Here is a 57,671-nt window from a genome sequence, read left to right on the forward strand (position 1 = left end):
CAAGAACAGGTGAAATTAGTCCTTGTAGATATTGGAGCTATGGAAAATACAACTACAGAAAGTATTGCATCATAGGAAAATAGGAAGTAGTAAATAAAAGAATATAAGCAATAGATCAGCACCAATAAGGTGTTTTTGGTACGTTATAAGTGTAGCAAATAATCTTATAAAAGATTAAAGCTAGCACTTATTTTTTTTATTGCATATTTAAAAGTATTGCCTTTAGAAAGATTATATTTATATTTGTAAAAAATTACTTGATTTTGAATATATAAAAGAATTTGTATTACGATTTTACTTGGATTAAATTGGTATAGAAGTTACTATAAATATAAGGAAAAGAACGCGCGTTCATTTATTATTCAAATTATTTAATAAGGGAGAAATGATAAATGAAAAATTATTTTAAGAATTTTTGTGTAATGTTTATTATGTTATTAGCTGTTTTAGGTGTTGGAGTAATTCAACAAGGAAATATTGCCAATGCTGCTACTATTGGACAACAATTATTACAACCTGAATATGGATGGAAAAGATATGATGATTCAGATGCAAAAATAAAGCATGGTTCGGGGGTTGATCTAAACTTAAATGATTCTAGATATTATAATAGAACATATACTCAAATTAACACTAACCCAAGTACTAATTGGATGAGTTTTAATTTTACTGGTACAAAACTAAGAATCATTGGCCGACCTACAAATATATGTGATACTAAGGCTAATGTAATAATTGATGGAAAAACATATAATTACAATGCAGCAGCAGGGCCTGAAGCATCAATATTAGCTTTTGAAAAGCTAGGCTTAGAAAATAAAGAGCATTTTGTAACAATAAATACCCATATAGGTACCTATGCTATAATTGATGCAATTGACATAGATTCAGTAGGAGAGTTGAAATCTTATAATGAGAATACCTCTTCAAGCATATCACTAGATAAATCAGTAGATAACTTGCAAGTAGGAGAAACAGATAACTTAGTTGCAACAACTACGCCAGCTGGAGCAACAGTAAGTTGGGCATCAAGTGATTCTTCAATAGCAACAGTTGATTCAATTGGTAAAGTTACAGCTCTAAAAGAAGGGCAAGCGGTAATAACAGCTACAACTGCTGATGGTTTAACTGCAACATGTGCTGTAACTGTAACCACAAAAACTGCTGAGCCGACAAATCCGGATCCAGATCCAACAGATTCAGATAAGATAGTTAATATTGCTCATGCAAAAGGTGATAACACTAATAATGCTGGTGGAGATGTTACAATTATATTTCATGGAGCAGCTGATACTACATTGAGTGTGATAAAAACAGCAGATGTAAAGGACGTATGGGTAGGAGATAATTTTACATATACTATAGTAGTAACTAATACTGGTACAAAGACAGCTAAAGCAGTAGTAGTAAATGATCCTGCTCCTAATCATATTGATTTTGTAGTGAATGGAATAACAACAACTCAAGGTACAGTTGATCCAAGCTCAACATCTAAAAATATCATAGTTAATGTTGGGGATATTGCTCCAGGTGCAACAGTTACAATAAAAATACCTGCAACTGTCGTTCTATAAGCAAATGATTGATTGGAAGTAAGATAAAATTAATATTAGAATCGTTTATAATATAATAAATGAACTAAAAGGCACTTACAGAGATGTAGGTGCTTTTATTATATAAAATTTGAAACAAGGTAGGTGTAACATGAATGAAGAACTAATTAGACATGAACTAGAAACGCATGATAAAAGGCTTAATAACCATGGAGATAGACTAGATAAACTTGAACAGGATGGAAGAGAACTAAAGACAGAACTTAAGAATCTATGTGAAAATCTTAAAAACTTAACAAGTATGATGAAGTGGTTTATAACTGCAATTGGAGGAGCTTTAATAAGCTTCTTTTTTTATGCAGTTCAAACAGGAATATTTAATAAATAATTGGAGGTATGTAAAATGATAAGAACAGCATTAAAGTTAATAATTAAGGTATTAGAGAGCAAATTAATTAAAAGTGGAGTTGAAGAGCAGATCCTAAAGAATAAAAATTATATAACTGTGGGAAAGGCTGTCTGGAATATAGTAGATGAACATTTCAGAATTTCAAAGACTGTAGAAGAAAAACTTGCAAGTAAAGCAGAGCTGTTCGATAAACTGTTATTAACTAAGTTTCCAGAGCTAAGCCAAGGTGATATAGCAGAAATCAGGCAAAGCATTGCAGGGGAGATAAATCAAGGAAAAACTGCTGTTGTAGATAATTCTACCTTAATTAAGCAGTTGCAGGATGATAATACTAATCTAAAAGCAGAATTAGCAGCATTAACAGAACAATTTGATAAAGTACAAGCGTTATTAGTAAAACCTGCTGATGTAAGCACACAACAAGTAACAGCTTAATTCTAGAGTAGCCTTTATGGGTTACTCTTATTTTTATATTTAAAATAAGAAAGGAAGATATAAATGAAAGGTATAGATGTAAGTAATCATAACGGAAATATAAATTTTAACCAAGTAAAAACAGAAGGAGTAGAAGCTGTTTATATTAAAGCTACAGAAGGAACAACATATAAAGATAGTTATTTAGATACTAATTATTCAAATGCACATTACGCAGGTTTAAGAACAGGATTCTATCATTTCTTAGTTGGAACCAGTGCTCCAGAAACTCAAGCAAATAGTTTTTATAATGCTATTAAGGATAAAGCTAATGATCTAATTCCTATGCTAGATGTAGAAACTAATTTTGATGGTCTAATGGACTATATATTAAGATTCATTGCTAAATTCAAAGAGTTGTCTAATATGCAAATAGGTATTTATACTTACACTAGTTTTATGGATAATTTAGATAATAGAATTGCAGATTATCCATTATGGGAAGCAAATTATAACAATACTCCATGGAAATTAAATTCTAATTTCTTTACTAATAGGGTAGGTCACCAATATAGTGAAACAGGATCAGTAAGTGGAATAAATACTGATTGTGACATGAATGAATTTAATGAAGGAATATTAAATAAAACTACTGGATATGTTGTTACAAATTATTTACCTAATGGTTATCAAGGAAATAATGAATTTGAAGGTGTTGATTCTGACTATGTACTCCAATATTTTACAGGAGTTAGGTGTTATTTTAGAGGGAATGAGAAGGGGATGTGGATTGAAACTCAGAATATATCCATGAGCAAATGCCTAGAGCTAAAAGAAACTTTGGGAAGCTGGTTTTATGATATAAAGTAATATGGTATAATGATTATTACTAAATTGCATATACTCTGTTTAGTAAAGGTAGACTAGGTAGAAATACTTAGTCTATCTTTTTGTTTTAGTATAATAATTCTTATAAATCAGATAAAAATAGTCTTGTATAATCTGTGGAACTATGATAGTATAATATTACACACAAAGCTAACAGCGATAGTAGATAGCGTTAGACTCCCAATATAATTATAGATTATTTTTAAGCATTAAGTCTTGTAGGGTAGTAAAGAGAAATCTTTATTACCCTTATTTTTTTGCGTAAAAATAGAGATAGCGAAAGAATCAGGTGTATGACAGTAAAGCTATCTCTTTTTATGTTTAAATCCATAGATTGGAGCAGTTATATTATTAGCATAACATTAGGATTATATACATTGATTATAAGAAAACAAAAAAAGCAGTGGTATTATTAATGAGGATAAATTAAAAAACTGATTATACTGGAAAAGTTGAATGGTAACATTAAATAGAGCAATAGTTAATATCCAGCCATTAATCAGACTATATATTGTTGCTATTTACTTGGATGTAATATAATGGTAGTATATAAATGTAAGCATTCAATATAATATATATAGATAGCAGCAGGCAAGATTTTTTTGTTTGTTGCTATTTGATTTTGAAGAACTGTTCAGTTAAAAGATATTTAATTCAGAAGAAAAAATATAAAAATAGATAGCAGAGGAAACGGAGAACTGCTATCTATTTTTATATATTTAAATTTGGACATTTATATTATTTCTAAATAACTAAAAAATATCCACTAAAATTAATACATACTAACACTAAAATTACTACCAAATTTATTCTAATATGACTTTCTTTTATAATACAGCTAATAATTTAAATCTTATTATATTTGACAAAGTTACCAAATAATATACAATTATATTTAGAAGAACATTTAGGGGGAATAATAATGAAAAAAATACTTAGTATTTTATTATGCAGCTTATTACTATTTACTATAGTAGGTTGTGGGAGTTCAGCAAAGAAATATACAGCTGAAGAATATGGAAATAAGCTAAAAGATGCTGGAGTTACTATTGAGAATATGGAAGTCACAACTACCGAAAATGATAAAAATCAGTTGTTGGGTAGACCAAATCAATATACATCTAAAGTAACTTTTACCAATGGTAGTATAGAGGTATTTGCTAATAAGGAAGACGCAACTAATAGAAAAGAATACATTGATAATATTGGTAAGAAAATGCCTTTAGTAGCTGAATATAACTACGTAAATGATACAGGAGCATTATTAAGACTTGATAAAAAATTAAATCCAGATGAGGCTAAAAAATATGAAGATGCATTTATGAAAATTAAATAATATTCTATATGCTAGGATTAATTTCCTAGCTTTATTTTTATGTATAAAAATATTTTAAAATAATTAAAAAAGCGGCAGCTGTAGCTGCCACCAGTCCATTTTGCATAATTAGTATAACTCAAATTTATTAATAAGGTCAAGAAGAGAGACATGTAGTTGTTTTATTAATATTACTTGTATTAAAGGGGTGAAATGTTTATGTCTAATTTTAGTATTAATGATAATCCATTTGGGATGATATTAATTATCTTTCCACTACTTACATTTATTATATCTCTAATTTTACAACTTTTAATTAAGAAAAAAGTAATTGTTTTAAGCATTATTTTTATATGGTATTTAATTGCTACATTTGCTTTATTTAATACAACTTTTCTAATATGGTGTTTTGTTTATACAGGCATATCATTAATTGGAACATTTAGTGCAGATTTAATTCTTAAACATAAGAGATAACTTACTTTATAATTTTTTTATAAACAGTATATATATTACAATCAGTAATACTTATATTAATTAATTTTCACAAAACACCATAATTTACTTGATATTATCAATATGTATATTAAAGGAATTTTGGAGAAAATGTAGAAATAAGGTTATGAAAAGATAAAATTTAAGGGGGATGTTTTAATGAAAAACTTTAAGAGATTGATAGCTAGTTTTGTTACATTAATAACAATATTAGCAGCAACGCCATTAGCAGCACATGCAGAATGGAAAAATAATTCTACAGGATGGTGGTATACTGAAGGAAACTCATGGGCTACTGGATGGAGATACATAGATGGAAATTGGTATTATTTCTATTCTAATGGTTACATGGCTAAAAATTGTTATATTGGAGATTATTATTTACGTGGAGATGGAGCGTGGACAACTCCTCCTTCGGATAGCAGCAGTAGTAGTGGAAGTACAGCAAGCAATACTAATACTAGTAACGACCAAAGTCAAACAGTATATGTATCAAAGAATGGTATATATCATTCAAGTCCAAATGCACATGGTATGAAATATTATACTACTATGTCTTTAGCTGATGCTCAAAAGGCAGGATATAGAGCTTGTGAAAAATGTTATTAATATAATAAAGGGTAATATATATAAAAATAGAGGTAGTACTAAATGTTTTTTAGTACTATCCTCTATTTTTATTAGATGGAATAATTATGATTTCTTCAATAAATAATTATTGACACAATATAGAAAGAATATACAATAATAGTAAGCAAAGGGGGATTAAAATGACAAAAACTAAAAAAGTCATAAGCTTATTACTAGCAGTATTATTTTCATTGTTTCTAATATCGTGTGGTAAGAGCTCACAAGTCAATAATACCAATAGTACAACAGCAGCTACTGCAGAAACAAAAACAGAAACTCAAAAAACTTTAGGAGATTTAAAGATACATTATATAGATGTTGGTCAGGGAGATTCAGAATTAATTCAAGTTGATGGAAAGAACATTCTAATTGACGCAGGAACCAGTGATAAAAAGGCTTTAGATTATCTTAAATCAATTGGAATCACTACAATAGATTATGCAATTGCAACTCATCCACATGAGGATCATATAGGCAGCATGGATGATGTTATCAATAATTTAAAAGTTGGAACTTTTTATGCACCTAAAGCAACAACAACAACTAAGAGCTTTGAGAATATGGTAGATGCTTTAAAAAACAAAAACTTGAAAATGAATGTGCCAAAAGTAGGAGATCAAATTACGCTAGGAGATGCAACACTAACATTTTTAGCTCCTAATAGTGCTAAGTATGAAGATTTAAATAATTATTCTATAGTCTGCAAATTGAAATATGGAAATAATTCATTCATATTTATGGGAGATGCTGAAGATGTAAGTGAGGGCGAGATACTGCAAAAACAACTAGATATACAGGCTGATGTTTTAAAAGTTGGGCATCACGGAAGTCATTCGTCTACAACTCAAGCATTTTTAGATAAAGTAAACCCTAAATACGCAGTTATAAGTTGTGAAAAAGGTAATGATTATGGACACCCACACGAAGAAACTTTAGATAAACTAAATGCTAAAAATGTTAATGTATTTAGAACAGATTTAGAAGGAACAGTAATAGCAACAAGTGATGGAACAAATATAACATTCAATGTTAAGCCAGTTGATAAGGCTAATGACATAGCTCCTAAAAAAACTAATAAAAAAGATAATTAAATTTATAAATCAGTAGTTATTATGGCTGCTGATTTTTTATATTAATCTAGTAATATTCTATAAAATAAATACAAATATAATTATAGGAAAATCATTAAGTTTCTATCATTTCATTTCGATAATTTGCATTATGTAATAATATATTTTCTGGATAAAGACATATGAATTTAAAGAAAATAAATTATTATATGGGAAAGATAAGAGGAAAATTTTCTTTACAAGATAACGTAGGTTCAATATAATATATTTATGAGAACGTATGTTTGCATGAGGCGTGGATTTAATTAAAGGAATCGAGAAAATATTGAACTTAAGTATGGTAGAAGGATGTAAGTGGATACTATTTAAAATATGGTGAAGTTTATTTTTCTAATAATGTTGTGATAAAAGGAATGATAGCTATGGTAATAAAAGATAAAGAATTAGATATAAATTTAGTAAGTGCAGTGGAGAAATATTTAAAACTAAATTACAGTGATTTATATAATAAGAATAATTTAGGAATAGTATTTGAAGAAGCTAAGGAAGATAATGAACTTAAGTTAAAAATATTTAATTCAATAAGAAGATTTATAATGAATTAACGTAAAAAGATATTTAATAACAAATTATCATTAGAAATTATATATTATGTTAAAATCAAATTGAAAATTTAGAGTTTTCTTAGAAATAACCCAATAACGTAATTTGATATTTTATATCAGTATTCGTTATTGGGATAAGTATATAGAAGTTTTTATAATAAATAAATTTATAATTCCTGGTATAGGAGATGACACATATGATAAGAATTTGTTTATCTAGAGTATTAGGGGAAAAAAGATGGACTCAAGCTTATTTGGCTAAAAAAACTGAAATAAGGCCTAATACTATTTCTGAACTTTATCATGAATTAAATAATAGGGTGAATTTAGATCATATTGATAAAATATGTGAAGTGGTAGGGTGTGATCTTACAGATATATTAAAATATGAACCTAATAAAAAGAGTACTGATTAATTTGCTATTAGGGAAGTATTTGCTAACTAATAAATCTTTTTTATTTTGAATTTATAATAGTGTATTTATATCTTAAAAATCAATAAAATTTGTTTAAACTAACGTTAGTAGATGCTGATAGAATCAGATTAAAATTGGATAATACTATATTTACAATTTATGCTATAATTGATTCGTAATAGTAAGTTATTCTGAAATAAAGATCATTTATATAATAGAAATATTGGGAGAATGAAATTATGGATCAAAAGGATAAGGAAAATAAAAATACAGAGATTGATGATGAAAACAATGAAAGTTCTGAAGGAAAAGAAGAAGATAATTATCTGGCAATAGGAATGTGCATGGGGATTTGTTTTGGGATTATCGTAGGACAGTTGATTTTTAAAAATATTAGTACAGGTATGTGTATTGGTATGTGCTTGGGATTAGCAATTGGTTCAAGCGTAAAAAAGAAAAAATAATTGTATTTGTTGATGAGATTATGAACATGATGTGTAGTTGAAGTAATGAACAATTTTCTTATATCATGAATCAATAAAATTAAATATCAAATTGTAAAATCGTATTATTCAAAAGAAATTGAATTTGCGATTTTTTTTATACAATACTAAGAAATCACACATTATCCCAAGGAGTCCTCAAAGTATAATAAGGAGTAGCACATCAAAAGAGGAGATAAGTGTTACTTAGTTTGATATTTGTAAGTATATTTTTTACATGACAATAAATAACGATTTAAGGATTTCTAAGATGATATATTTAGAAAAAGTTTATACTTTTATATGCTTAAAATTAATAATAGTACGTTATTATATTTCTTAAATAGCAAATATGTTTTTATTGCTGATTATAAAAAAATAGACTTATAAAAGAAATGAGGAAAAATATTAATATGGATAAGGCTTATCTTACTGTAAAAAGAATAGATTCCAATCATTTAAAGATTATCGCAATTGTTGCCATGGTTATAGATCATATTGCTTATGCTTTTGTTTCTGATGGTACTATTTTGGGTCAGGTAATGCATACAATAGGGAGAATTACAATGCCTATTATGTGCTTTACACTTTCAGAAGGATATCATAAAACAAAAAGCATAAAAAAATATATTATTAGATTATTCATTTTTGCGATAATATCTCATATTCCTTATCAATTTTTTAGTACTGGAAAACTACCAATAGCATTTGATAGCTTGAATGATGTATATATTAAATTTCCAACTAGTGTTATTTATACTCTTTTTATAGGAGTTATATCGCTCATAGTATGGAATTCAAAGAAATTGAACAAATTTTTAAAAACTATAATATTACTAATTCTTTTAGGGGCATCAACTCTTGGAGACTGGGGAATAACTTGTGTTTTATGGGTTTTAGTATTTGGTATTTTTTATGGTGATTTTAAGAAACAAGTGATAGGATATCTGATTGTAGCGCTTCCTTTGCTTTTAATGCCAGGATTAATGATATTAAATATTGTAGATGGAGCATGGTGGGAAGAGATATGTATCTTTGGACTATTAATTCCAATTCCATTGTTATCACATTATAATAAAAAATTAGGAGGATATAACCTTAAGTGGCTGTTTTATATATTTTATCCGCTACATCTACTTGTTATCGGATATATTAAGTATTATGTTCTTTAAACATATATGACTTTGTGTTATCTTCATAAGAATGTGATCATTAATATTAATTGGAAATTTAAGGGGAGATATTCAGCATGATTCTAATATAATATATTTATAAATTAATTTATGAACGGAGGAATATTAATGGCAAATCAGACTACTAATGAATTACAGGAACGAGTTAATTCATATAAAGAAAAAGTAGAGTTATTAACCAAAGATAATGCTAGGCTTTATAAAGAAATAAAAGATATAAAAGCTGATACAAATGCTATTAGCTCCAAGGAATATGATATTCTATTAGATAATATGGAATTATTAAAATCCGAACTTGAAAAGTATAAGAATTTATATTTTCGCGAAAAACAGAAAAGTAAAGTTCATATAGTAAAGAAGTCAAAAATTGTTGGAAGAAAACCTGTATCGGATGAATTAAGAAATAAAGTATTGGATTTAAAAAAGCAAGGATCAAATATAAGGAGCATTGCTAAGGAATTGAATATTGCGCTTGGTATTGTTCACAAAATAATTAATGAACAAAAATAATAAGTGAAATATCTATACAATACTAAAATAGAATTTATGAAAAGGAGTATATCAGGATAATTAAAAATTATCTTAATATACTCCTTTTTGTTTTATTTTTCTAAATTAAATTACCATAAAAGTTTAAATATAAATTTTCCTACATTATAATATAAGAAATTTAATCAAGATAATTTTTAGGAAGATTGAATGCTTTAATTATTTTCTTCTTTGATGGCAAACTTGGATTAAAAATTCCTCTTTCCCATTGACCAACGGTGACTACTTTTCTATTGACCTTTTTACCGAATTCAATCTGGGAAAGTCCGCTAAGATATCTAAGTTTACGGATTCTGTTTGTGATAGTATCTTCAAGGTCATTAAAAATAGCATTAGCTAAAAATTCCCTATAATTAACAATAAATAGCTCGAATACACTTTTAAATGTTGCACTTTTATACAGGTTGCAACTGGTTCTGGGAAAACTACTACAATCTACACAATATTGAAAGAAATAGATTCCAAGGCTTTAAATATAACGACGTTGGAAGATCCGGTTGAAATAGTTATGCCTAATATTAACCAAATGAGTCTAAATAAAAAATTGGACATAGATTTTTCGAATGGCCTTAGAAGTATATTAAGACAGGACCCAGATGTGATTATGATTGGAGAGATAAGAGATGAAGAGACTGCAAGCATGGCGGTAAGAGCATCGATTACTGGGCATAAAGTATATGTGGATTATATTATAGAATTTATATATTTAATCGAAAAAACAAGTAAAATCAACAGTTGTCAAATTCTATAGTATATGATAGTGTATAGAAAATAGTTGAGTACTTTAGGAGAAATATATTATGATTGTTTATAAAGCTAAGGAAATACCAATAATGAACTTAGATGAAAGAATTCCGGTACGTAAGAATGAAATAATAATAATAAAACAACTAGATATCAATAGTAACGTGTGGATTCCTAGTGCATTAACAGATTTTATTAAATGTTATTATTTAAATGCTTCAAATAATACGAAAATAAAAAATGCAGGCATACTTTGCGGATTTATTAATTATATTAATTTGCAAATAGAGCTTGGAGAGGATAAAGTTTTTGAGGAACTAAAATCAAAAGGGCTTTTTGCTATTAAACACATTCATTTAGCAAAGTATATTAATTATTTATCAAATAAATCAGAAATAAGAAATTCATATAATACAATAAAAATTAAAGAGAGTATATTATTAAAATTTTATGATTTTATTTATTTAAAAGGTATATCTTCTAAGGAAGCTAAGATATCAAAAAAGGTTGTATCGGGATTAAGGAAAAATTCGACAAATGCATTTAACACTAAGAGAGGACAGATAGTAATTATTTCTCCATTTATTGATAAAGCAAAATATCATATAAGATATCCTGATAAAACTCGGAAAAGATGCGAGCAATTAAAAGATATGAACGATGATGTTTGGAAGTTGTTTCTGGAATATGCAGAAGAAAACTATATTAATATTGCATTGGGGATATATTTTCAAATAATGGGGGGGCTTAGAATGGGGGAAGTTGTAAATTTAGTAATGGATTCTGTTAAAGTGGACAAACATAATGATTTAATTTTGTTGGATATCGAAGATAGGCAAAATGAATTGTTTTACTCAAGGGGAATTAACACATTAAAATCCCAAGTTAAAAAGAATAGGATTAATCAGCCTGTCTTTAACTTTAATTCTCGATTATTTGAAGTTTGGGAAGTACATAAAAGAATTTTAAATGGGAACAAAAAATATCATAATCATCGAGCTCTATTTATTGATAGTAAAGGGGAACCTATGAGCGGGGAAGTCTATATTAAAGAATTTTATAAGTTAAAGAAAGAATTTATTGGCTTTATTGAAACTAAAAAACCAATAATTGCTAACGAGTTGCGGGTTTATAGTTGGGGAACACATATTGGTAGGCATATTTATACTAATTACCTTATAAAAAAGGGACTGATAAATGATTCTACTGGCCAATCTAGTTCTAAGATGTTAATGATACTTAGAGGAGATTCATCAGAACTATCTTCAAGCCAATACCTAGATTCCAAAGCTGTTTCAGAAGTTGTGCGGAATAATTTAGAATTGATTAGTAATATTTCTGTAAAATACAACAAAGGAGAATGACAATGGAATACATAATAAGGAAACAACACTTAGATCTTGATGATAAAAAGAAGTATATATCAAAACAAGAATTTTGTGAAACTCTCGAAATTAAAAATGATAGCAAGATATGTTGTGATGTTAGTTTTATGTGGAAAATTAGACGTATTTTGATACGAAATAGTCAGTTATATTATAATATTCAAGATGTAAATAGAGCAATAGAAGAAACAACATTATTTTATAATGAACATTATACTAGAGAAGATACATTAAATAGAGTCTCTAAACATGTAATGAAAAAATTAACACCAGTTAGAGTTCCAAGTAAATATTCTAAAATATTTAAGAAATCAATGAATTTCTCAAGATTTGTATACAAAAAGAAGGAAGTAAATGCGATTATTCCTACAGAGCATAATTTTAAACATAAAAAAATTATTTTTGATAATTTAGAGTATATAGATGCAGTTACTTTTCGTAATAAATTAGAGATAGGTAGTAAGCCCATTGATACACTAAACATAATAAATGAATGGGGAGTAAGAACAGTAACAAAGGAAGATGATGAAGTATATTATTGTTTAGTGGACGTAATGTGTGCAATTAGAGAAACTAAAGAATTTTTTAGTAAACACTATACAAAAAAGCAGTTAAATAAATATTTGAAATTTTATGAGTATCAGGATATAAAAAATATAAAAATACCTTACAAATATAAAATATTACTTAAAAATACTATTAATAAAAGTGAAAATGTATCAGTAATCAAAAAAGAAGATATTAAAGAAAGATATGAACAAAAAAAATATTTGCAGGAAGGCTTAAACAAAGGTACAGTAATCAATATGAAAAAAGCAATGGATATATTGAATGTAGGGGTAGATACTTTTCATAAAATTGTAGAAAATGGTTTTCTTAGTAATATTAAATATGATGAACAATTGAGAATGAATTTGAATTGGAATTTATATAAAGTAGAAGATGTTAATAAGATACTCAAATTACAAAAAGAGTTTTATAAAATATATATTGATTTAAAGCATGTATCTATTAAATATAATCATAACTTGAAAATTAAAAATGCTAAATTAACTATTTTCAATGCACCTATATATACGTTGACTAAAGATAGAGTTGCATCAATTTCAGCAATAAAAGGGGTATTAAGTATAGAGGAAGTTGAAAAATTTATACATAGAATGGAATTTGACAAGTTAGATGGAGATTTTGTTGGAATAACTAATTTTGAAACTTTTGAGTATAGACTATATAGCTCGTTAAAATGGAATGGGTTTGATAGAGAATCAGTATATACTGAAAAGAATTGGATGGAATATATTAAAAACTTATTAAATAATACTGTTTCTGGAGGTTCAGTATTATCATCAAGAATTAATTTATTTATAAGAACAACATTTGATTTGATAAATCTATTAGAGAAAAATATGAAAAAGGAGATATATTCTCTTACATCAAGTGAAATCAATTTGGCATTCAGATATATTGGTAAGTCAAGGAAGTTGGTTCTTTATGATTTTTTAAAGTTAATAAATACGGATATAATATCATGTAAGCGAGAAAATAATAGGTGTTTTAAAATAGCAGAGGTAACCCATCCAAAGTCCAAAGATAATAATGAAAATAGCATCAAAAAAGATGTACCTGAAACTTATGATTTTGATGAATATGCACAGGTTTATAATTACTGTATTGATGTTAATTTACATGTAAAGAATGCTATAAAAGAGATACAAAAAGACAGTACAGCAAAATATCTGTCGACTTGGTTATACGTTATGCTACATTTAAATAATGCTTGGAGAAGTGGAGATGTGAATAACTTCCCTAAGATAGATATTTATGATATTTTGAATGAAAACAATATTAATGATGTAGAATGGTTTATAGGAAATACTATTAACTTACCAATTGCAAGAAAAATTATATCGAGAATTTTACAGTGGGAATTTATTATTTCGAAAACACAAATAAAAGGAGCCTTTTTTTGTAGTGATATTTTAGCGCCGGCATTAGCAACGGCCATATCGTTATTAAGTTTAGTACATAAAAAAATAGTTTTTTCAGAACAAATTAATTTAATGATCTTTGGAACTAAGCATAATGGTATAAATACTCAACATATAAATAAATTTTTTAGCCAACTAAGAATAAATAATTTTAAATTTGGGTCTAGAAAATTTAATAAAAGTGTTATGACATATATATATTATATTGCAAACTTATCAGGTGGTGAAAAAGGACTTATTTATGCACAAAAATTAAGAGCACATATAAGCGAAAGTAGTACGTTACATTATATAAATGTAAATCTGGAAGAATTGGACAATATTAGCGAACAGTTATTTGCACGAGGAGAATTTGGATTTATACCTAGCTTATTAATACAAAAAATAAATGGTAAAAATTTATCATTTGATGATATAACACGTGAAGTTTCTAGGTTAAATAGTACTTTCGGCAGCTTAGTAAAAATTAATTCTACTTTAGGTTTCTTGAATAAGATACGTAAGGAAAGAGAGAAAGTTATAAATCTTATATCACAAAGTAGCTTAAACGAATGCCAAAGCTATCTAATTAACATATTTACAAATAATATGCCTTCAAAATGTGGATCAGAAATTCAGTGTTTATCTAGTTTAGAAGGGTGCTTAAGAAATGATTTAATAAGTTGTTTTGAATGTCCCTACCATATACCAACAATATATGCTATATCATTACTATATGATAACATTATAGCTGATATAGAAAACTATCACTCAAGCAATAATATACCGTTTAAAATTAAATTGGCGTTAGGTATTGAAAAAAAGAAGTTAGTACTACTTGAAGCAATAAAAAAATTTGGTAAGGAATATGTTTACTCTTGTTTAGATATTGAAAGAGAAGAGTTTATTATGACAATGGCTTCAATTTCAAATTGGAAAAATCTAAGAAGAATTACTTAGTTTAAATATAATTAGTGTGAGGTTAATATGGAGGTAAAAGGATTAATAGATGTTAATTTAATTGACGAGGAAATAATACCAATTGATGAGTACAAAAAAAAATATAGTGACTGGTTATTAAATAGTAATTTGTTAAGAGAAAAAAGTATGTCATATAATTCAGAAGCTACTTTTGAATCAAATGTATGGATTTTTTTTTCTGATATACAGAGGCAGCATTTGAATTTTAATTTTAAATTATTAGATGATCTTATAAAGTTTAAATTAATGGAAAATGATGATGTGATTTTATTTAAGTGTTTTCTGACTAAATGTTTAATGTCTGATGATGCACTATACACGGTAAAAGCAAAGTTTAAAACCATTATTTCATTTATTTTGTTAAGCAATAATTTTAATAAAGATATGATAAATAATAAAAAAGGTAATATATTTTATACATTTTTTAAAAATAAAGAAAATATTCAAGGATATTTATTTCAATACTTAGATTTTCTGGATGTTATTAGGGCCGCTAGGGACGAACATTATATAGTCTTAGGGTTAACGAATGGCACACGTTCTAATAGAGATAATAATCGTAGGGTATTACCCTGCAACAAAGATATTATTGCTTTTGATTATTATTTGAAGAAATTCTTTTCAGAAGAAGACAATAAAAATCTCAAAAACTATTTTATGCCAATTTTATTATGGTGGAAAATAACAAATGTTTTACCATTAAGGAGTAGTGAATTTGCAAATCAGTTAAAAAGGGATTGTTTAGTAGAAGAAGACGGTAAATATTATTTAAGAATAAATAGGATTAAAGTTGCTAGAACGAAAAGACTAGACAGGAATGATGCTAAAATTCCATTATTAAAAAAGATTAGGGTTAGTAAGCAAATAAACGATTTAATCTTGGAGTACTTACAGATTATAGATTTTGATAATGATTCAGATACGCTATTATCATATAAGGCGTGTGTATATTTTAGAAATGAGTATTATAAATCATTGCGTGGTAATAAGAACTTAGCAATTACTCGAAATTCAAATTTGTTAAAAGATTCATTTAGTTCAAATTTGCTAGAAGGCATTTTAAATAATTTCTATCAAATGATAATAAGAGATAAGTATTTTGACACTAGTATTAAAGATAAAATATCATTAGGCGATACAAGGCATCTTGCTTTTTGCTCACTTCTTTTACAAGGAATTTCCCCAATCGAGATAGCAATGTTAGGGGGACATACAACACTACTATCCCAAAATCATTATATTGGACATACATCATATTATATCGACAATGAGATTGTTAATTATTTTAGCAACAATATGTTAAATAATAGTAAGTCAGATAAAGAGCTGAAATATATTATTTTCAATAAAACTATTTTACCGCAAGGGGAGATTAAAGACGATAGACTTACGGAGGACAAAGTTGGATATTGTATGATGGATTTTAACAATGATGATATATGTGATGATGTATTATCATGTATATATTGTTCAAAATGGTGGTGTGAACCAACAAATGAGAGCTACATAAAAATAAAAAAATATATTGAAAATAGTTGCATTTCACCGCTAGAAAAATCAATAAAGGAAGAGGAAAAATTTCTGGAAAGGTTATTAAGACAAGCTAAAGTGATTAATGTTAATGGTATATTAGAAATTGAACAGAATGGTAATAAAAAAATAAAACAAAGTATTTTAAACATTAGAAATGATGCAGATAAAGTTATACTTTTTAAGAAATCGTTATTTGAAAGATATGGTGAATTTGAAGACGTATCTAAGGAGGGATATATATGGCAAGAAGAAAAAGAAAAATAGATAATCAAGAGGTAAAAGAAATAATAAATCTTAAATTGCAAGAATTAAATGGCGATAAAAGTAAGCTTACTTATAATTCAGTTTATAAATTTAATCAGAATATCAGCAATAATGAACAATATAAACGTAATAATGGAGAGGCATTTAACAGCTATGGTTACGATTTTTGGGCTGGATCATATAAAGGCCAAGATTATTACGGAAAAGAGCAAATAGATAAATTAAAGAGTGAGATAAATCCTATTATTGCTGGAGAAAGTTTTGAATTAGAAATACAAGATATTATAGTCTTAGTGGATAAATATAGAAATAATTCAGGTTTATTAACAAAAAAATTAATACATTGTTTTGAATCAGATAGAAAAAAAATTTCAATATTAAAAAATGAAAATACAAAATTAAAAAATAAATTAAAAAAAGCACAACTGGATTTAAAGCTATTTGAACAAGGGTTTGCTTCAATGTTCTATAATAGTTCATTAGTTGATAATTCATTGATAGATGTGATTAGTTTGACCAAATCATCAGATAGATATGTTTATGATGAATTGAAAAATATGTTTAATAATGAAGAAGATAGATTACAAAAAATTTTTGATAATGAAAGTAATGACAAAATCATTAACCGTAGTGTAATTAATATTGATGATAAGAAAAAGGAACTTATTGATAACGAAATAAAAAAAATAGAGGATATGGGATTTTAAAATAGAAAAGCATAATTTTTTGTTTAACCTTTTATAAAGAATGCTAAATAAGAGTATAAGAGAATAGTTTGATCTAAGCAATGGAAGTTTTGAAATATTTACAGAAAGATGCATACAAAGATTTATGAAACCAAAATCTCTGTATGCAAATAAAACAACTTACATATAACTAACTATTTCATAGATTTAGACTTATATTATAGTTTGTATTGTTCAGGATTCAAGATATTAATTTGTTGCAAAAATTTTCTGTTTCTTTTTTCGAGAACTTTTACAAGTTTACCTTCATCTGGCGCAACATCCATTTGATATACTGTATTAAATTTACTAGTTATATGAATATTTGTAATAGGAGGTGCAACGACTAACCATTGGATTTTTAAAAGCTCTAAAAGGCTGAAAACTGCTTCGACTAACTCTGGAGCTGACATAGTTCCGAAAGGATTATCAGAAACTAGAAATAACCAACTGTGATCATCTGCTCGTTGTCTCATAAGCATAGATAGTATAATGAGCTGTGCCATCAGAGTTTGCCCGCCGCTCTTAGTTGATGAAGTAGAACTACCATTATTAATAACTTCCCACTCTTTGTAGTAGCTGTCATCTGGAATTCCTCTAAGAAGAGGGCCTTCAATGGTTGGAATATGAATTTTGAGTTTTGGATATTCCCCAAGAATGTGAAGAACTATGACTGACATATTTATGCTTTTTGACAGTTGCTTAGCGGTTAAGTTATCTACATCAGGGTTCTTTTTTATAATCTTTTCAATCATATCAAGACAAAACTGTTTTACCTGGAAGCGAAAATCATCAATTTTCTGAGGGAAAGAATGATATTTTTCTATCTTTATCAAAGGAAATATTATACCGCTCCAGTTACGTATTTTCATTTTATTCTCTAGATCATCAATACAATTACATATTTCCAAGACTCTTCTTGCGACACGTTCCACCCAGAAGTTCACTGCCTCATCAGCCTTCTTTTTTTGTTCGTTTTCCTGTTCCAGATTATACTTAGCCCAATTATTATAATTTTGTATACTCTTAATGGCCTGCTCATAATCCCAATCCTTTAACCTAATCAAGAAATTTATTATAGCATCTTTAAAATTTAACGGTAGACTATTATTTGAATTAATATAATTTTCAATACGATTTATTTGAACTACTAATTCGTATTTCTTAGCATCATGTTTTTTCATTGCATTATCATAATGCATAACCCAGTCTTCATAGTATTTGGAAGGGTCCTGCAGTAAGGTGTTTCTTTCTTCATTAGTTAATAGGGTATCTTTAGAGGAGCTAGTGATGTGTAATGCACTGAAATTTACCAAAAGTCCATAAATTTTCTTTATTTCTATATCTAAATAATCAATATTCTTCCTTAATGTCTTTTGATCATTAATCGTATCTTTCTTAAGTATCCTAATTTTCTCTCTTTCACCATCAATATCAGCTATTTCAAATTTAACCGCGCCATATTCAGGATAATCTTCTGTTAATTCATCTTTAATCTTTATAACATTTAATCCAACGTCAGAACGCTGTTTGTTATTATTAGAAATATTTGTATTCAGGATAAAAATATTATTTTCAAGATTTCTAACTTTAATATCGAGGTCGTTTGAAATTTTATCTAATACCTGTAAGTCATCTATAGGTTCTGCTGAATCATGCCAATTTAGGCAATTTAGAGTTTCTAGCTTTTCCTGATATTTTGCTAGTTCATTATTTAAAGATTTTAAACTAGATATATAGTTGCCAATTATTGAGTTTCTGTTACTTTTTTCAATTAATAAATTCTTATATATTGTTAACTTTTCATAGTGAACCTTATCAATGGAATTTCCAAAGGATATCAATTTTAAATAATTATCCTCAGAAAAGTCATTTACAATAATGGGAGTAGGAAAACTTATATCACCTAATAAGCTCAATAAATCATTAAAATCTTGTTTTGCAAATCTTAACCATTTAGAGAAAGCATTCTTATTACTTTGATACTGTTCATTAAGTATTTTTGATTCATTTTGTAATTTAGCTAACCTATTCGTACTTTTTTCTAATCTTGTATTAAAATCAGCTAGTTCTTGATTATATTTTAGATAGGTTTCACATTCTTCTTTCCATTGATGTAGATATGTTACTTGCTCATGTTTTATATTTAATTCAGTACTTAATTTTATGATAGCATTTCCAAAAGAAGTGATATTGAGTCTAGCTTCTTTTAGATTGCAGTTCAATGTTTGCCTTTTGATTATTAGGTCTTGAATAAGCTGATTTAGATCCGCAATTTCTTTTTCTAATTCTCTGGATAATTTATTAGCGAAAATTATATCTACACTGCTTAAAAGGCTATCTATTTTAGCTAGCAACTGTTTCTTTTCATCAATTTCGAAAAGTATATCATCAAATTTTTTTTTGATATTCGTATTTCTTTTATTAAACTCATATTCATCAGTAATTAATTCGAATGTTTTATCAATGGGAATATAATCAATCTCAGATATTTTCTGCAGTGATGGATTTATGGTATTGTATCCAATTAGTTTACTGGCTTTGAGTCCATCAACAAGGATAATCATGCTAGAGAACAACTCTTCTCTTAAAAAACTTAAATCAACGTTCTCAAACTCCTCTTTAAGAATAACAACACTAAATGGCAAAGCAGGATTTCTTTTTAAATTAAAAATCTGTTCTTCGTGGTTGCATTGTTTAAGAAAATAAGTTCCATACATATTAGGTATTTGATTTTCGTCCAATAGTTTCTTTAATTTTACAAGATCTTTATTAGCAACATATATGTTCGAAGATTTTCCTTCATCAATAAGATTCATCTCAATTTCTAATTCTAAAAGTTTGCGATTATACTTATTAAGTTTTTCCTCTTGCTCTTCTTTTAGTAAAGTTATTTTATTTTTTAGAATTTCATAGTCTGAACGGGAATAGATATCTTCTATATTTTCTTTTAAAAGTGAACTTGCATTTCTGATAATCTCATTCTCTTTTTCAATATTTTTTTTCAATTTATCTGATAATATTAAAGTAAACTCTTGATTGGAAATTATCTTGTTGTCTAAAGATCCTAAATCATTTTGAATATTTTCAATGTCCGCATGACTTTGTTTAATTTTTTCATTATTATCAGCTATAGCATCATTGTAGGTTGCACAATGTGACTCATAAGCGAATATCACATCATCTAGGAATGACCTGGCCTTTTCACCAAAGAGTTTGATAACAGTTTCTTGCTTATTTAAATGATTAGTAATTTTTTCGTTTAATCTATTAATAGAGTTGTCAATTTCTCTATTTAATATATCCTCGGTGTTAATTGAATCATTAATTGTATTAATATTATTAGTATAAGATATATCCATACGGTAATTCAATGTAACTTTACTTTTCCAATTTTCTTTGATAGATTCCCAGTTATCTTGAAAATATATTTTTATTTCAGCTAATTTTTGTTTTAGCTCATCGAGATCATAATTTTTTTCTAAAAGATCAAGATTAAACTGAATCTCATGTATTTTGCCTGAGCATAAATGGGCCTTTTTTAAAAGCAGATTTATTTTAGATGTCCTCAATTCAGATTTTGTAGTTTCAAGCAGTTGCTCTATGGAATCAAATTCTGCTGATAAATCATGATATTGTTTATCCAACGAGTCTGTTTTTTTTAATTCTTCAATATATCTTAAGTTCTGCTTACGCCATTCTAGTCTATTTATATCTTTTGAAAGTTTATTATAATCATCCATTTTTATAGACTTATAATTAAGTTTTTCCTGATGTATAGTATTCAGCGCAGTGTAAATTTCCTTACCCTTATCCTTAAAGTATTTTTCGGATTTTTGCAATTCATATGTGTACTCATACATATTGATTAGAGGGGAGGTGAATTCATCTAACTCTTCTATACTTCTAATAGTTGATAGGAGAATAGGTAGTTCTTTAGCAACTTTTAATGTCTCTAAAAATGAAGTTGTTATATTAGAGATATTATTCTCATTATCATGGTCAATATCTTCTATTTTATTATTTATTGTTGGTATAATTTTGTCATGAAATAAGCCAATGTTATCAGTGGAGCCTTTAAAGAAACCAGAAATATTACCTTCACATATATTTAAGGTTTTCATAAGGGAAATAGACTGCTGGTCTAACCCATTCTCTTCAAGAAGCTGAATGTAATCATTCTTTCGATTACTGGTATATAGTTCGATTTCTGAATTAGTGGAAAGAAATTTTTTCCACTCGTTTAGTGGTAGGGATTCTTGAGTGCTTTCATCCCAGAGTGGTAGTTGATAAATATCATAGTTGCTGTCTACAGTATATATTTTACTGAAGAGAATATAATCAAGTTCAATAAGGAGCTCTTTTTCTACAAAGTGTTGATGATGGCTGGCCTTTGGGCAAATAGAGATACCGATCATCATTTTCTTAGTATCAGAAATTTGCCATTCTTCTATAATATGTAGAGTATATTCAACGGGTTTTCCTGATGAATTGTGAAAAAAATGTATAACTTTATTTTTATGATCTTTCCAACTGGCCAGTGGATCAAGAGGTTGAAATATAGATTGCAGAAATACTCCTTTTCCTCCTCCATTTCTAAGTGTATATAGAGCATGCATTGGAATACCAGAGCCATCATTAATGGGAACAGTATAGTCATACCTCTGATCTCCAGTTTTTATTTTACATCCATCATATTGTAGTCCTACTATCCAAACTTTTGCTAGTCTTGCTTCCATTTATATAGCCACCTCATTAGTATTTTTCGCTTGATTTATTAAGGATTTCATTAATTCATATCTATCCTGATATTTACCAAGATTTCCAAAGCGGGCTTGTAGTCGCTCATAGAACACAACTGTAGGTGTAACAATAGATGTTTGAGATAACCTTCTAGTAAACACCATTTTATCTTTCTCTAGTATTTTCATTGCGGCATCTATTACGCCAAACTTTGTATCTTTAGAATATCGCACTTTCCCATTTATTGATTTATTATAATGAAGTAATTTCCATTTATTGTGCAAATCTTTTATGGCTAAAGACCATTCAATAGAAAATTTACCATCATTTTTATCATCTATTGTTTTCCAATAATTTAGAATTTTAGTAGTCAATTCTTCTAATTGTTGATATGTTATACCTTCATTTTCCCAACTGATTTTAGTGGACATACTTGTATCCGCTTCAGAAAATAATATTAGGCAAATTAAACCTATTAAGTAGAGATCAATTTTAGATTCATAGGTCTTTATATACTTTTTTAGATCTGTAATTGATGAAGCAAAGACTGAACCATAAGGATTAGACAGCATATGAAGATACTTTTCTTTCTTAGTAATTTTAACTCCTGCCGAATTAGCAAGGGAATTAACGTAATGCCGTACTTCATCAGAGTCAATGTAGGAAATTACCAAAAAGTCATCACAAGGTAGGTAACCCTTATCAAGTAGTTTGAAGAATAAATCTCCGGATATTTTTTCTATTTCATTTTGTGTCATTGTAGTCCACATCCTTTAGATATAAATTATATTTACTTATATTTATATTTCCTTGAATAAATAAGTCATCATCCTTTAATATGTAGGATGAGATTTCTTTATTTAGCAATTTAAGAAAAACTTGATTTTTTTCAATGAGTTTTCTGATTAAAATAATTCTATCATCTATAGTATCGTTTAAAGTTTCTTTTGTAATTATAAATGGTTCTTCCATAGAACTAAAAGACACCCAAAAATCGAGAGCTTCTCTATTTCTAATCCATGAAACGAAAACATCTTCATCTGAATTCTTAAGCCATTCGATAGAAACATGATTTGTAGATAGCAATTTTAAAAAAACAGGTTCCCAAAGTTCTATAATTCTATCCCAATCCAAAGTAATAGGCTTAAGTTCGCTATTAGTTATTTTCTTATCATTATCGGCAAATACGCTGTCACGGGTTGATAGGTGATGCTCTGACAGGCACCATTCCAGCGGAAATAATAATGGCTTTTTGGGAGAGAGAACCAATTCAACCATTTTCAGCATATCATCAGGGCTATCAAATCCGTAAGGGAGGATAGATTCTTCCCAAATAGTTTTGCGGAAGGAACTTCCTAAAACCATCCACATACAACTAAATTCTGTGTTTAATATTTGAAATTCTAATCGTATGTTTTCAATAACAATTTTAGCCAGCTTATCATGAAGGTTTCGGGTTTTATAAATTCTTTTTTCCAATTGAAGGTAAAGAGAGCGATGCTCTTCTATATAATCTAACTTAATAAGAATGCGATTCATTTGAACATACCTTTCAAGTTCATTTTTAAACTGTTCTTTTACTTCAGAAAGCTGATTTCCCCATTGAGTTTTATTATATATAATTGCCTGCTTTGGATTTCTAATTAATTCTTCTTTATGTGCATATTCAGAAGTGATTAATTTTCTTACTCTGAAATCTAGAGCATCCATCATACGTAGTGCACTTTTAAGATTGCCTTTTTTAATAAGTAGTTCTGCTACAAGTTGCTGTATTGATATATCCATTTCTTCAAGAATTTCATGTGTCTTTAATACTACTTCCTGAGCTTCAGGGGATAGCTTGTAAATTTGTAATCCAGATTCTAAGTCACTTACATCTCTATCAATTTCAAAGTATTGAAATTGATATGATTGCCATTTATCAGTTTTATCATCAAAATATAGTTCTTCAAAAGCAAAAGTATATTTCCTGCTACCACTCCAAAAAAGACTGTCAACAATCTTTTCACACTCAGAAATACTTGATTGTAAATGGAAAGCAGAACATATCTTTAAAGTGGAGACAATAAGATCATCTCGGCTACGAGAAAGATCATCATACAATTCTTGATAGAATACTTTAACTAAAAGTGTAAAGCAAATAGATTTACAATATGGAAGAAGACTACCAAATTCAGCACCTGTACCTAATAGGCAAGTTGGAAGCAAATTTTTCTGCCTTTTACCGATATCTTCAATTGAAGATTCCAATGATTTATCAAGCATTATTTAGCAATCCTTTCTTTATTAAAGTTTCAAAGTTTATAAATTCTTGAGGTATTCTCATTTTATTAAACCAAAGAGATTTTATGATTGAGAAGGCATATGGATATTCAAAAAATTCACACTCAATCTCGCTTAGAATTGAATCAATCTTTCTTTGATTAGTAGAAATACACTTTGAATATTCTAGTCCTTGTGAAGTAAGAAAATCATAAAAATTTGCAGCAATGATAATATTCAAATTTTTATTCTTTTTCTTAAGATTATAAAAAATATCAAGTCCTTCAGAATCTATATCGCCAGCATAACGAATATTTAATTTCTCTGGGTGAGGCACAATATCATACAGGTAATCTATAGTACCCTCAATTTTACGCCCAGCTCCCCAAATGAGAATGTTTGGCTTTAGGCCAAGATTCCAATTAAGATTATTTTTTAATATGTTTTTTAGTGTATGATAAGTTGCAAGCCCTTCAATTATAAGAACCTCATGCATCTGATTAATTGGAATGTCATAGCTGATCCAAAAATCAAATGGTTCCCTGACAACTTCGCAATTTAAATCCTTGTATGACAGATTGAGTTTGTTCAATAGAAATTTTCCATCGCTAGAAGATAAGAACTTTTCAGGTTCATTGTTTAAATAGGCAGATATATCATTAAATATTAATAAGGAACGTTCTTCACGAACTAGAATATAATCTGAAGTAGCATCTTTTAGATATTTATATAGACACTCTAATTTTTTAAGCTCTTCAAGAGTCTGATATTTTTTATTACGAATATAAAATGAAATATCTAACTGAGTTGATAACTTAGCTATAGTCTCTGAATTCCATTCATTTATAGTATATTTAGGTTCAATCCACCAATATTTTTTTAGAAATGGTTTTTTACCATTAGTTTTTTTGCAGGAAGTAAGTGGTGATATTATATTTAACATCTCAAGGGTATTGATACATTCGCAAAAGCTCCTATATCCACCATGAGAGTTATAATTTTCACTAGATCCAAATATCTCAAAAATCTTTTGCTCAAGGTTTTCAATATCTATCTTTTTCTTGCGATTACCTTGGGTTTCTTGATAAATGCTTATTTCATTCTTAATAGTATCAATTAAATTAACCATAATTGCATTCACCTCTTTTATATTATTTACAATCAAAGTGAAAATAATACTAAAATGGAATGAATATGTAGAATTTAATATGAATAAATCAATATATTAGGTAATGTAAGGATTATTATGTTATAATTATATGAATTAGATATTATAGGTAAATGCGATTTCGCTATACTGATTAAAGCATGGTCATAGGGGGAATATATAAGTTATGAAGGAATTTTGTATAGTACACTTATCTGACTTACATATAGATAGTACTGAAGATCCTAATCTTGTACTAGTAAGAGAAGGTTTAAAGGAAGATTTGGCAAAGGTTGTAGCTAAAAATAATTTAGAAATAGATGCATTGGCAATTACAGGGGATGTAGTCAACAGAGGAAATATTAAAGCATATGATATAGCGAAAAATGCTATATCTGATATAATGAAAGATTTAGGAATCGGAAAAGAAAAGTTAGTTATAGTTCCAGGTAATCATGATATACCAAGAGATGAGATTAGAAAAATGATGCTAGATAATATTAAGGCGGAGGATTTAAGTCAAATTGATTTTAAAGATAAGTATTGGACACATTTTAAAATTGGATTTGAAGCATATAATAATTTTGCGAATGATATGATGTCAGATACTAAGTATACTGAAGAAGGTTTTGGAGTTAAGGAATTTGTAAAAAGTGACATTAAAGTAAGATGTATAATGCTAAATACAGCATGGACTACTGTAGGAAGTACTGATTATAATAATTTGATAATTGGCCGTTGGCAACTTGAATCTATTAAGAATCATTTAAATTTAGATGACAAGCAGGACCTTACCATAGCATTTAGTCATCATCCATTAAATTGGCTTAAAACAGAGGAACAAGAATTAGCTGATGATTATTTAACAAATAAAAGAAAAATAGGTACGGATGTTCTTATACATGGACATATACATGATGCTAAACTACGGACGGAGAGCACTCCTGATGCTACATTGGTAAAACTAGTTTCAGGCATAGGGTATCCAGAAAAAGAAAATAGGGAAAGTGGACAACCTAAAATAGAAAAATGTAGATATTCTATTTATAAATTTAATGTTGATGAAAATATAATTGAATGTTGGTGTAGAATTTCTAATAAAAACGGAAAGTTCAATCCAGACACTACACTCTATTCAACTTGTGATGATGATGGAAAATATGTATTACCAATAAAACAAAATTTTAGTTTTAAGGACATACAGGAGGAAACGTCTGTTGATATTGAAATAGATCCTGTACCAGTAACAGCTGGATGGATTGGAAGAGATAATGAATTTAAGAAGTTATTGGATGACCAATTTGCGGTTGCAGTAATATCAGGCGTAGGAGGTCAAGGTAAATCAGCCTTAGCAGCTGAATTTTTAAGAAGATATGCCAAAGGTCCAAATAGAAAGTTCGATATGGGGTTATGGGTAGATTGCAGAGAATTACCTGCAACCATTCATCTAAAGTTAGTAGAGCTAATGGAAGTTCTATCCAATGGCAAGGAATCAGTCTCTTTATATAAGGATGAAAAAATAGAAGATACAATTAAAAGATTTTATTGCTATTTAAAGAGGAATAAAATTTTAGTTGTATTTGACAATATAGATGCATATGTAGATATTATAAATCAGCAAATAGTTAATGAATTAGCACAAGTAGTAGAAATGTCACTTGAAAAAGAGCACAATAGTTTGGTTATGCTGACCTGCAGAATACCTATTTCGGATAATAGAGCAAATTTTCTGCCTATAAACCTAAATGGGTTGATAGAAAATGATGGGATACAATTTTTTAAAAAGAGAAATATAAAGGTTGAAACAAGCGAGGATATAGAATATTGTAAAAAAATAATTAGTTATACAAAGGGGCACCCTTGGTGGTTGGGGCTTATTGCTGGTCAAATACAAGTTAATACACTTAGTCTAAAGCAATGTTTTGATCAACTTAGTGGGGATAGTTTGGGAAAAAACGCTAAAGTTAAAGGATATTTTGAAAGTATCTGGGCAGGATTAAATAGTAAAATAAATAAGATGTGCCAAAATATTGTTAGACATTTAGTAGAATCACCAAAACCGTTAAGTGAAAATCAAATTAAGATTATAATGAATAATGAATCGAACTTTAAAGATATACAGAAAGCCATAGTTAGAATTAGGAGCCTAGGATTATTAGAATGGCATCAAGATAGAAATGATATGTTATATCAAGTTCATCCATTAGTTAGGGAATTCATACATGGCAGTTATTCAGTTGATAGACAAAAGCCTTTTGTATGTAAAATACTATACTTATTTTTAAAGCCAGAGCTAGTAGATATGTTATTCTATGATAGAAATAAATTTGAAGCTCAGTTTGTGGAAAAAAATTACAGCAAAGAATTAGTGGATTCGATTGATACATGTCTAAATTCTAGAAATTACGTGGAAGCACTTGAACTTATGTGTAAGGCTCATAACTTATTAAAAAATGACGGATATCATTTGGAATTAGTTTCATTAGGTAGAAGGATACTGGATGAAATAGATTGGAAGAAAGAAGAAATTGCAATAGTGCAGAATAAGGCCTTTTTTTTAACAAATTTAATAGATGTACTCTCATTATTAGGAAATAAAGATGAAATGTATAACTATTTGCAAAGATATGAAGGCCTTGTAAGCAATAACACACTTCCACATACATTATATTTATCTGTTTCGATATTTGTCTTATGGAGAGTTGAAGATTACCAGAAGGCATTCCAATATCTTAAAGAATATGATAGTATAGTGCAAAACTGCCAAAGTCCATGGGAACATCATGATACAAAATATACTCGTGCGTTGTTATTGAGAGATACAGGCAACTATGAGAAGGCACTAACCATTTTCAACGGAAGAAGTGAGAGTGGCGACAAGTATGGAAATATAGGAAGATGCTATCAAAAAATGGGAGATGAGAATAAAGCTATTAAATGTTATAAAAAATCTCTGCAGTTATTAGAAGGTGACGAGACGTTAACCTCAAATTACAATAGAGGATATGCTTTATTTTGGACAGCTGAGATCATGTATGATTTGAATAATATATATGATAGTTGTATATTTTTATATTTAGCAAAAAAGATATGGAAAAAGTTTGCGCCAGGTCTATTATCAAGCTTAGAAAATTTAGAAAGTAAAATAGCGCAACATAACTTGGTGATTAATGACATAGAAGGTGAATCAAGGAATGTGTGGAATAATTTTATCAATCAAGAAGAAGTTGTAGCTCAAAACTAATATTAAGTATAAGGGGTGTCACATAGCGGATTAAAATCCGTCATGCGACAGCCTCTTTTATTATGTTCAGAATTATATCAAAAATAGCATGTAGCTTTAACAGATCTTAATAATTTAAATTAAAAATCTATCTTATTCATAATAATTCTATAATATATAATTTAAAAAGTTATAGAATTAGTGTATACATGTTTATTAATGCGGATAATGATTATTTCTATAATAATATACATCCACATAATAGCGAATATAGCACTATTCACTGTAAATCAGCAAGGGAAGTTTATATAAGATTAGAAAATATGGGGATCAAACCATATCTATTGAGTGATGCGCTAGTTGGAATAATATCACAAAGATTAGTTAAGATTTTATGTGATGATTGTAAGAATATAGATGATGAAAATTCAGTGAATGGAAAGATATTATATAAAAAATGTGGCTGTAAAATGTGTAATTATTCAGGGTATGCAGGAAGACAAATAATCAGTTCGGTTCACTTCTTACAGGACAATAGTGAAAAAAGGATGATGGATTTATATAAGGATAGCAAATACCTATCAAATGAAAATATGAAGAAAGATTTGGAAGAACTATTACTTCAAGGAAAGATATCTAATAGTGATTATATAGAATTTATAGAAGGGGAAAGATTGAATGAATAGTAATGATTCGGAAAATTCAACTTATAGAGGATTTAAAAATATAACATATTTTAGCTTTAAAAAAGGGATGAAGATTAAGCATAAAACAAATGAAAAACAGCTGGCATTAATATCAGGAAGTTTAGCACAGATTTATAAAGATGGAATAAGAATAACTGAAGCATTAGATTTAGTGGCTGATATATTATCAAGTAAGATCTATAAGGATAGTTTATATGGAGTTTTAGAGTTAATAAAACAAGGCAGTAGTTTGTCGCAAGGATTTTCAGAGTTTAAAGACTTATATCCAGAATTCTTCATAGGAATTATTTCAATTGGCGAGAATACGGGAAAACTATATGAGGTGTTAAAGGGATTAAGTATCTATTATGATAAATCGATATTTATTAAGAAAGAAATCCAAAATGCATGTATTTATCCGGTGTTTGTATTTATTTCAATGATATTACTTAGTATATTTTTGGTAAATGAAGTGATTCCGAATTTCTTTGAAATTTATAAATCTATGAATATTAAATTACCAAAAGGTTGCCAAGTCATATATGATATGAGCATTACTTTTAAGGACAATCATCTATTTACTAGTGTGGCAATTTTTTCTTGGAGTGTAATATTAATAATTTTAGCAAAGTGTTTATCTAATCAAATTAGCATAAACAGGCTAACGAAAATAAGTATAGTAAGATCTTTCTTTGAGTATATAATGGTATTACTTTTTTCTATAATAACAAGTACTGGAATAAACATTTCACAGGCTCTTAAATATTGTGAAAATAGTATGAGTTTTATCTATTTACGAAATAAAATTACTGAAATAAATTCAAATATTATAAGCGGGGAAACTCTAACTGAGTCGTTGGAGAAAAGTGGAGTCTTTTCAAAATATGCGTTAGCTATTGTAAGGATTAGAGAGGAAGGTGGAACAATAGAAGAAGGTTTTAAAGAATTAGCAAATACTCTAGAATATAGACTTAATGAGAAAATACAAAAATATTTAAAAATGATAAACCCGATTTTCATAATTATGATGGCAAGCTTCATAACTCTATTTCTACTGATATTTGTCCTTCCGTTGTTTAATAATCTTCAGGGTGGAATAAGAAAATGAGAAGCGATGGATTTACTTTAATAGAAACTATGGTAAGTGTTTTTATAATAACAATTTTACTTAGTGTAGGAATATCATTAAGTAAATTTGCTCGAAATGTATCAAAAAATATGGACAATTCGGAATATATTTATGAGATTCAAAATTTACTTTCATATGGCAAAGCGGTTTGTAGAGAAAAGAATAACTATGGAAAAATAACTGTAAATGCAAGTAAAAATGAAATTAAATTTATAGATGGATGGGATAGTATAGATAAGACTGTATGTATTCCGAAAGAAATAAAAATCATTAGTGGAGATATAAATATATTGGTAACGCCAGATGGGAAAATATCTAGGGGGAATACAATAAAGATAATAGATAATTGCGGTGTAAAGCAGGATATAACGATAGGCGTTGGAGTGGATTTGATTAGTATAAAGAATGGTGAAGCAATATGAAAAAGCAGGGCAGTATATTAATTGAAACATTAGCGTCTGCAATGATTTTAACTTTGACTGTTACATTTATTATAAGTACGAGCATAGAAAATTCTAATATACTAAGGGAAAGAATTTTACAAGAAGAAGTCGATAGGGCAATAAGTAATTTGGAAAATGAATTAAAATACAATACATCAAATGAAGAAATGCATGAAATGTTAGAAAATAAAATTGGATTTAAATATAATGGGGATTTTAGTAGAGAATTAACATATAAAAGTCTAGATGAATTAGAAGATGGTGAAGACATTAAGTTAAACAAAATAAGTGAGGATGACATTGGCTTGAATTTAGAAATAGTAGCTAATATTAAGGTCGGAAAAAATGAAGTGAATGTGGAAAAAAAGTTTACTAAAAGTTGGTGGATGGATGAAGTATAAAATTGGATATGTTTTTAAAAAGAAGAGAGGATTTACTATTATTGAATCATTAGTGTATATTTTTTTAACAACAATGATTTTGGCATCTGGAATAAGTTTGTTTACATCCATGTATAGAGCGTATTTAGAATCAATTCAGTTAAGTATAAAGTATAATAACTATCAAAATTTTTTTATAGATTTAGATAATATTATAAGTGAAGGTGGAATTAAGCAGATAACAGTTAATAATAACCAAATTAAATTTTTAAAGAATGATGAATTCAATAGCATGGATAAAATAATTAAATCTTATGACGGAAAAATTTTTATAAAATATACAAGAAATGATGTTACACAAACAATAAATACTATGCTTGAAGATATAGACAATCTTGAAATTAAGGGAAAAGGAAAATTAATTTATTTTATACTACATGACAAAGATGGGAGGGAATTTATTAAGTGCATTTGAAGAAAAAAGGAACTGTATTAATAAGTACTATGATAGTATTATCCTTAATGAGCATTCTAGGGTGTTTTATGTTTAAAATGATGAAAAACAACAATGAACTAAGCTGTTTATACAATTTTGATAAAGATAGGTATGATTTGAATTCAAATGAGGAGCAAGTGTTAAATAAGTTTATGATAGAGATTAATAGAGAGAAAGTAAATAGTGAGAAACTGAATGAAGATATGTTTTCAGAAAACTTTAATAAAAAAATAGATGATAATATAATCGAATACAATAAAGATAATAATAAACTTCTATTAACAACTTACAAAGAAGATGATGTAATAAGAAAAAGATCAATTATTTACAGTTTTAAGGGGGAAAAAATAATTTTAATTCCAACATATAATTTTGATGACTATAACAAATAGCATCTATGATAATGTGAATAATTATAAAAGCATTTAGACTAAGAGTTTATAAAAGAGGTATTTAATGAGAAAATCAATAATATTTATTAAAAAAAATTATTGCACATATGATGGAAAAAAATATGATTTTAATGAATTTAGAGAATTAAGTAGTTTATTAACTTCAAATATAAAGGTGGTAATACTTCAAGAAGAATTATTTGTGAGCCATTTTGAGAATGCTGTAAGAAGATATAAATTATGCAACTTTGTAGATTCAAAAATTAGAAATGATTTTCCTCAAAATGGAGATATACTATATGATTTTGAGAAAAAGGGAAATGTAATTTCAATATACTCTATAAAGGGGTCTAAGAGAGTTGAAAAAGTAGTGGAGAAGGCAATAAATATAGAAATTAAGCCAATTCAATTTATAATAAAAGATGCTTTGATGAAAATAGTTAGAGATAATAATAGAAATTTTAAAGCACTAATAAAATATGATACATGCTATTATTATGTATCATTTAGGGATAGATTATATCATGATGGATTTGTTTCTGAAAATAAACATATTGTTGAAGAGAAACTTTTAAAGAAAGGTGATCTCGAAGGAATATACGTTGATGACAATACGGTTGATATTATTTCAGACAATAACAAATCTAAGGCTAAAAAAGTGAATATAGGAGAATTTATAAATGAAAATATATACGAAAAACAAAGATTTCATTCCAGAAAGATTTTTTAACAAGGCTGAAATGAACACAATTAGAAAGGAGAATAAAGTAATAATATTATTTTTAATTATTAACTTAATTGCTTTTCCGTTTGTAGTTCAAAATATAAGTGAAACTAAAGAAAGTTCTAAATTAAATAGAAATAGTAACCTAGAAGAAGGTAAGATTAAGTTTGAAGATATTAGCATTTGGGTAAAAAATTTAATGAAAGACAATATTGAAGAGGCACACATAACTAATAATGGCGGGGATATAATAGTAAATAATTTAAGTGATATAGATGAGTTAAGTTCCAATGGTTTTATAGAAATACATGATATGAATTTAAATGATAATGAAAAATATAAACTAGGAGTAAGCTTATATGAATAGACTACTCAAGCATATAATTTTAAGCATAATGATAATATTAGCCTTTACGCAAATACTATGTATAAATAATATAAAAAAAGCTAATAATATCAAAGTATACAATTATCAAAATAAATTTTACGATCATAAAACTTTAAAACAAATTAACAGAGATTTAGATTGCTTAAATGAAAAGAATATTCTTTCTGCTAATGAAAAAGACGGTAAATGGTATGTGAAAATAAAAATATCCGGTAGTAAAGATGATCTATTAAATGAGTTGCCTAAATTAAAAAATTATGATGTGAATAACTATATTATAGATAAAAATAAGGACGAAACCTCTATTATATTAGATATAAGCACTAAGGAAAGTGTTTAAAAGGTTATAAAATTATAAAATTTTACTGGAAAATAATCAGAAAGATTGCAATTATCATTGTCTTTTGATAAAATATGAGTGTTATGTCAACGATTAAGTATATTAGCTTAATATTTGGAAAAAGTTACGCGGTAATTAGGCATATTAAAAAAATAACAAGTCATTATGATAGTCTGTTTTGTATAATACTAAAGTAATATATTTACTGAATAATATATTACTTTGATGTAATGTTGTTTATTTAGTAACAAAAAGAATACAGAACATCTTAGAGGTGTTATTTATTATATGTCTTATTTTATAAATTTGGAGGGATCTTTAATGATAACAGCAGGAGATATAAGAAAAGGAACAACGTTTGAATTGGATGGACAAGTATTTACAGTAGTAGAATTTTTACATGTTAAGCCAGGTAAAGGAGCAGCATTCGTAAGAACTAAACTTAGAAATGTAATTTCAGGTGGAGTTACAGATACAACATTCAACCCAACTACAAAATTACAAGAAGCAGTAATTGAAAGAAAAGAAATGCAATATCTTTATTCAGATGGAGAATTATATTACTTCATGGATCAAGAAACATATGAGCAAATTCCTTTAAACTATGAAAAAGTTGAAGATGCAATAAGATTCTTAAAAGAAAATATGTTTGCAACAATAAAATTCTTTAAAGGTGATGCATTCTCAGTAGAAGCTCCAAACTTTGTTGAATTATTAATAACACAATCTGAACCAGGTGTTAAAGGAAACACTGCTACTAATGCAATGAAACCAGCTACACTTGAAACAGGTGCGATAGTTAATGTTCCTATGTTTGTTAATGAAGGTGATGTTATAAGAGTAGACACTAGAACTGGCGAATACATGGAAAGAGTTTAAGCTATATAGTTGCTAAGCGAGAAGCTTAGCAACTTTATTTTATATTTAATCTCAACATTTTTACAAATAAAGAGAAGGAAGTGAAAAGATATGGAAGAGCTTAGCAAAGAGATTGAAGCTTTAAAAAAGAATTTATCTAAAATAGAAAATAAGGATTATAAAGAATGTTTTGATAATGTATATTCTATTTTAGAAGTTATGAATCAAAGAATAGAAGAGTTGACTGTAAATCAAGAAACATTGGAAGAAAATATTAGATTTATGGATGATGATTTATCAAATATTCAAGATGAACTATTTGAAGAGATGTCTATAGATGAATTAAATGATATCGAAGATGAATATACGGAAATAAACTGTATTCATTGTAATAAACCAATTTTTATTGAACAATCTACCCTAAGCAATAACGAAGAAATTCCATGTCCTTATTGTAAAAAGAATATAAAAGGATAATTAATTATTAAATATATAAATAAAATGGCTATCTTAAAGTTAAATTTAAGATAGCCATTTTTTAATTTACATATTTTTATTATAATTCAGTAATATTTTGGGGAGATATTAAATATTAATTAATTAAGAGAACGATGGAGGAGGCAGTGGAGTTTTGATTGGTGAAGAAGAGATAGTAGGAATTTTTCCAACTAAAATAGGCAATTTACTTAAGGATAGGCTTAATAAGGAACAGGTATATGAGCTTAGAATTAAAATTGGGAAACCAATTTTAGTTTACTCAAAATATGGAGAAAGTATTATTAATTATATTTCTACAAAGGAAGATATGAAAAGTATTATGCAAAAAGTTTCCAATTATTCATTATATGCCTATGAAGAAGATATAAGGCAAGGATTTATAACAATTAAAGGTGGACATAGGATCGGCATAGCTGGTGAATGTGTAATGGAAAAGGGTGAAGTAAAGACTATACGAAATATTTCATCTGTAAATATAAGAATTTGCAGAGAAGTAATTGGATGTTCAAATAAGGTTATGAAATATATTACATCAGCATATAAAGTTTATAATACTATAATAATTTCTCCACCTAAATGTGGAAAGACAACAATTTTACGAGACATAGCTAGAAATATATCAAGTGGAATGCCATCTTTGGGGATTGCTGGTAAGAAGGTGGCGGTGATAGATGAACGAAGTGAAATAGGAGCCTGCTATTTTGGAATTCCTCAAAGCGATTTAGGAATCAGAACAGATGTATTAGATAACTGTTTAAAAAGAGAAGGGTTAATCATGGCAATTAGAAGTCTTTCTCCGGAAGTACTAATTTGCGATGAAATAGGTACTAAGGGAGATGTAGAAGCACTTATTATGGCGTTCAATTCTGGCGTAAATATAATAACAACAATCCATGGTTTTACAATAGAAGATCTATATAAGAGAAGGGTCCTTAGTGACTTATTAGATAATGAGATTTTGGAAAGAGTAATAATATTAAGTAATAGAAATGGTATTGGAACAGTTGAAAATGTGTATAGCATAAAAGGAGGTGAGAGTATGTGCTTAAATTAATTCTTATAGTATGCATATTTATTATAAGCACATATATAGGATTTGCATATGGAGAAACTTTCAAGAAAAGGCAGGAGCAGCTTAAAGAGATATTGAAATCTTTAACAATTCTCCAAAATGATATAGTTTATGGAACAACTCCTTTGCCTGAAGCTTTAGGAAATTTATCACATAAAGTGTGCAAGCCTCTGAGCAATTTTATTGAATTAGTGGTTAATAGATTACTAAAAGGGAATGTAGAAAGCGTATATGAAGCAGCATTAGAGGAGTTTGAAGTGTTGGAAAATGAATTTTATCTTGAACGTGATGACAGAAAGATAATGTCAGATTTTTTTAAGTCTCTTGGAGAATCAGGTGTTTATGGACAAGAAAAAATATTCTTATTGGCGATTGAAGGAATAAAAATAAATCTAAGTGATGCAGAGGAAAATGCAAAGAAGAATACAAAGCTTTATAGATATCTTGGAGTATGTTTGGGAGCAATGATAATCATATTTATGATATGAGGTCATTATAAATAATTTATAATAGCTAAAATAATTATACTAAATAAGGATTGGAGGAAGATAAATGCATGATATAACTATACTTTTTAAAATTGGAGGAGCTGGGATACTTTTAGTAGTATTAGATAAGGTTCTTACTAGCAGTGGAAAAGGTGAGATTGCAGCTATAACAAATATTGCAGGAGTTGTAATAATTCTGCTTATGATAGTTTCGATCATAGGGGATTTATTTAGTACTGTTAAAACTATGTTTGTAATGTAGGGATGCAGATTATGTTAATAGTAAAAATTGTAGGCATAGCGTTTATAACATTATTTATTATGCTATTATTCAAGCAATCTAAAAATGAATTAAATACATTCCTTGTTCTAACTGCGGGTGCATTAATTCTTCTTATTATGATAGAGCCACTTAGACAAGTGATAGACTTTGTAAAAGAAATTGCAGATAAAGCCAATATTGATATGGTATATATTGGAATAGTACTAAAGATTTTGGCTATAGCATATATAGCATCATTTTCAAGTGCATTATGTAAGGATGCTAATGCCGATAGCCTTGCGACTCAAATAGATTTATCAGGTAAAATAATGATTTTAGTACTAGCAATTCCGATACTTATGGCAGTATTAAATTCTATATTGCAGATAATGTAGGTGTTTATATATGAAGATGATAAAAAGAGTTACGTTTATAGTATTAATGAGCCTTATGATTAACATATTTATTTCGGCTGTGACAGGTGATTCTTTTATTGAATCGAGAACTATTTATGCGGCAGAAGTAAATAATAAAGTTGATATTGAAACAGGTAATAACACAAACTTTTATGATAAGAATAAAAGTAAACAATCTTCTGAAAATGAAGTTAACATAGATGAATTAGGGGGAAGTGCGAAAGAAGAAATTAATTCGCTATATGAATATATAAGCAAAATGAAAACAGATGTTGAGCTCATGAACAATTTAAATCCAGTTGAATATGTCGAAACTTATATCAAAGAAGGTAAAGGGAATCTTTCAATTGATACACTTCTAAAAGCAGCATTAAGCATAATATTTAAAGAAGTGAAAAGTGTATTATCTTTAGTAATATCAATAGTTACAATAGTAATAATATGTTCACTACTAAAAAATCTACAAGATGCATTTTCAGGTGAAAGTATATCCCAAGTAGCATTTTATGCATGCTACGCCTTAATAATAATGGTGCTATCAAAGAGTTTTATAATTTCAATTTCAGTTGCTAAAGATGTAATAAATAATATTTCAGATTTTATGAGTGCGCTTCTCCCTATTCTTGTGACTATGATTTCTCTTGCTGGAGGAATAGCAGCGGCTACTACATTAGATCCTATAGTACTTGGTGCAGTTGTATTTATACCTAAAGTTTATTCCAATGTGATAATTCCAATGATATTAATGGGATTTGTATTAGAATTTGCGAATAACATATCAGCAGAGCATAAAATAAATAATTTGTGTAAGTTGTTTAAGCAGATCATTATATGGTTTCAGGGAATCATAGTAACAATTTTTATAGGATTATTAACGATTAGAGGAATTACATCAACTACGATTGATGCAGTAACACTAAAGACGGCAAAATTCGCTGTAGACAACTTTATTCCTATTGTTGGAAAAGCCTTTTCGGATGCGATTACTTCTGTTGCTGGATATTCACTTATAATAAAAAACGCTATAAGTTCAATAGGGTTAGTTGTAATTATCTTAATTCTCTTACATCCCCTTATTAAGTTGGTTCTTATAGAGTTTATATATAAATTATCAGCAGCATTAATAGAACCAATAAGCGATTCGAGAATAACGAAGTCATTGGAGGCAGCGGGAAGTTCCATGATGCTTATAATATCATGTGTATTAACTGTAAGCTTTATGTTTTTTATATTAATAGGCATCATGGCATCCACTGGTAGGTTTATAGTTGGAGGATAAAATACTATGTTTATGGAAGCTTTAAAAAAATTTGTAATTACCCTTGTGACTGTTCTTATATTTATGAGCGCTGTAGAGATGATTGCTCCTAGTAAGATGAAGAAATATATAAAATTTGTATTGGGATTAATATTAATAACGATTATATTAAATCCAATCTTGCAAATTGTAGAAGGTGGAGAAAAAAACTTTACAGATGTCATTAATAATTATGAACAAGCATTTTCAAAAGATAGAGATACAGCTAATTTTGACAGTATAAATACATTAAGCAAAAGTAATACAGATGATGAGAGAAAAAAAGCATTTGTAGCCAACTTTAATAAAAATTGTGATAACATTTTAAAAAATAATTTCAAAGAGATGAACTTTAAGAGCGAAGTTGATTGTGATGTGGATTTTAGTAAAGTAGCTATAAATGTAAAGAAACTTAGGATAGGTGTAAGTAGTAATAAAATAAATAAAATAAAAAAAATAGTAATAAGCAAAGGTGCAGATGAAAATAACGAAGGAAAAAATGCGGAATATAGTGAAATAGCTGATTTTGCAAGCAATGAATTAAACATTCCAAAGGAGAAAATAGAAGTATATGGATTAGAGGAGTAGGAGGTATATATATGGATAAAGATAAATTTAAAAAAGAATTTAGCAAAATACTAGAGCAGAAAAAGATGAAAAGTCTTATAGCAGTTTGTATAATACTTGCATTTATACTTATTGCTATGAATGTATTTTCATCTGGCAACAATAATTTTAGCAGCAATAAACTATCATCTACCGCAGCTAAAACAAATGCAGAAAATGTAGATGATACTAAAATAAATAATGAATCAGATGAAAAAAATTATGAAGAAAAACAAAAAAATGATTTAAAAAACATATTAAAGAAAATGAATGGAGTTGGTGATGTTGAGGTAATGATGTCTTTTGAAAATGGGGGAGAAAAAGTCCCAGCGTATGATAAGAATAATCAAAAGTCAACTACAGAGGAAAATGATACCGAGGGTGGAAAAAGAGTTACAAATCAAGACACAGATGCGTCAAAAACTGTAATGACAACATCTGATGGAAATAATGAACCATTTATTTTGAAAACATATAAGCCTAAAATTACTGGGATAATAATACTTGCAGAAGGTGCTGACAATAGCAAGATAAAATATGGAATAGAACAAGCTGTGTCAAAACTATATAACTTAAGTTTAGATAAGGTTAATGTATATAGCATGAAGAAGTAGCATATAATTTTATAGAAAAAGAATGGGAGGAAGAATATTATGACAAAGAAACAATGTGGGATTATATTTACATTATTAGCATTAATATTATGTGTAGGAATGCTAGCAGCAAAACTTAATAACGGAGGGCTAAATGATCCAACAGATTTAAGCCAGGTTTTATCTACTGATCAATCAAAAACTGAACAAGATACACAGGCTTTAAGTCAACAAAATTATTTTTATGATGCGCGAAGCGAAAGAGATCAGCAGGATTCAACTACAATACAAACTTTAAATTCAATAATTTCAGATGCAAATACATCAAAGGAGCAAAAGGATCAAGCAACAAAAGAGTTAACACAAAAAACAATGACAAAAGATAGTGAAGGAAGAATAGAATTAAGTATCAAAAATAAAGGCTATGAGGATGCTTTATGTATGTTACAATCAGATAAAGCAACAGTAATTGTTAAATCACCTAATGAACTTCAAGAAAGTGAAACTGTGGATATACAAGAAATAGTTCAAGAGATATCAAAAATTAAAGACGTAATAATACAAGTACAAAAATAGTATAAAAACCATAATATATTTGTAATGTTAAATTATATTTGATATAATGAACACAAGATTATCATGTTTTGTTATCACAAAACCTAGGAGGTTAAAGTAACATGGAAGATTTAGTTAGAGAAGAAAATATCGGAGTAGTTAAAATTTCTGATGAGGTAGTAAGCGTTATTGCAGGAATTGCTGCTCAGGAGATTGATGGAATATTAGATGCTCAAATGGGTGTTGCAAACAACTTAACAAACATATTTAAAGGTAAAAAGAACACCGCTAAAGCAAGTAAAGTTACTCTAGAAGAAGATAAAGCAATTATAGATATGAACGTATCAGTTGAATATGGTAAAAAAATAATGGAAGTTGTGCCTCAGGTGCAAGATAATGTTAAGAAAACCGTGGAAGCTATGACGGGACTATATGTTGAAGCCGTTAATATCTATGTTCAGAATATTTATATATCAAAAAAGGAAGAAAGTGAATCTAACTAGTTTGATTTTCACCCTCTGAAGCTTTCAGAGGGTGTTTCTATGCTGAAATTAACCAAGGTTTAAAAGAAAGCAAAAGTGTGTATAATGATAAATGTACATAATTAACTATGATACATATTTAGGAGGAATATATGAACAGAAAATTATCAAGGGAAAAGGCTATGGAGTTACTATTTGGAATGACTTTGAGCAAAGATACAATGGAAGATGCAATGGAAGCATTTGTAGAGAATTATGAAGGGGATATAAAAGAGATTGACTTAACATATGTAAAACAAGTGTTAATTGGTGTAAACAATAATAAAGAAGCAATTGACAAAGTTATACAAGAGAATTTACATAACTGGAAAATTGAAAGAATATCTAAAGTTAATTTAAGCATTTTAAGAATTGCAACATACGAATTATTATATGATAGGGAAGTACCAAGAGGTGTTGCAATCAACGAAGCTTTAGAAATTACAAGAAGATATTCAGATGAAAAAAGTGTATCGTTTATAAACGGAGTACTAGATAAGATTAAGCAGGACTGATTTTTATATACTAATACATTTTAAATATACATGATTTATAATTTAATTATGTTTAGAATATTTGCAATAAAGATACTTAAAATTATATAAAATAGGATTACAAAGTGAAAGTAGGTAGAATGATAAAATGGGGCAAATTATTAATGGTAAAGAAGTTGCATTAAAAGTGAAAGAAGAAATAAAAAATTTTGTTAATAATAGAAAAGAAAAAAATCTTCAAGTTCCTAAAATTGCATCAATATTAGTTGGAAATGATGGTGGATCTATTTATTATATGGGCAGTCAAGAGAAAGTAGCTAATTCTCTTGGAGTTGAGTTTCTAAAATTAACTTTACCAGAAACTTGCAATGACGAAGATGTTATAGCAGAAATACATAAATTAAATGAAGATAATAATATTCATGGAATTATTCTACAGTTGCCACTTCCGAATAATTTTGATGAAAAGAAAATTATCAAGCAAATATCTCCTAATAAGGATATTGATTGTCTTACATTTGAGAGTCAAGGAAAACTATATATGGGAGAGCCAAAATTTTTACCTTGTACACCTAATTCAGTAATTACCTTAATTAAAAGTCTAAACATAGATATTGTAGGGAAGAATGTTGTAGTCCTTGGAAGAAGCAACATAGTTGGAAAGCCAGTAGCTCAGCTTTTATTGAATGAAAATGCAACAGTTACAATTTGTCATTCAAAAACTAAGAATCTCAGAGAAGTTTGCAAGAATGCAGATATTTTAGTAGTAGCTATAGGAAGACCAAAATTCATTGATGAAACATACGTAAATGAAAATGCGATTGTAATAGATGTTGGAACATCATCTTTTGAGGGTAAAATAACTGGAGATGTAGATTTTGATAAGGTAATAGATAAATGTAGATATTTAACTCCAGTTCCAGGTGGGGTTGGCTCGTTAACAACTACTTTATTAATAAAAAATGCATGTGAGGCTTTACAGGAAAATGAATATTAAGACTTTAACTGTTTCAGAGGTCACAAATTATATAAAAAGAATGTTAGACAATGACTTTATCTTAAGTAATCTCTCTGTAAAAGGGGAGATTTCTAATTTGAAGTATCATAGTAGTGGGCATATTTACTTTACGCTTAAAGATAGTAGTGGCAGGATAAATTGCGTTATGTTTAAAAGTAATGCAGTATTATTAGATTTTCCATTAGAAGAAGGAATGGAAGTTATTATTAAAGGTAGGGCATCAATATATCCTGCCACTGGAAGCTTCCAACTTTATTGTGATGAGATAAGAAAAGAAGGATTAGGAGATTTATTCATTAAATTTGAGAAACTTAAAGAAAAACTATCTAAAGAAGGATATTTTGATGAAGCATATAAAAAGGAATTACCAAAGTATCCTCAGAGAATAGGAATAGTTACATCGCCAACAGGAGCGGCAATAAGAGATATTATAAATGTTTCAACTAGAAGAAGCAGTCTTGTGGATGTAGTCCTATATCCGGCAAAAGTACAAGGTGCAGGTGCCTACAAGGATATCATTTCTGGAATTAGTTATTTTAATAGAAAGAAATCAGTAGATATAATTATAGTAGGCAGAGGCGGAGGTTCCATAGAGGAATTATGGAATTTTAATGAAGAGGAGTTGGCTAAGGCGATTTTCAACTCTAAAATACCCATAATTTCAGCAGTAGGGCATGAGATAGATTTTACGATTTGTGATTTTGTAGCAGATGTCAGGGCAGCAACACCTTCTCAAGGAGCCGAGATTGCTGTTCCGCTTAGTGATAATATAAAAGATAGATTACTAGATATTTCAAAGAATTTAGATAAGTATATAAGTGATAGATTAGATACTTGTAGAAATAATTTATCAGGAGCTCAAAGAATTTTAAAGGTTCATTCTCCGATGGCTAAAATATCTAATTCATATTTAGAAGTGGATAGATTACAAGATAGGTTGAATTTTGCAATGAGAACGAAAATTAAAGGAGAAAAGAACAAAGTAGAAAATTTAAATAATTTGCTTTTTGCTCATAATCCAATTAAGGTAATTTCAAAAGGATATGCTATAATAAAAGATAATGAAAACAATATTATTACATCGAAAGAACAGCTAAATGAAGATAAAAATATAGAAGTTATTCTTAAAGATGGTAATATAGAAGGAAAATTCATACCATCAAAATGAGGAGTTTGAGATATGGCTAAAAAAGAAAGTTATGAAGAAATGTTAACTAAACTTCAAGATATATTAAGCAATTTAGAAACAGATGACTTGAATCTTGAGGAATCTATGAAATCTTATGAAGAAGGTGTTAAACTTGTAAATAAGATTTATAAGATTTTAGATTCCTATGAAGCTAAAATTTCTATAATTAAAGATGATAAAGAATTGGAGTTTAGTGAAGATTATGGAGATAAATAATTTAAAAAAAGATATTAATGAATATTTGGAAAATTACTTCAGTGAAAAAGGAAGTTTTAATAGAATTATATATGATTCATGTAGCTATAGTTTGAATATAGGCGGAAAAAGAATACGACCAATATTGCTTTCGCTAACTTATTATATATACAAAGAAGATTATAGGAAAGTTATACCAATGGCGGCTGCTATGGAAATGATTCATACATATTCATTAATTCACGATGACCTTCCTTGTATGGATAATGACGATTTAAGAAGAGGAAAACCAACAAATCATATTAAATTTCAGGAAAATATAGCAGTTCTTGCAGGAGATGCTTTATTAAATGAAGCTATGATAATAATGATGGATTATGCGATAAAAAGTGAAAACAATGCTTTAAGAGCAGCACATGAGATAGCAGTTGCGGCAGGCGCAGAAGGTATGATAGGAGGTCAAGTAGTAGATATTATTTCAGAAGGAAAGAAGATATCGCAAGATGAGTTAGAATATATGCATGCTAAAAAAACAGGTGCACTTATCAGAGCAGCAATAGTTTCAGGAGCAATTTTAGCTGAAGCGCCTGAAGATGATTTGAGATTATTAAGGGAATATGGTGAAAAGCTAGGGCTTGTTTTTCAAATAAAAGATGATATATTAGATGTTATTGGAGATAGTAATGTATTAGGTAAAAATATACATGCAGATCAAGAACATAATAAAACAAATTTTATATCGGTTTTTGGATTAGATAAGTGTAAAGAACTATGCGAAACTTTAACTAAAGAATGCATATCTATTCTTAAAAGTTTGAGTGTTAATTCAGATTGCTTAGTTGAACTTACATATACTCTTTTAAATAGAGAAAATTAATAGAGGGAATGATTGTTATGAACTTACTGGATAAATTAAATTTTCCAGAAGATTTAAAAAAGCTTAATGAAGAAGATTATAAAGTTTTAAGTAGTGAGATTAGAAAATTTTTAATAGATAGTGTATCTAAAACTGGTGGCCATTTAGCATCTAATTTAGGGGTTGTTGAATTAACATTAAGTTTATTTAAAGCCTTTAGTTTTGATAAAGATAAAATAGTATGGGATGTAGGGCATCAGAGTTATATTTACAAAATTTTGACTGGAAGAAAAGAAGGATTTAAAAAGCTTAGGAAATATGATGGAATAAGTGGATTTCCTAAGAGAAATGAAAGTAAATATGATTATTTTGACACAGGCCATAGTAGTACTTCAATATCAGCAGCTCTTGGAATTGCAAGGGCAAGAGATTTAAAGAAAGAAAAATATAATGTTATCTCTGTTATAGGTGATGGTGCGCTAACAGGTGGAATGGCAATCGAGGCTCTAAATGATGTTGGGTTTAGAAAAACAAAATTAATAATTATATTAAATGATAACCAGATGTCAATTTCAACAAATGTCGGAGGATTATCACGATATTTAAATAAACTTAGAATAGCTCCAGTATACAATAAGTTAAAGACTGATATTCATGCATCTTTAGATAACTCAAATCTAGGTAAAAATATAGCGGGAAAAATATCTAAAGTTAAAGATAGCATAAAGCAATTAATAGTTCCATCTATGTTTTTTGAAAACATGGGGGTAAAATATATTGGACCAATTGATGGGCATGATATCGATGCAATGACAGAGGTGTTTATAAAAGCAAAAGAAATAAACGAACCAGTAATAATACATATTTTAACTCAAAAAGGAAAAGGTTATGCGCTAGCAGAAGAAAGTCCAAGTAAGTACCATGCGGTAGGAGCATTTAATTTAGAAAGCGGTGAATCAAATGCATCACCAAAGAATAGCTATTCAAAGGCATTTGGAAAGGCACTAGTAAATCTTGGAGCTCAAGATGAAAAAATAGTTGCAATTACAGCAGCTATGCCAGAAGGTACAGGACTTAAGTGTTTTTCACAGAAATTTAGAGATAGATTCTTTGATGTTGGAATAGCAGAAGAACATGCAGTTACTCTTGCTGCTGGGATGGCGAGTAATGGTTTAAAACCTGTTTTCGCAGTTTATTCAACATTTCTACAAAGGGCGTTTGACCAGGTATTGCATGATGTTTGTATTCAAAATCTTCCAGTAGTATTTGCGATAGATAGAGCGGGAATAGTTGGAGAAGACGGTGAAACTCATCAAGGTATTAATGATTTATCCTATTTATCTATGATCCCTAATATACATATAGTTGTACCAAAATGTCTAGAAGAAGTTGATGTTTTATTAAAATGGGCAATTAACAAAAATGCGCCAGTTGCAATAAGATATCCAAAGGGTGGAAACATAATTGATACTCTTTCACCAATTAAAGAGGTAGTAGAAGGACAATGGGAAATAGTAAATAGAGGTTCTAAGGTTTGTATTATTGCAACTGGCAGGATGGTTCAACATGCAATGATTGCAAAAGAATTCCTATATGAGAAAGGATTAAATCCAATGGTTATTAATGCAACATTTGTTAAGCCAATTGATAAAAAATTACTAGAAAATATAAAAAAAGAAGGATATAATATTTTAACAATAGAGGATAACATTATAAAAGGCGGATTAGGTTCAGCTGTAAAAGATTATTTAAGTGAAATAGATTATAAAGGAACTATTAGATCACTTGGATATGATGATGAATTTATTCCTCAGGGAAATGTAGAAATCTTGTACAAAACATATAAATTAGATTACGAGAATATAAGCAAGATTGTTATGAAGCTTTATGATTAAAAGGAGAAACAAATGGCGGAAAAAAAAGAAAGACTTGATTTACTTTTAGTAGAAAAGGGCATAATTAATTCTAGAGAAAAAGCAAAAGCTTGTATAATGGAAGGTAAAGTTTATGTTGATGGCCAGAAAGTAGATAAGGCTGGTGAGAAAGTAAGTTCTAATGCTAATATTGAATATCGAGGAGAAACACTTAAGTATGTTAGCAGAGGTGGACTTAAATTAGAAAAAGCAATGAAAACTTATAGCATATCATTAGAGAATAAAGTGTGTATGGATATAGGGGCATCCACAGGCGGGTTCACTGATTGCATGCTTCAAAACGGTGCTTCTAAAGTGTTTTCTGTAGATGTTGGGTATGGACAGTTTGCATGGAAACTTAGAACTGACGAAAGAATAGTTTGTATGGAAAGAACAAATATAAGATATGTTACTCTAGAAGATATAGGAGAACCTTTAGACTTTGCATCTATAGATGTATCTTTTATATCACTAAAAAAAATAATGCCTGCGACAATAAATTTGCTAAAAGATGATGGAGAAGTTGTTGCACTTATAAAGCCTCAATTTGAAGCTGGACGCGAGAAAGTAGGAAAAAAAGGCGTTGTAAGAGAGATAAGCACACATAAAGAAGTAGTGCATGATATTGTAGACTTTTTATTACAGCAAAACTTAAATGTTTTAGGTGTGAGTTTTTCTCCTATTAAAGGGCCAGAAGGAAATAGAGAATATTTAGTGTATTTTACAAAGGATAAAAATAAAAAGAGTGATTTTGGAAAAGATGATATAGATGAAGTTGTTGAAAATTCACACATAGAAATTTAACTTCCTTGGAGGGGCTATGAATAATATTGGGATTGCAATTAATCCATCAAAAGATGTAGATAATAGAATATTGAATATGGTTGTAAAAAAGTTTAAGGAAAAGTTTAACTTGAAAAATATTGAAGTTTTTAATTCATTCGATATAGAAGAGCAGAATTTAGCAGATATTGATTTGCTTATCGTATTGGGTGGAGATGGTACACTCCTTGGAATAGCTAGATCTTTAAACGATAGTTTTAATTCACCTATCTTAGGGATTAATATAGGCAATTTAGGATTTTTGTCAAGTGTAGATATATCAGATATTGATATTGCTCTTGAAAAATTGAAAGACGGGAAATATAAATTTGTTGACAGAATGATGTTAAATTGTAAAGTTGAATCAGATGAAAATAAAGAAGAACTTAAGGCTTTAAATGATGTGGTACTGGCTAGAGGAACTCTTTCAAGAATGGTGAAATTTACGATATTTGTAGATGGAAAGATATATTCTACATTCAAAGGTGATGGACTTATTATAGCAACACCTACTGGATCTACAGCATACTCATTTTCAGCAGGAGGACCATTTATATATCCGGATTTAGAACTTATAACAATAACTCCTATATGTCCTCATACTAAAAGTATGCAAACTATCGTATTAAAAGGAGACAGTGTTATAGATATATATGCGGACCATGAAGAAGAAAAAATTTATTTGACTGTAGATGGTCAAAAGGCTATTAAAATTAATCATGAAACTTCGGTAAAGGTAAGTAAAAATAAAAAAAGTGTAAAATTACTTGTATTTGATGATTATGATTATTTTAAAGTCTTGAGAAGTAAGATTTTGAATAATTCTAAAGAATGTGATGGTGAGAAACTTTGAAATCAAAAAGGCATACTAAAATATTAGAAATCATAGGCTCAAGAGAAATAGAGACACAAGAAGAGTTGGCAGATGCATTAAAAAAAGAAGGATTTGATGTCACACAAGCGACTGTATCTAGAGATATAAAGAATTTAAAGTTAATAAAAATGCAATCGGCTAATGGTAAATCTAAATATGCTGTGTCTACAGGAGAACAAAAAAATATCATTGATAGATTAAGCAATATTTTAGCTAATACAGTGCTTTCAGTAGAAAATGTAGATAAAATGGTTGTAATAAAAACTATAACAGGGTCGGCACCAATTACAGCTGAAGCTATTGATAATTTGGAAAGTGCGGATATTGCAGGAACAGTAGCAGGAGATAATACTATTTTCATTTTAGTTAGAAGTTTGGAAAGTGCTGAAGATTTGGTTGATAAAATAAGAAAAAGAATGTCATCATAAATATTAAGGGTGGGATGAAATGCTAATTCAATTAAATATCAAAAATTTTGCATTGATAGAAGACATGACGATAAATTTTAGTGAAGGGTTTAATATACTTTCAGGAGAAACTGGAGCAGGAAAGTCCATCATGATAGATGCAATCGACTTTGTTCTTGGTGGAAAGTTCTCGAAAAATTTAATAAGAACTGGTGAAGATAGAACATATGTAGAGGCATTATTTTCATTAGAAAAATCAAAAGTTTCTGAGGTATTGGAAGAATTAGATATTGAGTATGAAGATGTCTTAATAATTTCGAGAGAAAGTCATGCGAGTGGGAAAAACTTGATAAAGGTAAATGGGAAAAGCTTAATTACTTCACAACTTAGAAAAATTAGAGCAAAACTTTTAGATATTCATGGACAACATGCTAATCAAGAACTTCTACAAAGAAATACTCATATATCATATTTAGATGGATTTATAGGAGATGAGATGATACATCCTATAGGTAGATTTAGCGATTTAAGGGCAGATTTAATAAAAATAAGAGAAGAAATTAATAGGATTTGTGGCAATCAAGATAGAGAAAAATTGCTAGACTATCTTAAATTTCAAATTGAAGATATTGAGAAAGCTAAATTAAAAAAGGATGAAGAAGAAACTTTAAAAGAAGAATATAATATTTTAGCAAATGCTGAAAAAATTAATAATAGTTTATCTATCTCATATGGAATACTTAGTGGAAACGAAGAGTTAAATGTGATTGATTCCATATCAAAGATAATGCACGAACTATCTAATGTAGAAAATCATTTTGAAAAGATTAAGAAGAATAAGCAATTAATTGAAGAAGCATTTTATACTTTAGAAGAAGCTAGTCGTGAGATCCGTGACATGGCAGAAGAGATTGTTTTTGATCAAGATGCGTTGGAGAAAGTAAATGCTAGAATTTATGAAATAAATACTTACAAGAAGAAATATGCGCCAACAATTCCAGAGATCTTAGATTATTATGAAAAAATAAAAAAAGAATATAATGAAATATTAAATTCTGAACAAATAATAGAAAGTCTTAAGGAAAAAGAGAAAGAAATTCTATCTAAAATGGAAAAAGAAGCGTTAATTCTTCATGAACTAAGAGTAAGAAAAAGTAAATTCTTAGAAGAAAAAATATTAAGAGAACTTACGTTTGTTGGTCTTGAAAAATCAAGAATGGAAATAAGTATAGTTCGTCAAGAAGAGTTTAATGAAAAGGGATTTGATGATGTTAGTTTTTTAATATCTACAAATCCAGGAGAACCACTTATGCCGCTTGAAAAAGTATTATCAGGTGGAGAACTGTCAAGAATAATGTTAGCTTTAAAATGTGTTTTTGCTGAGAAGGATGAAATACCAACATTAATTTTTGACGAAATAGATACAGGAATAAGTGGAGCAGTTGCACAAAGAGTTGGAGAAAAGATGTATCAATTATCAGATACGCATCAAGTTTTATGCATAACTCATTTGCCGCAGATTGCTGTATTATCTGATCATCATTACTTTGTTATGAAAAAAGTTAAAGATAACAAAACATTTACAAAGATAAAGGTTTTAAAAAAGGAAGAAAAAGAACTTGAGATAAGTAAAATGTTAGCAGGAGACGATGTAACAGAAGCTACATTAAATAATGTTAAGGAAATGATAAAATTAAGTGAACTAAAAAAGCTAGAAATTCAAAAATAAATACATATAGAAAATAAAATTGGTAAAAATAAAACCATGTAATTGCATGGTTTTATTTTTTTATTTTTATAATTTTGGAAATTTATATATAAAGTAAAAGAAATAAAGTTATATACTTTTAAAATTTAGTATAAGCTAAATTTTTTGACTACAATAACAAAGTTCTTATAGGATAAGACTTGAGTGCAGTGGGAAAATTAAATTTAGTAAGTAAAGGAGGAGAGAAATATGAAGAGAAAAATTTTATGTGCTACTAGTTTAATTATGACTCCAATCCTTATTCTAATTTTATTTACCACGATGAGCATAAGGAAATTACCAAGTAAGATTTATACAAGAGATGAAAAGACAGTACAATCAATTGCACCCATAGGAAACACCATAAGTAAGATTGGTAATAACGATAATGAGTATGAGATAAAATTTTTGGGAATGATTCCTCTGAAAGCTGTCGAAGTACAAAAAATTAAAGATTTAGAGATATGTCCAGGCGGAAATCCAGTCGGAGTTAGAGTGAATAGTGAAGGCGTGATTATTGTTGGATATTCTGAAATTGAAATCAATAATAAGAAAGAAGAAAGTCCTGGTAAGGCTGCTGGGCTTGAAATTGGTGATGTAATACTAAGAGTAAATGGTGAAAATATGGAGAATTCCATGGATTTATTAAAAATAATTAAAGAATGTGATAATGAAAGTATAAAGGTTGATATTTTAAGAAATGGTGAGAATCTCACAAAAACAATACATCTAAAAAAAGAAAATAATAAAGATTATAAAATAGGATTATGGATAAGAGACTCAACTGCAGGAGTGGGAACAATGACTTTTTTTGATCCAACTACTAAAAAGTTCGGAGCATTAGGACATCCGATAACAGATGCAGACACAAATGAACCATTTCTAGTAAAGAAAGGAGACTTATTAGAGTCATCTATAATAAGTGTTAGAAAAGGAGAAAAAGGATCACCAGGTGAATTAAAAGGAATTTTTTTAAACGAAGAGACACCAACTGGAAACATTGAAAAAAATACGCAAAGTGGAATTTTCGGTGAAATCAAAAATACTCAAGTATTAAATAATAAAATTAAACCTCTTAAAGTTGGGTTTAGGGATGAGATATCTGTAGGAAAAGCTAAAATAATTACAACAGTAGATGAGAGTGGTCCACAAGAATTCGACATTGAGATTGAAAAGACTTTAAATCAATCTATTCCAGGATCGAAAAGCATGGTAATAAAAATTACTGATCCAAGGCTATTACAAAAAACAGGTGGAATTGTTCAGGGAATGAGTGGAAGTCCTATAATTCAAAACGATAAAATAGTTGGAGCGGTCACTCATGTACTAATAAATAAACCTGATACCGGATATGGTATTTATATAGAGTGGATGCTTCAAGAAGCAGGAATAATAAAATAAAAACAAATGATGGGTAGCGTATTTAAAAATCGCTACCTATATTTGCTTTTGTTTTGAGTTTAATATAAAATTATTTGAATTTATGGAATATAAAATAAACATAGGGAAATATAGTATTAATTTATGGTGTTATATTATATAAAAGTACATAATTTTAAAATAATTATTAATATATAATTTCGATATAGATTGTAGAAAAAGAAATATAATTATATAATAAATATGTATTCGCTTAATAATTGAGAATTTAGGAAATATATAGTTACATTTTTACTTAAAAAAATACTTTAAAAGTATTTTGTCAGAACCTATTTACTTTCTGAGAAAAAAAGTGTATAATTTACAAATAGTGGAAGATGATAAAGTAATATTAATCGGACTTAAGAGATATTTATGTAAAAGGGAATATATTAATAGAAAAATTACTATTGCAAATCTAGACGTACATACCCTATTAATGTCAAGGATCTTACAATAATTTGTAGAAGTAATATATTGTGTTATATTGTACAATGATGGAACTATTTAATAAGATATGGTTATAGGGGTTAAATAATATATTAAAATACAAACATAATAAAAGAATGGACAAAAGGAGAGAAAAAATATGGAAGATTCAAAAATATCTGTACTAATTGCTGATGATAACAAAGAATTTTGCAGTATATTAAATGATTATCTACTTAATCAAAAAGATATAGTTGTCACAGGAATTGCAAAAGATGGTAGAGAGGCTTTGGAGTTAATAGTAGAAAGAAAGCCTGATTTAGTTATTCTTGATATAATTATGCCACATTTAGATGGATTAGGTGTTTTAGAAAAATTAAATACAATGCAATTGGAAAAGGTTCCAAGAATAATAATATTATCAGCAGTAGGCCAAGATAAGATTACTCAACAGGCAATAACTCTTGGTGCAGATTATTATACTGTAAAACCTTTTGACATGGAAGTATTTACAAAGAGAATCAGAGAAATGTTTAATAGCTCTGCAGCAGTTCAAGAAACAAATATGAGAAATTCGTATGCATCATCAATGATATCTACTCCAAGTGAAAATAAAACAAAGGCGCCTATTGATTTAGAAACGGAAATAACTAATATAATACATGAAGTTGGAGTGCCAGCTCATATTAAAGGTTACATGTATTTGAGAGAAGCTATAACAATGGTTGTTAACGATATGGAATTATTATCAGCAGTAACTAAAGAGTTATATCCTTCAATTGCTAAAAAGTACAATACAACAGCTTCAAGAGTTGAAAGAGCAATAAGACATGCAATAGAAGTAGCATGGGGAAGAGGTCAAATTGAGGCTATTAACAGGTTATTTGGATATACAGTGCATAATGATAAAGGTAAGCCAACAAATAGTGAATTTATAGCTATAATAGCTGATAAATTAAGACTTAAAAATAAAGTTAGCTAATTGGCTTGAAGTAATGTGAAAAGCTACGTTGAAGGTAATGGAAAATATCTTTCATCTATATTTTAATAGCAACTAATAGTTTTTCATATCAATTAACACTCTAAATTTATGTAAGACTAATACCTTTTATTAGTTGGGTGTAACAATCTAACTAATAGGAGGTTATTTTTATGCCAAAAATAAAAACAAAAGATTATAGAGGAAAGCAACATAAATTAACCATCCTTTTTAAGTGGAAAATTTAAAGCGGACATGTTATAATTAAAGTGTTAGAATTTAAGATATAGAAAGACAGAGGATTAAAGTGTATGGAAATAAAAATTAATATTCCAGTATTAAAAATATTAGCGATAACTATTTCGGGAATATTGGGTTATATAACTGGAATAATAGTATATAAATAGATATGATATTTTAGACTAAGGAGATATAATTATTCTTTGGTCTTTTTTTTATGTAAAAAAATAAATTAATTAACAAGAAGGTCATGATATTTCAAAAGTAGATTATAGTATGTGAAAATATAATTCTATGGTATACAAGCGTTAATAAAAAGTGAATAAGTATATTTCTATCAAGAAATATATTACGATAGTAAATTATTAACGACACAAAAGTTTGTGTAATGTTATAAATTTACAATACATCATGTATAAAAAAGAGAAAATGATGCTTTTAATGCTGAAAAATGTGGAAATAAAAGTTAAAATAAAGATTACAGAAAGAAGGTATTTGTATAAGAATGTAGAAATATATGATTAGGTAAAAGAGATTCGATCTTGATAAGTATATCGAGTCAATTTAACTAAAATTATATTATGGAGGTATTATAAAAAAGAGAATCAACTTAAGAATAATTTATGCATTAATGAAGGGTGGTTTTTTATGGAATTTAATTGGGATAAGAAATGGTCAGTGGGTATTGATAAAATAGATCATCAACACAAAGAATTGTTTGATAGAATTAATAAGTTAGTAAGTGCGATGAGAGAGGGAAAAGGAAAAGATGAGGTTATAGAGACTTTAAGCTTTCTAGAAGAGTACGTTATTAAGCATTTTAATGATGAAGAAGAGATGCAAAGAAAGAGCAATTATCCTAAATACGATATCCAACATAAGCAACATGAAGAATTCAAAGAGGAGCTTAGAGAATTAAGAAAAGTTTTTGAAAAAGCTGGTGTCTCAGCATTGTTTGTTATAAATGTACAACAAAAGATGTCCAGTTGGTGGAGAAAGCATATTAGAGAATTGGATAGAGATCTAGGAGGATTCTTAATAGAAAGTTCTAAATAGTACTGTTTACTGAAGGTATGATGGAATCGAATTATACTACAAGATAAAAAATCTAATCATTTGAATTTGGTAAATTATTAAGAAAAATCAATGAAAAGGATAGCTTATTTAGAAATATAAGCTATCTTAAAATTGGTTGACGATATTTTTTTGAGGTGAAAAAATAATGAAAATTGTTTATATTGATATTATAACTTAAGATTGTTACAGGATTATGACAAGGCTAGTATATAAATTAATTCTTATTGAATTTTAAGTTTATGAAAAAATTGTTTTATATTAGAAAATATCGATAACACAGTTTTATAAATAAAAATCTTATACAGAATAACATAAATACTGCAGATTTGAAAAAGGGATTTTATATAATTTATAGAATATTTTTAGTTATAGAAAAGGGGTGAGGGTATGGGAGAAGTAAAAGATGAAAAGCTAACAAAGGATCAACAAAAAGAAGCATTAAAAAGCGCAATAACAATAATAGTAGAAAACTACAAGATGTTGCTAATAAGTAATAATAATATATCAGGCCTAGATAAACAAAAATTATACGGTGATCTTGAACATAGTGTGGCAGCAATAGAATTTATAACACAATGTAAGCTTGATAAAGGTGTTTTATGGGAAGGAATATGAAACTAATCTAAATAATTAGAATAGATATAGTGTTATTAAAGTATAATTAGTGCAGCATAAAAAATATTTCACATAACAAAAAAGAATAGTTCACTAGGGTGAAATGAACTATTCTTATATTGGTCATAGTATTTTTAATAGGAGTAAAATAATGTTTTATCTTGTTTCAAGTAATAGTATAAATATATATTGTGGCAATATTATGACAACAATAAAAAAACTAATATTAAAATTTCAACAATAATATTTAAAAAAATTGCACAGAATTGTTGACAAAACTCATGAATATATGATATTTTTGTAAAAGCATACTTTTAATTTAGTTCAGAGAAGCTAAGAAGGGGGAACATATGATGAATAATAAATCATTAAAAAGCGAAAAAAATTTTATAGATGTAAAAGAGAAAGTTTCTTTAAAGAGAGCAATTCCATTAAGTATCCAACATTTGTTTGCAATGTTTGGAGCTTCAGTATTAGTACCACTTATTTTTAAAATTGATCCAACAACAGTGCTATTTTTTAATGGTATTGGTACATTACTTTATGCCTTTATTACTAAAAAAAGTATTCCAGCTTATTTAGGATCAAGTTTTGCCTTTATATCACCAGTATTACTTTTATATAGTCAAGGATATGATTTTCAGACTATACAAGGCGGTTTTGTATTTGTAGGTATATCATTTTCAATAATAGCGATTATTGTTGGATATACAGGCATGGGATGGATAAATAAATTATTTCCACCAGCTGCTATGGGATCAATAATAACAATTATAGGTTTAGAATTAGCCAGTAATGCAGCAGATCAAGCAGGTTTTCCGGTTGGATTAAGTAATTCTCCAACTTTAAACATAACATGGGTAATTGTTTCGATGGTTACTTTAGCTACAGTGATTTTATGTAATATCTTATTAAAAGGATTCTTGAAAGTTATACCTATATTAATAGGGGTAGTAGTTGGATACATAACAGCATTCTTTATGGGATTAGTAGATTTTAGTACTATAAATAATGCAAATTATTTTGTTTTACCTAATATAAAGGTTGCACATTTCAATTTAAATGCAATTTTAACTATACTACCTGCAACATTCGTAGTGATTGCAGAGCATGTTGGTCATTTAAAAGTTACTAGCAGCATTGTTGGAAGAGATTTATCAAAAGATCCTGGACTTCATAGATCTTTACTTGGAGACGGGCTATCAACTATAATTTCGGGAATGTTTGGTTCTGTACCAACAACAACTTATGGTGAAAATATAGGAGTTTTAGCTCTAACTAAAGTGTATAGTGTATATGTAATATGTGGGGCCGGCTTAGTATCAATTTTGCTAGGGTTTTCTGGGAAAATGTCAGCACTTATCAGCACAATTCCAACGCCTGTTATTGGAGGAATAAGCTTCTTATTATTTGGAACTATTGCAACTTCAGGATTAAGAACTTTTATTGAAGAAAAAGTTGATTTTTCTAAATCAAGAAATTTAATATTAACTTCGGTAGTATTTATAGTAGGATTAAGCGGCATAAAATTAACTTTAGGGACTATTGAACTTAAAGGAATGGGACTAGCAACAGTAGTTGCTATGGTGTTAAGTATAAGTTTTATGATATTTGATAAATTAGGTATAATGAACGAAGCGGAATAAGATAAAAGTTTATAAACAAGGAAATTAATTATAAGAATGCTGTTAGTATTAATGAAAATACTAATGGCATTTTTTTATTTTAAAGAAAAGAAGTATAAAATTAAAGAAAGTAGATATATTTAACTATTTATATTTTTATAGTTAATTTATGAATATATAAGAGTATTAAAAGAGAAACTATGTATGAAGATAAATGTATAGGAGGAATACAAATGAAATTAAAAAAATACATAAAAGTATTAAGTTATTTTATTATTTTTAACGTACTTATGAGTTTGGCCTTCGTTGGCGCTGATGCTAATACTGTGAAAATAACTACCGATAAGGAACCATTATATACAGTTGAGTACGATGGCTATGATCTTACAGCGAGAAGAATAAGAGTTGCTGGAAGCAACAATGTTGCATATTGCTTAGAGATAAATGAAAAATATCCATCTGGGCAAAATTTTTCGTCAAATAGTAATCTAAGTGAATCAGTTCGTAATATTATTGCTGCCGGATATCCAAATAGATCTGTAGCTGAATTAAATTTAGACAATGAAAACGAAGCGTATTTCGCTACTCAGATAGCAATATGGAGTTCAATGGAAGGATATGATGTGAATAAAATA

59 protein-coding genes and 1 pseudogene (2 of these 60 cut by a window edge) are annotated in these 57,671 nt (G+C 28.2%); 56 read left to right on the forward strand and 4 right to left on the reverse strand.

The window, feature by feature from the left end; all coding sequences use genetic code 11:
- The 19 genes and pseudogenes from L1S46_RS13895 to L1S46_RS13985 form a co-directional block, all read left to right on the forward strand.
- A protein-coding gene (locus L1S46_RS13895) for a hypothetical protein (RefSeq protein ID WP_236894849.1) crosses the window boundary here: on the forward strand, nucleotides 1-75 show its end. It extends 99 nt beyond the left edge of the window; the window shows 75 of its 174 coding nt (coding positions 100-174); the start codon falls outside the window, past its left edge; the stop codon is at nucleotides 73-75.
- Between the two features lie 317 nt (nucleotides 76-392).
- Complete coding sequence (locus tag L1S46_RS13900) at nucleotides 393-1,574, forward strand: Ig-like domain-containing protein (protein WP_236894848.1); 1,182 nt, start codon at nucleotides 393-395, stop codon at nucleotides 1,572-1,574.
- A gap of 130 nt (nucleotides 1,575-1,704) precedes the next feature.
- Complete coding sequence (locus L1S46_RS13905) at nucleotides 1,705-1,941, forward strand: hemolysin XhlA family protein (protein WP_236894845.1); 237 nt, start codon at nucleotides 1,705-1,707, stop codon at nucleotides 1,939-1,941.
- A 15-nt stretch (nucleotides 1,942-1,956) separates the two neighbouring features.
- Nucleotides 1,957-2,397, forward strand: coding sequence for a hypothetical protein (locus L1S46_RS13910; protein WP_236894843.1), 441 nt, complete (start codon nucleotides 1,957-1,959; stop codon nucleotides 2,395-2,397).
- Nucleotides 2,398-2,460: 63 nt separating this feature from the next.
- A complete protein-coding gene (locus L1S46_RS13915) occupies nucleotides 2,461-3,246 on the forward strand; it encodes a GH25 family lysozyme (protein ID WP_236894841.1) in 786 nt (261 codons plus the stop codon).
- A 940-nt stretch (nucleotides 3,247-4,186) separates the two neighbouring features.
- Nucleotides 4,187-4,600, forward strand: a complete 414-nt coding sequence (locus L1S46_RS13920) for a hypothetical protein (protein WP_011968999.1) — start codon at nucleotides 4,187-4,189, stop codon at nucleotides 4,598-4,600.
- A gap of 198 nt (nucleotides 4,601-4,798) precedes the next feature.
- Nucleotides 4,799-5,056, forward strand: coding sequence for a DUF2651 family protein (locus tag L1S46_RS13925; protein WP_236894839.1), 258 nt, complete (start codon nucleotides 4,799-4,801; stop codon nucleotides 5,054-5,056).
- Between the two features lie 177 nt (nucleotides 5,057-5,233).
- The gene (locus tag L1S46_RS13930; RefSeq protein ID WP_171788488.1) at nucleotides 5,234-5,683 is read left to right on the forward strand and encodes a cell wall-binding protein; all 450 of its coding nucleotides are present in this window, start codon (nucleotides 5,234-5,236) and stop codon (nucleotides 5,681-5,683) included.
- Between the two features lie 161 nt (nucleotides 5,684-5,844).
- Nucleotides 5,845-6,795, forward strand: a complete 951-nt coding sequence (locus L1S46_RS13935) for a ComEC/Rec2 family competence protein (protein WP_236894837.1) — start codon at nucleotides 5,845-5,847, stop codon at nucleotides 6,793-6,795.
- Nucleotides 6,796-7,175: 380 nt separating this feature from the next.
- The gene (locus L1S46_RS13940; protein WP_236894833.1) at nucleotides 7,176-7,379 is read left to right on the forward strand and encodes a hypothetical protein; all 204 of its coding nucleotides are present in this window, start codon (nucleotides 7,176-7,178) and stop codon (nucleotides 7,377-7,379) included.
- Between the two features lie 197 nt (nucleotides 7,380-7,576).
- Nucleotides 7,577-7,795 carry a helix-turn-helix transcriptional regulator gene (locus tag L1S46_RS13945; RefSeq protein ID WP_236894831.1) on the forward strand — a complete coding sequence of 73 codons (219 nt, stop codon included), beginning with the start codon at nucleotides 7,577-7,579 and terminating at the stop codon, nucleotides 7,793-7,795.
- 239 nt (nucleotides 7,796-8,034) lie between these two features.
- Nucleotides 8,035-8,259 (forward strand): hypothetical protein, encoded by a 225-nt coding sequence (locus L1S46_RS13950; protein WP_236894829.1) that lies wholly within the window; start codon nucleotides 8,035-8,037, stop codon nucleotides 8,257-8,259.
- A gap of 431 nt (nucleotides 8,260-8,690) precedes the next feature.
- Nucleotides 8,691-9,449 (forward strand): TraX family protein, encoded by a 759-nt coding sequence (locus tag L1S46_RS13955; protein ID WP_236894828.1) that lies wholly within the window; start codon nucleotides 8,691-8,693, stop codon nucleotides 9,447-9,449.
- Nucleotides 9,450-9,578: 129 nt separating this feature from the next.
- Nucleotides 9,579-9,980: a resolvase gene (locus L1S46_RS13960; protein ID WP_236894826.1), complete on the forward strand. Its 402-nt coding sequence runs from the start codon at nucleotides 9,579-9,581 to the stop codon at nucleotides 9,978-9,980.
- A 448-nt stretch (nucleotides 9,981-10,428) separates the two neighbouring features.
- Nucleotides 10,429-10,698 (forward strand): annotated as a pseudogene (locus L1S46_RS13965) (ATPase, T2SS/T4P/T4SS family); the annotation flags it as partial.
- Nucleotides 10,699-10,819: 121 nt separating this feature from the next.
- Entirely contained in the window at nucleotides 10,820-12,127 is a 1,308-nt protein-coding gene (locus L1S46_RS13970) for a site-specific integrase (RefSeq protein ID WP_238900266.1), read from the forward strand.
- A 2-nt stretch (nucleotides 12,128-12,129) separates the two neighbouring features.
- Nucleotides 12,130-15,075, forward strand: a complete 2,946-nt coding sequence (locus L1S46_RS13975) for a hypothetical protein (protein ID WP_238900267.1) — start codon at nucleotides 12,130-12,132, stop codon at nucleotides 15,073-15,075.
- 27 nt (nucleotides 15,076-15,102) lie between these two features.
- Nucleotides 15,103-16,893, forward strand: coding sequence for a hypothetical protein (locus tag L1S46_RS13980; protein ID WP_238900268.1), 1,791 nt, complete (start codon nucleotides 15,103-15,105; stop codon nucleotides 16,891-16,893).
- The gene (locus L1S46_RS13985; protein ID WP_238900269.1) at nucleotides 16,869-17,600 is read left to right on the forward strand and encodes a hypothetical protein; all 732 of its coding nucleotides are present in this window, start codon (nucleotides 16,869-16,871) and stop codon (nucleotides 17,598-17,600) included. The genes L1S46_RS13980 and L1S46_RS13985 overlap by 25 nt, the downstream gene beginning before the upstream one ends.
- Before the next feature lie 197 nt (nucleotides 17,601-17,797).
- Here L1S46_RS13985 and L1S46_RS13990 read toward each other — a convergent pair whose 3' ends face one another.
- Genes L1S46_RS13990 through L1S46_RS14005 form a run of 4 tightly spaced genes read right to left on the reverse strand, consistent with a single transcriptional unit; the run spans nucleotide 17,798 to nucleotide 25,752 of the window.
- A complete protein-coding gene (locus tag L1S46_RS13990) occupies nucleotides 17,798-22,357 on the reverse strand; it encodes a hypothetical protein (protein WP_238900270.1) in 4,560 nt (1,519 codons plus the stop codon).
- On the reverse strand, nucleotides 22,358-23,119 hold the full coding sequence (locus tag L1S46_RS13995) for a DUF6063 family protein (protein WP_238900271.1): 762 nt from the start codon (nucleotides 23,117-23,119) through the stop codon (nucleotides 22,358-22,360). It abuts the gene before it with no gap.
- Nucleotides 23,106-24,626, reverse strand: coding sequence for a hypothetical protein (locus L1S46_RS14000; RefSeq protein ID WP_238900272.1), 1,521 nt, complete (start codon nucleotides 24,624-24,626; stop codon nucleotides 23,106-23,108). The genes L1S46_RS13995 and L1S46_RS14000 overlap by 14 nt, the downstream gene beginning before the upstream one ends.
- Nucleotides 24,619-25,752: a Wadjet anti-phage system protein JetD domain-containing protein gene (locus L1S46_RS14005; protein ID WP_238900273.1), complete on the reverse strand. Its 1,134-nt coding sequence runs from the start codon at nucleotides 25,750-25,752 to the stop codon at nucleotides 24,619-24,621. The genes L1S46_RS14000 and L1S46_RS14005 overlap by 8 nt, the downstream gene beginning before the upstream one ends.
- A 205-nt stretch (nucleotides 25,753-25,957) precedes the next feature.
- Between L1S46_RS14005 and L1S46_RS14010 the strand changes: the two genes are divergently transcribed.
- From L1S46_RS14010 to L1S46_RS14190, 37 genes are all read left to right on the forward strand, one after another.
- A complete protein-coding gene (locus tag L1S46_RS14010; RefSeq protein WP_238900274.1) occupies nucleotides 25,958-29,014 on the forward strand; it encodes a metallophosphoesterase in 3,057 nt (1,018 codons plus the stop codon).
- Nucleotides 29,015-29,202: 188 nt separating this feature from the next.
- Nucleotides 29,203-29,679: an ATPase, T2SS/T4P/T4SS family gene (locus L1S46_RS14015; RefSeq protein ID WP_238900275.1), complete on the forward strand. Its 477-nt coding sequence runs from the start codon at nucleotides 29,203-29,205 to the stop codon at nucleotides 29,677-29,679.
- The gene (locus L1S46_RS14020) at nucleotides 29,672-30,787 is read left to right on the forward strand and encodes a type II secretion system F family protein (RefSeq protein WP_238900276.1); all 1,116 of its coding nucleotides are present in this window, start codon (nucleotides 29,672-29,674) and stop codon (nucleotides 30,785-30,787) included. The genes L1S46_RS14015 and L1S46_RS14020 overlap by 8 nt, the downstream gene beginning before the upstream one ends.
- Nucleotides 30,784-31,230, forward strand: a complete 447-nt coding sequence (locus tag L1S46_RS14025) for a type II secretion system protein (RefSeq protein ID WP_238900277.1) — start codon at nucleotides 30,784-30,786, stop codon at nucleotides 31,228-31,230. Before L1S46_RS14020 ends, L1S46_RS14025 begins: the two co-directional genes overlap by 4 nt.
- Entirely contained in the window at nucleotides 31,227-31,652 is a 426-nt protein-coding gene (locus L1S46_RS14030; protein ID WP_238900278.1) for a hypothetical protein, read from the forward strand. Before L1S46_RS14025 ends, L1S46_RS14030 begins: the two co-directional genes overlap by 4 nt.
- The gene (locus L1S46_RS14035; protein ID WP_238900279.1) at nucleotides 31,642-32,106 is read left to right on the forward strand and encodes a hypothetical protein; all 465 of its coding nucleotides are present in this window, start codon (nucleotides 31,642-31,644) and stop codon (nucleotides 32,104-32,106) included. The genes L1S46_RS14030 and L1S46_RS14035 overlap by 11 nt, the downstream gene beginning before the upstream one ends.
- Nucleotides 32,097-32,519, forward strand: coding sequence for a hypothetical protein (locus tag L1S46_RS14040; RefSeq protein WP_041895745.1), 423 nt, complete (start codon nucleotides 32,097-32,099; stop codon nucleotides 32,517-32,519). Before L1S46_RS14035 ends, L1S46_RS14040 begins: the two co-directional genes overlap by 10 nt.
- A gap of 64 nt (nucleotides 32,520-32,583) precedes the next feature.
- The gene (locus tag L1S46_RS14045; protein WP_238900280.1) at nucleotides 32,584-33,249 is read left to right on the forward strand and encodes a hypothetical protein; all 666 of its coding nucleotides are present in this window, start codon (nucleotides 32,584-32,586) and stop codon (nucleotides 33,247-33,249) included.
- Nucleotides 33,200-33,610, forward strand: coding sequence for a hypothetical protein (locus tag L1S46_RS14050; protein ID WP_017208891.1), 411 nt, complete (start codon nucleotides 33,200-33,202; stop codon nucleotides 33,608-33,610). Before L1S46_RS14045 ends, L1S46_RS14050 begins: the two co-directional genes overlap by 50 nt.
- On the forward strand, nucleotides 33,603-33,971 hold the full coding sequence (locus tag L1S46_RS14055; RefSeq protein WP_011969013.1) for a hypothetical protein: 369 nt from the start codon (nucleotides 33,603-33,605) through the stop codon (nucleotides 33,969-33,971). Before L1S46_RS14050 ends, L1S46_RS14055 begins: the two co-directional genes overlap by 8 nt.
- Nucleotides 33,972-34,292: 321 nt before the next feature.
- A complete protein-coding gene (efp, locus tag L1S46_RS14060; RefSeq protein ID WP_023974718.1) occupies nucleotides 34,293-34,850 on the forward strand; it encodes an elongation factor P in 558 nt (185 codons plus the stop codon).
- Nucleotides 34,851-34,940: 90 nt separating this feature from the next.
- The gene (locus L1S46_RS14065; protein WP_011969015.1) at nucleotides 34,941-35,306 is read left to right on the forward strand and encodes a CD1247 N-terminal domain-containing protein; all 366 of its coding nucleotides are present in this window, start codon (nucleotides 34,941-34,943) and stop codon (nucleotides 35,304-35,306) included.
- A 154-nt stretch (nucleotides 35,307-35,460) separates the two neighbouring features.
- Nucleotides 35,461-36,381 (forward strand): stage III sporulation protein AA, encoded by a 921-nt coding sequence (gene spoIIIAA / locus L1S46_RS14070; protein WP_023974716.1) that lies wholly within the window; start codon nucleotides 35,461-35,463, stop codon nucleotides 36,379-36,381.
- Nucleotides 36,369-36,887 carry a stage III sporulation protein SpoIIIAB gene (spoIIIAB, locus tag L1S46_RS14075; protein WP_023974715.1) on the forward strand — a complete coding sequence of 173 codons (519 nt, stop codon included), beginning with the start codon at nucleotides 36,369-36,371 and terminating at the stop codon, nucleotides 36,885-36,887. Before spoIIIAA ends, spoIIIAB begins: the two co-directional genes overlap by 13 nt.
- Before the next feature lie 64 nt (nucleotides 36,888-36,951).
- Nucleotides 36,952-37,149, forward strand: coding sequence for a stage III sporulation protein AC (gene spoIIIAC / locus L1S46_RS14080; RefSeq protein ID WP_011969018.1), 198 nt, complete (start codon nucleotides 36,952-36,954; stop codon nucleotides 37,147-37,149).
- Between the two features lie 11 nt (nucleotides 37,150-37,160).
- Nucleotides 37,161-37,544: a stage III sporulation protein AD gene (gene spoIIIAD / locus L1S46_RS14085; RefSeq protein WP_011969019.1), complete on the forward strand. Its 384-nt coding sequence runs from the start codon at nucleotides 37,161-37,163 to the stop codon at nucleotides 37,542-37,544.
- A 10-nt stretch (nucleotides 37,545-37,554) separates the two neighbouring features.
- Complete coding sequence (gene spoIIIAE, locus L1S46_RS14090) at nucleotides 37,555-38,844, forward strand: stage III sporulation protein AE (RefSeq protein ID WP_238900281.1); 1,290 nt, start codon at nucleotides 37,555-37,557, stop codon at nucleotides 38,842-38,844.
- Nucleotides 38,845-38,850: 6 nt separating this feature from the next.
- A complete protein-coding gene (gene spoIIIAF / locus L1S46_RS14095; protein ID WP_039770559.1) occupies nucleotides 38,851-39,450 on the forward strand; it encodes a stage III sporulation protein AF in 600 nt (199 codons plus the stop codon).
- A gap of 11 nt (nucleotides 39,451-39,461) precedes the next feature.
- Entirely contained in the window at nucleotides 39,462-40,082 is a 621-nt protein-coding gene (spoIIIAG, locus tag L1S46_RS14100) for a stage III sporulation protein AG (RefSeq protein WP_017208896.1), read from the forward strand.
- Nucleotides 40,083-40,121: 39 nt separating this feature from the next.
- Complete coding sequence (locus L1S46_RS14105) at nucleotides 40,122-40,637, forward strand: SpoIIIAH-like family protein (protein ID WP_238900282.1); 516 nt, start codon at nucleotides 40,122-40,124, stop codon at nucleotides 40,635-40,637.
- 101 nt (nucleotides 40,638-40,738) lie between these two features.
- Entirely contained in the window at nucleotides 40,739-41,119 is a 381-nt protein-coding gene (locus tag L1S46_RS14110) for an Asp23/Gls24 family envelope stress response protein (RefSeq protein ID WP_011969024.1), read from the forward strand.
- Nucleotides 41,120-41,250: 131 nt separating this feature from the next.
- Nucleotides 41,251-41,652 carry a transcription antitermination factor NusB gene (gene nusB / locus L1S46_RS14115; protein WP_238900283.1) on the forward strand — a complete coding sequence of 134 codons (402 nt, stop codon included), beginning with the start codon at nucleotides 41,251-41,253 and terminating at the stop codon, nucleotides 41,650-41,652.
- 127 nt (nucleotides 41,653-41,779) lie between these two features.
- Nucleotides 41,780-42,628, forward strand: coding sequence for a bifunctional methylenetetrahydrofolate dehydrogenase/methenyltetrahydrofolate cyclohydrolase (locus L1S46_RS14120; protein ID WP_023974711.1), 849 nt, complete (start codon nucleotides 41,780-41,782; stop codon nucleotides 42,626-42,628).
- On the forward strand, nucleotides 42,618-43,817 hold the full coding sequence (gene xseA / locus L1S46_RS14125) for an exodeoxyribonuclease VII large subunit (RefSeq protein WP_017208899.1): 1,200 nt from the start codon (nucleotides 42,618-42,620) through the stop codon (nucleotides 43,815-43,817). The genes L1S46_RS14120 and xseA overlap by 11 nt, the downstream gene beginning before the upstream one ends.
- 12 nt (nucleotides 43,818-43,829) lie before the next feature.
- Complete coding sequence (locus L1S46_RS14130; RefSeq protein WP_011969028.1) at nucleotides 43,830-44,054, forward strand: exodeoxyribonuclease VII small subunit; 225 nt, start codon at nucleotides 43,830-43,832, stop codon at nucleotides 44,052-44,054.
- Nucleotides 44,041-44,910: a polyprenyl synthetase family protein gene (locus tag L1S46_RS14135; protein WP_238900284.1), complete on the forward strand. Its 870-nt coding sequence runs from the start codon at nucleotides 44,041-44,043 to the stop codon at nucleotides 44,908-44,910. The genes L1S46_RS14130 and L1S46_RS14135 overlap by 14 nt, the downstream gene beginning before the upstream one ends.
- Before the next feature lie 17 nt (nucleotides 44,911-44,927).
- Nucleotides 44,928-46,784 (forward strand): 1-deoxy-D-xylulose-5-phosphate synthase, encoded by a 1,857-nt coding sequence (gene dxs, locus L1S46_RS14140; protein ID WP_238900285.1) that lies wholly within the window; start codon nucleotides 44,928-44,930, stop codon nucleotides 46,782-46,784.
- Between the two features lie 12 nt (nucleotides 46,785-46,796).
- Nucleotides 46,797-47,606 carry a TlyA family RNA methyltransferase gene (locus L1S46_RS14145; protein WP_238900286.1) on the forward strand — a complete coding sequence of 270 codons (810 nt, stop codon included), beginning with the start codon at nucleotides 46,797-46,799 and terminating at the stop codon, nucleotides 47,604-47,606.
- A gap of 16 nt (nucleotides 47,607-47,622) precedes the next feature.
- Nucleotides 47,623-48,477, forward strand: coding sequence for an NAD(+)/NADH kinase (locus L1S46_RS14150; RefSeq protein WP_011969032.1), 855 nt, complete (start codon nucleotides 47,623-47,625; stop codon nucleotides 48,475-48,477).
- Nucleotides 48,474-48,926, forward strand: coding sequence for an arginine repressor (locus L1S46_RS14155; RefSeq protein ID WP_238900287.1), 453 nt, complete (start codon nucleotides 48,474-48,476; stop codon nucleotides 48,924-48,926). Before L1S46_RS14150 ends, L1S46_RS14155 begins: the two co-directional genes overlap by 4 nt.
- A gap of 19 nt (nucleotides 48,927-48,945) precedes the next feature.
- Nucleotides 48,946-50,634 carry a DNA repair protein RecN gene (gene recN, locus L1S46_RS14160; protein ID WP_041895753.1) on the forward strand — a complete coding sequence of 563 codons (1,689 nt, stop codon included), beginning with the start codon at nucleotides 48,946-48,948 and terminating at the stop codon, nucleotides 50,632-50,634.
- A gap of 228 nt (nucleotides 50,635-50,862) precedes the next feature.
- Nucleotides 50,863-52,053, forward strand: coding sequence for a SpoIVB peptidase (gene spoIVB, locus L1S46_RS14165; protein ID WP_238900288.1), 1,191 nt, complete (start codon nucleotides 50,863-50,865; stop codon nucleotides 52,051-52,053).
- 607 nt (nucleotides 52,054-52,660) lie between these two features.
- Nucleotides 52,661-53,482: a sporulation transcription factor Spo0A gene (gene spo0A / locus L1S46_RS14170; RefSeq protein ID WP_011969036.1), complete on the forward strand. Its 822-nt coding sequence runs from the start codon at nucleotides 52,661-52,663 to the stop codon at nucleotides 53,480-53,482.
- 885 nt (nucleotides 53,483-54,367) lie between these two features.
- Entirely contained in the window at nucleotides 54,368-54,775 is a 408-nt protein-coding gene (locus tag L1S46_RS14175) for a bacteriohemerythrin (RefSeq protein ID WP_011969037.1), read from the forward strand.
- Between the two features lie 408 nt (nucleotides 54,776-55,183).
- Entirely contained in the window at nucleotides 55,184-55,411 is a 228-nt protein-coding gene (locus L1S46_RS14180; RefSeq protein ID WP_238860985.1) for a hypothetical protein, read from the forward strand.
- Between the two features lie 353 nt (nucleotides 55,412-55,764).
- Entirely contained in the window at nucleotides 55,765-57,057 is a 1,293-nt protein-coding gene (gene uraA / locus L1S46_RS14185) for a uracil permease (protein ID WP_173709560.1), read from the forward strand.
- Between the two features lie 212 nt (nucleotides 57,058-57,269).
- Nucleotides 57,270-57,671: the 5' portion of a thioester domain-containing protein gene (locus tag L1S46_RS14190; protein WP_238900289.1), read on the forward strand. It continues 207 nt past the right edge of the window; only the first 402 of its 609 coding nucleotides appear in the window; the start codon lies at nucleotides 57,270-57,272; the stop codon falls past the right edge of the window.

The organism is Clostridium sp. YIM B02500 (genome assembly GCF_022324665.1).
GTDB classification, from domain to species: Bacteria; Bacillota; Clostridia; order Clostridiales; family Clostridiaceae; genus Clostridium; species Clostridium beijerinckii.

Excerpts from the sequence above, each read along its gene's own strand:
- L1S46_RS13900 (WP_236894848.1), top strand. The coding sequence starts at position 393 with ATGAAAAATTATTTTAAGAATTTTTGTGTAATGTTTATTATGTTATTA.
- L1S46_RS13905 (WP_236894845.1), top strand. The coding sequence starts at position 1,705 with ATGAATGAAGAACTAATTAGACATGAACTAGAAACGCATGATAAAAGG.
- L1S46_RS13910 (WP_236894843.1), top strand. The coding sequence starts at position 1,957 with ATGATAAGAACAGCATTAAAGTTAATAATTAAGGTATTAGAGAGCAAA.
- L1S46_RS13915 (WP_236894841.1), top strand. The coding sequence starts at position 2,461 with ATGAAAGGTATAGATGTAAGTAATCATAACGGAAATATAAATTTTAAC.
- L1S46_RS13920 (WP_011968999.1), top strand. The coding sequence starts at position 4,187 with ATGAAAAAAATACTTAGTATTTTATTATGCAGCTTATTACTATTTACT.
- L1S46_RS13925 (WP_236894839.1), top strand. The coding sequence starts at position 4,799 with ATGTCTAATTTTAGTATTAATGATAATCCATTTGGGATGATATTAATT.
- L1S46_RS13930 (WP_171788488.1), top strand. The coding sequence starts at position 5,234 with ATGAAAAACTTTAAGAGATTGATAGCTAGTTTTGTTACATTAATAACA.
- L1S46_RS13935 (WP_236894837.1), top strand. The coding sequence starts at position 5,845 with ATGACAAAAACTAAAAAAGTCATAAGCTTATTACTAGCAGTATTATTT.
- L1S46_RS13945 (WP_236894831.1), top strand. The coding sequence starts at position 7,577 with ATGATAAGAATTTGTTTATCTAGAGTATTAGGGGAAAAAAGATGGACT.
- L1S46_RS13950 (WP_236894829.1), top strand. The coding sequence starts at position 8,035 with ATGGATCAAAAGGATAAGGAAAATAAAAATACAGAGATTGATGATGAA.
- L1S46_RS13955 (WP_236894828.1), top strand. The coding sequence starts at position 8,691 with ATGGATAAGGCTTATCTTACTGTAAAAAGAATAGATTCCAATCATTTA.
- L1S46_RS13960 (WP_236894826.1), top strand. The coding sequence starts at position 9,579 with ATGGCAAATCAGACTACTAATGAATTACAGGAACGAGTTAATTCATAT.
- L1S46_RS13970 (WP_238900266.1), top strand. The coding sequence starts at position 10,820 with ATGATTGTTTATAAAGCTAAGGAAATACCAATAATGAACTTAGATGAA.
- L1S46_RS13975 (WP_238900267.1), top strand. The coding sequence starts at position 12,130 with ATGGAATACATAATAAGGAAACAACACTTAGATCTTGATGATAAAAAG.
- L1S46_RS13980 (WP_238900268.1), top strand. The coding sequence starts at position 15,103 with ATGGAGGTAAAAGGATTAATAGATGTTAATTTAATTGACGAGGAAATA.
- L1S46_RS13985 (WP_238900269.1), top strand. The coding sequence starts at position 16,869 with ATGGCAAGAAGAAAAAGAAAAATAGATAATCAAGAGGTAAAAGAAATA.
- L1S46_RS13990 (WP_238900270.1), bottom strand. The coding sequence starts at position 22,357 with ATGGAAGCAAGACTAGCAAAAGTTTGGATAGTAGGACTACAATATGAT.
- L1S46_RS13995 (WP_238900271.1), bottom strand. The coding sequence starts at position 23,119 with ATGACACAAAATGAAATAGAAAAAATATCCGGAGATTTATTCTTCAAA.
- L1S46_RS14000 (WP_238900272.1), bottom strand. The coding sequence starts at position 24,626 with ATGCTTGATAAATCATTGGAATCTTCAATTGAAGATATCGGTAAAAGG.
- L1S46_RS14005 (WP_238900273.1), bottom strand. The coding sequence starts at position 25,752 with ATGGTTAATTTAATTGATACTATTAAGAATGAAATAAGCATTTATCAA.
- L1S46_RS14010 (WP_238900274.1), top strand. The coding sequence starts at position 25,958 with ATGAAGGAATTTTGTATAGTACACTTATCTGACTTACATATAGATAGT.
- L1S46_RS14015 (WP_238900275.1), top strand. The coding sequence starts at position 29,203 with ATGTTTATTAATGCGGATAATGATTATTTCTATAATAATATACATCCA.
- L1S46_RS14020 (WP_238900276.1), top strand. The coding sequence starts at position 29,672 with ATGAATAGTAATGATTCGGAAAATTCAACTTATAGAGGATTTAAAAAT.
- L1S46_RS14025 (WP_238900277.1), top strand. The coding sequence starts at position 30,784 with ATGAGAAGCGATGGATTTACTTTAATAGAAACTATGGTAAGTGTTTTT.
- L1S46_RS14030 (WP_238900278.1), top strand. The coding sequence starts at position 31,227 with ATGAAAAAGCAGGGCAGTATATTAATTGAAACATTAGCGTCTGCAATG.
- L1S46_RS14035 (WP_238900279.1), top strand. The coding sequence starts at position 31,642 with ATGAAGTATAAAATTGGATATGTTTTTAAAAAGAAGAGAGGATTTACT.
- L1S46_RS14045 (WP_238900280.1), top strand. The coding sequence starts at position 32,584 with ATGAGAAAATCAATAATATTTATTAAAAAAAATTATTGCACATATGAT.
- L1S46_RS14050 (WP_017208891.1), top strand. The coding sequence starts at position 33,200 with ATGAAAATATATACGAAAAACAAAGATTTCATTCCAGAAAGATTTTTT.
- L1S46_RS14055 (WP_011969013.1), top strand. The coding sequence starts at position 33,603 with ATGAATAGACTACTCAAGCATATAATTTTAAGCATAATGATAATATTA.
- efp (WP_023974718.1), top strand. The coding sequence starts at position 34,293 with ATGATAACAGCAGGAGATATAAGAAAAGGAACAACGTTTGAATTGGAT.
- L1S46_RS14065 (WP_011969015.1), top strand. The coding sequence starts at position 34,941 with ATGGAAGAGCTTAGCAAAGAGATTGAAGCTTTAAAAAAGAATTTATCT.
- spoIIIAC (WP_011969018.1), top strand. The coding sequence starts at position 36,952 with ATGCATGATATAACTATACTTTTTAAAATTGGAGGAGCTGGGATACTT.
- spoIIIAD (WP_011969019.1), top strand. The coding sequence starts at position 37,161 with ATGTTAATAGTAAAAATTGTAGGCATAGCGTTTATAACATTATTTATT.
- spoIIIAE (WP_238900281.1), top strand. The coding sequence starts at position 37,555 with ATGAAGATGATAAAAAGAGTTACGTTTATAGTATTAATGAGCCTTATG.
- spoIIIAF (WP_039770559.1), top strand. The coding sequence starts at position 38,851 with ATGTTTATGGAAGCTTTAAAAAAATTTGTAATTACCCTTGTGACTGTT.
- spoIIIAG (WP_017208896.1), top strand. The coding sequence starts at position 39,462 with ATGGATAAAGATAAATTTAAAAAAGAATTTAGCAAAATACTAGAGCAG.
- L1S46_RS14105 (WP_238900282.1), top strand. The coding sequence starts at position 40,122 with ATGACAAAGAAACAATGTGGGATTATATTTACATTATTAGCATTAATA.
- L1S46_RS14110 (WP_011969024.1), top strand. The coding sequence starts at position 40,739 with ATGGAAGATTTAGTTAGAGAAGAAAATATCGGAGTAGTTAAAATTTCT.
- nusB (WP_238900283.1), top strand. The coding sequence starts at position 41,251 with ATGAACAGAAAATTATCAAGGGAAAAGGCTATGGAGTTACTATTTGGA.
- L1S46_RS14120 (WP_023974711.1), top strand. The coding sequence starts at position 41,780 with ATGGGGCAAATTATTAATGGTAAAGAAGTTGCATTAAAAGTGAAAGAA.
- xseA (WP_017208899.1), top strand. The coding sequence starts at position 42,618 with ATGAATATTAAGACTTTAACTGTTTCAGAGGTCACAAATTATATAAAA.
- L1S46_RS14130 (WP_011969028.1), top strand. The coding sequence starts at position 43,830 with ATGGCTAAAAAAGAAAGTTATGAAGAAATGTTAACTAAACTTCAAGAT.
- L1S46_RS14135 (WP_238900284.1), top strand. The coding sequence starts at position 44,041 with ATGGAGATAAATAATTTAAAAAAAGATATTAATGAATATTTGGAAAAT.
- dxs (WP_238900285.1), top strand. The coding sequence starts at position 44,928 with ATGAACTTACTGGATAAATTAAATTTTCCAGAAGATTTAAAAAAGCTT.
- L1S46_RS14145 (WP_238900286.1), top strand. The coding sequence starts at position 46,797 with ATGGCGGAAAAAAAAGAAAGACTTGATTTACTTTTAGTAGAAAAGGGC.
- L1S46_RS14150 (WP_011969032.1), top strand. The coding sequence starts at position 47,623 with ATGAATAATATTGGGATTGCAATTAATCCATCAAAAGATGTAGATAAT.
- recN (WP_041895753.1), top strand. The coding sequence starts at position 48,946 with ATGCTAATTCAATTAAATATCAAAAATTTTGCATTGATAGAAGACATG.
- spoIVB (WP_238900288.1), top strand. The coding sequence starts at position 50,863 with ATGAAGAGAAAAATTTTATGTGCTACTAGTTTAATTATGACTCCAATC.
- spo0A (WP_011969036.1), top strand. The coding sequence starts at position 52,661 with ATGGAAGATTCAAAAATATCTGTACTAATTGCTGATGATAACAAAGAA.
- L1S46_RS14175 (WP_011969037.1), top strand. The coding sequence starts at position 54,368 with ATGGAATTTAATTGGGATAAGAAATGGTCAGTGGGTATTGATAAAATA.
- L1S46_RS14180 (WP_238860985.1), top strand. The coding sequence starts at position 55,184 with ATGGGAGAAGTAAAAGATGAAAAGCTAACAAAGGATCAACAAAAAGAA.
- uraA (WP_173709560.1), top strand. The coding sequence starts at position 55,765 with ATGAATAATAAATCATTAAAAAGCGAAAAAAATTTTATAGATGTAAAA.